The sequence below is a fragment of the Novosphingobium sp. genome (assembly GCF_965229225.1).
Lineage (GTDB): Bacteria > Pseudomonadota > Alphaproteobacteria > Sphingomonadales > Sphingomonadaceae > Novosphingobium.
Window position 1 is genome coordinate 1584135 of sequence record NZ_OZ245867.1, and the last position, 56872, is coordinate 1641006.

Here is a 56872-nt window from a genome sequence, read left to right on the forward strand (position 1 = left end):
CGGCCCATGTCGATGCGGGTGACGCGGTGGCCCTTGGCCTCCAGCGCATCGGCCACGCCATTGCCGGACATGAGCGAAACGGGCCGCTCGCTCGACCATCCGCCCATCAGGACCGCGATATGGAGTTTGGGGAGCGTCACGGTCTTCCTACTCGCTGAATTTCCCACTGCAGGTCTACGCCCGACTGTTCCTTCACGCGCCGCCGCACGTCCTCACCCAGCGCTTCGATCTCGGCGCTGGTGGCTTCGCCGGTGTTGATGAGGAAATTGGTGTGCTTTTCGGAAACCTGCGCGCCGCCGAGCATCAGCCCCCGGCAGCCGGCCTTGTCGACGAGTTCCCACGCCTTGCCGCCATCGGGGTTCTTGAAGGTGCTGCCGCCGGTCTTGCTGCGCAGCGGCTGGCTGGCTTCGCGCGCGGCGCTGATGCGGTCCATTTCCGCCTGGATCGCTTGCGTGTCGCCGGGGTGCCCACGGAAGCGCGCGGCGACGACGATGCAGCCATCGGTCAGGTTTGAATGGCGGTAAGTGTAGCCGAGTTCGCTGACTGGCAGCGTGACGATCTCGCCGGAGCGGATCACCACGTCGCAATCGATCAGGATATCCTTCACCTCGCGGCCATAAGCCCCGCCGTTCATGCGCACGAAGCCGCCGACAGTGCCGGGGATCGAGCGGAGGAACTCCAGACCCGCAATACCATTGTCGCGCGCGGTACTGGAGACGAGGATGCCCGAGGCGCCACCGCCGCAATTCAGCGTGGCTTCGTCCACCTTCTCGACCTGCGCGAAGGCCTTGCCGAGGCGGACGACGACGCCGGGGACGCCGCCATCGCGGACAATCAGGTTGGAGCCGAGACCGAGCGCCATGACGGACACATTGGGCGCGAGGCCAGCGAGGAAGTGCTGCAGATCAGCCACGTCCCTGGGCTCGAACAGCCACTCGGCGGTGCCGCCGGACTTGAACCAGACGAGCGGGGCGAGCGGGGCGTTGGGGGTCAGCTTGCCGCGAACCGGAGGCAAGGCGGTGAGCGTGGTCACGCCGCCCCCCGCTGCGTCGCAATCGCGCCGGCCAACCCTGCCGCCCACTTGGTGATATCGCCCGCGCCGAGGCACACGACCATGTCGCCCGGCTGGATCACGCCGGCGAGTTCCACGGCCAGCGCATCCGCGCCCGCGATCAGGTGGGCTGAGCGGTGCCCGCGTGCCTTGATGCCCTCAACCATCTCGGCGCTGTCCACGCCCTCGATGGGCTGCTCGCCGGCGGGATAGACAGGCGCGGCATAGACCACGTCGGCATCATTGAACGCGCCCTGAAACTCTTCCATGTGATCGCGCAGGCGGGTGAAACGGTGCGGCTGGACGACGGCGATCACCCGCCCCTGCACGCCCTCGCGCGCGGCGGCGAGCACGGCGCGGATCTCGACCGGGTGGTGGCCGTAATCATCGATGACTGTCACCCCGTCGACTTCGCCAACCTTGGTGAAGCGGCGCTTGACCCCGCCGAACTTCGCAAAGCCGGTGCGGATCAGCTCTTCCGAAACGCCCATTTCCACCGCGACGGCGACGGCGGCGAGCGCGTTCTGCACGTTGTGGCGTCCGGGCATGGGGAGCTCGATGCCCTCGATCCGGCGGAAGCTGCCGTCGCGCTGGCGCAGCACGGCGGTGAAGCGGTTGCCGCCGGGGATTGGCGTGACCGCCTCACCGCGCACATCGGCCTGCGCGGAAAAGCCATAGGTCACCACGCGGCGATCGCGCACCTTGGGGATGATCGCCTGCACTTCGGGATGATCGATGCACAGGATCGCCGCACCGTAGAACGGCACGTTCTCGATGAACTCGACGAAGCTGTCCTTGACCTTCTCGAACGAGCCGTAGTGATCGAGGTGCTCGGGATCGATGTTGGTGACGACCGCGAGGGTGCCATCGAGCCGCAGGAACGAACCGTCGCTTTCGTCGGCCTCGACCACCATCCACTCGCTGTCACCCAGCCGGGCGTTGGAGCCATAGGAATTGATGATGCCGCCGTTGATCACGGTGGGATCGACCCCGCCGGCATCGAGCAGGCAGGCCACCATCGAGGTCGTGGTTGTCTTGCCATGCGTACCCGCCACCGCGACGGTGTTTTTGAGCCGCATCAGCTCAGCGAGCATTTCTGCGCGGCGCACGACGGGGATGCGGCCTTCCAGCGCGGCGACGACTTCCGGGTTGTCGCGCTTCACGGCGGTGGACGTAACGACAACGGCTGCGCCTTCGACGTTTTCCGCGCGCTGCCCGATCATCACCGGGATGCCGCGCGAGCGCAGGCCATCGACGACATAGCTTTCCGCCATGTCGGAGCCTTGCACGCTATAGCCCATGTTGTGCATCACCTCGGCAATGCCGGACATGCCGATGCCGCCAATACCGACGAAATGGATCGTGCCGATCTCGGTGCCGACGCCCTTCATTCGGCGCTCTCCTTTGCAAGCGCCTGCTGGGTACTGGCGGACTGTGCCGCACCTTCCATGCGGATCACATCCATTAGCGGCACGCCGCCGAAGCCCTCGACGAGGTCGGCAAGGTCCTTGACGGCATTGGGTAGGCCGCAATTCCACGCAGCATGGGCGGCATTGGCGAGCGATGTGGGATTCAGCGCCATGGTTTGGATCTGCTTGGCAAGTTCCTTGGGGGTGAAGCCCGATTGGCGGATCGCCCGTGCGCCGCCCGCTTTCACCATCTCGCGCGCGTTGACGGCCTGATGGTCGTCGGTCGCGATGGGCAGCGGCACGAGGATCGCGGGGCGGCCGACCGCCGTCAGCTCAGCAATCGTCGATGCACCCGAGCGGCCGATGAACAAGTGCGTTTCGGCAAGGCGGCTCGCCATGTCCTCGAAATAGGTGCCGAGTTCGGCGGGGATCTGGTGCCCGGCATAGCGCGCGCGGACGGCTTCGAGGTCTTCCGGGCGGCACTGCTGGGTCACCTGGAGGCGGTGGCGCAGTGCGGGCGGGAGCATGGCGAGGCCATCGGGGACGACTTCGGAGAGGATCGATGCGCCCTGGCTGCCGCCGGTGACAAGCACGCGGAACAGGCTGTCCTCGCTGAACGCCGGGAATGCCTCGCCGCGCAGCGCCAGCACTTCCGCGCGCACCGGATTGCCGACGCGGTGGACCTTGCCCCAGAGCCCCGGATCGAGCCGCTCGACTTCCATGTAGGCCGTGGCGATGGCATCCACGCGCTTTGCCAGCAGGCGGTTGACCCGGCCGAGCACAGCGTTCTGTTCGTGGATCACCGTGGGGATGCGCGCCGAGCGCGCGGCGAGCAGCGCAGGCAGCGCCGGATAGCCGCCAAAACCGACCACGCAGGACGGCTGAAAGCTTTCAAACAGGCGCAGCGCCATCGCGCGCCCGCGCCAGATCGCGGCAAGGCCCTTGACCAGTGCAATCGGGTTCTTGCCGAGCCGTCCGGCGGGCAGGACATGCGCGGGCAGGAACGAGGGCTTGCCGGGTATCTTCGCGCCGCGCTCGTCCGTCACCAGCGCGACGTGATGTCCGCGCCGCTCAAGCTCGGTCGCCAGCGCGAACGCGGGTAGCAGATGCCCGCCGGTGCCGCCCGCCGCGAGGACGAAATGGCGCGAGACGCCGGGGATATGATTCGTCATGTGCGCGCGAGCTCCCTCAGGTCCGTCATCTCGCGCGAGAGATAGGGATTGCGCCGCGTGATGGCGAGGAGGAACCCGACGCCGAGCAGCAGCGCGATTGTGGAGGAGCCGCCGTAGCTGATGAGCGGAAGCGTCATGCCCTTGGACGGGAAAAGTTGGAGGTTGACGAGAATGTTGATGAAGGCCTGCCCCGCCAGCTGCGCGGTAAGGCCCGCTGCGGCGAGGACGGTGAACAGGTCTTCCTCGTCCGCGAGGCGCATCATCACGCGGATCACGATGGCACAATAGAGCACCACGATCAGCGCGCAGGCGATCAGGCCGAATTCCTCGCCGATCACCGAGAAGATATAGTCGGTATGCGCCTCGGGCAGCGCCATCTTGCGGCTGCCCAGCCACAGGCCACTGCCGCTCCAGCCGCCGCTGACCAGCGTGCGCATGGCGAGGTCCACCTGATCGAACTCGCTGCCGCCCGAAAGGAACGCATCAATGCGGTGCGTGGCGTTGGGGTAGAAGAAATAGGCCAGCACCACCGCGGCCAGGGCGCCGCCCACGCTCAAGCCAATCTTGGTGAGATCGAGACCGGAGAGCAGCACGAGGACGAACCACACGCCGCCGAACAGCACGGTCGAGCCGAAATCGGGCTGCGCCATGAGCAGCGCGGCGATGAGCAGCATGAGGCCGACGGTGATCGGGATCACCGGGATGTTGGGATCGCGCACCCGCCACGAAAGGATCCACGCGACTGCAACGGCAAAGCCGGGCTTCAGAAATTCGGAGGGCTGGAGGCTGAAACCGATCCACAGCCAGCGTTTGGCCCCTTTCACCTCGTTGCCGAGAAAGGGCACCAGCACGAGCGCGACAAGCATGGCTGCGGCCAGCAGGATGGCGAGCCGCCGCGTGGTTTCCTTGGGCAGGAGCGAGGCGACGAACATCGCGAACAGCCCGACGCTGAGGAAGCGCAGGTGCAGCCAGAAGAAGTAGAGATCGCCGAGGCTTTTGGTCTGCGTCGAGAGCCGGTGCGCGCTCGCCGGGGACGAGGCGGCGACCGCCACCGTGCCGACCGTGACCAGCATGAGCACGAGTGCGAGCAGGACGCGGTCGATCTCGCGCCACCAGATCACCAGTTCGCTGCGGCGGGTGCGGCGATAACAATTGGTGCGCGGCGCGATCCGCACGCCGCCGCCGGGCAGCTGGGTGGCGACTTGCCGGGTGGGCTGATGGCCGTTCATGCCGCTCCCCTCTCGGCAATCAGCGCGGTGACGATCTGGCGGAAGCTGTCACCCCGCGCCTCGAAATCGCGGAACTGGTCGAAGCTTGCGCAGGCAGGCGAAAGCATCACGACATCGCCGGGCTGGGCCCCATCCATCGCCTGACGCACCGCATCACACAGCATTTCGCTGCGCTGGACGGGCATGACCGGCTCGAGGATTTCGGCAAAGCGAGGCCCAGCCTCGCCGATCGTGTAGGCCTGCACGACGTGGCTGAAATAGGGGGCGCAAGCATCCAGATCGTCGCCCTTGGGCAGGCCGCCGAGGATCCAGTGAACGCGCGGCCAAGCGCCGAGTGCTGGCGCAGTCGAGGCGGGATTGGTCGCCTTGCTGTCGTTGATGAAGAGGACGCCGTTCGCTTCGGCGACGCGTTCCATGCGGTGCGGCAGGCCGACGAAGCTGGCGAGTGCCGCGCGCCAGACGGGTTCGGCAATGCCGAGGCGCTGGGCCATGGCCACCGCAATCGCGGCATTCTGGAGATTGTGCGGTCCCTGCAGCGAAGGCCATTCGGCCTGCCCGGTCAGCGCGGCGGGATCGACCACCGCTACATCGCCTTCAGGGCGGTGGGCCGCGATCTCCGCCGCAATCCGCCGGGTATCTTCATCGCCGCAGCCGAACACGGCAAACTGCCCCGCCTGCTGCATCTGGAACAGCCGCGCCTTGGAGGCGCCATAGCCTTCATAACCATCATAGCGATCAAGATGATCAGGGCTGAGGTTGATGAAAGCGGCGAGATCGGCGTGGAGGCTGTAGGTGAGGTCGATCTGGTAGCTCGAAAGCTCCAGCACATAGACGCCGCCTTCCGGCAGCGGCGGCTGGCCGAGAATGGGCAGCCCGATATTGCCGCCCATCACGGTGGGAAGGCCGGCTTCCTTCACGATGTGGTGCATCAGCGAGGTGGTGGTCGATTTGCCGTTGGTGCCGGTAATCGCGACGACCTTGTGCGGCGGCAGGCTGGCGCGGGCCTGCGCGAAAAGCTCGATATCGCCAATGATCGGCACGCCCGCCGCGCGCGCGTGGGCAGCGATGGGGTGGCGATTGAGCGGCACCCCCGGGGAAACCACCATGCCATCGAACCCCGTGAGATCAATCGCCAGCGGATCGGCAATCGTCGCGCGGCCCTCGACACTTGCGCGCGCATCCTCGCGCCCGTCCCACGCCGTCACGTCGGCCCCGCTTGCCAGCAGCGTATCCACACTCGCGAGCCCCGAACGGGCGAGCCCGAGGACTGCATAGCGTTTGCCGGCAAAGGCGGAGGAGACGATCATGGGCTTTGGCACGGCACGCTTACCGCACCTTCAGCGTGGCAAGGCCGATCAGCGCGAGCACGATCGACACGATCCAGAAACGGATGACGACGGTCGATTCCTTCCAGCCCAGTTGCTCGAAATGGTGGTGGATCGGTGCCATGCGGAACACGCGCTTGCCGGTGCGTTTGTAGACGAAGACTTGCACGATGACCGACACCGCCTCCATCACGAACAGCCCGCCGACAATGCCGAGCACGATTTCGTGGTGGATCGAGACCGCGATGACGCCCAGCGTGCCGCCCAGCGCAAGGCTGCCGGTATCGCCCATGAACACCGCGGCAGGCGGCGCATTGAACCACAGGAACGCAAGGCCCGCGCCCATCACCGCGCCGCAGAAGATCGAAAGCTCACCCGCGCGCGGCACATGCTGGATGCCAAGGTAATGCGCGTAGTCCACGCGGCCCGCGAGGTAGGCGATGATCGCGAAGGTGCCCGCCGCAATGATGACAGGCATGGTGGCGAGGCCGTCAAGCCCGTCGGTCAGGTTCACCGCATTGCCCGCGCCGACGATGACGAAGGCGGCAAACAGGTAGTAGAACGGCCCCATCGGCACATAGAGATTGCTGAACACCGGCAGATAAAGGTTGGTGTCCGTCACCACCAGCGCAAGCGCGGCGCCTGCCACGACAAATTCGGCCAGCAGCCGGATCCGCGCGGAAAGCCCGGCGTGGGCGTACTTGGTGACCTTGGCGTAATCATCGAGGAACCCGATGAGGCCGAAGCCCAGCGTCACGACAAGGCAGGCCCAGACAAACTTGCTGGTGAGGTCCATCCACAGCAGCAGCGAAATCGCGAGGCTGATGACGATCATCAGCCCGCCCATCGTCGGCGTGCCGCGCTTGGCAAGGTGCGATTGCGGCCCATCGGCGCGGATCGGCTGGCCCTTGCCCTGCCGCACGCGCAGCATGTTGATGAAGCGCGGGCCGATGATCAGGCCAATCACCAGCGCCGTCATCAGCGCTGCGCCAGACCGGAACGACTGGTAGCGGATCAGGTTGGCGATGCCCTCGAAATGCAGCCAATGCGCCAGAACATAGAGCATTCAGTTTTCCCCGGCCGTCTTGGCCATGCCCGTTTTGGCCTTTGCAGTCAGAGCGCGCACCAGTGTGGCGAGCCCGACCGAATTCGACCCTTTCACCAGAATGGCGTCACCACCCTGCGGAGCATCCGCAGCAAGGCATTCCGCCGCTTCTGCAGCGCTTTCGGCATGGTCGAGTTCGATTCGCGCGGCAAGCGCAGGCCCGGCGCTTTTCCCCAGCGCCTTGGCAAGAACGGCCATTTCGGGCCCAACCAGAATGATCCGCTCGACGCCTGCAGCGATCAGCGGCTCGGCGAGTTCAGCGTGGTAGCCGTCCGAAGCCGCGCCCAGTTCCTTCATCGCGCCAAGCACGGCGATGCGGCGGCGCGCGGGGACCTGGCCGAGCGAAGCAATCGTCGCGCGCATCGAGGCGGGGTTGGCGTTGTAGCTTTCGTCGATCAGCAGCGCCTTGCCCGAACCATCGCCGCCCGGTGCGGGGATGACATGGCGCGCGCCGCGCCCGGCGAGGCCTTCCATCTCGGACAGCGCAAGGCCCGCCGCGCCGAGATCGCCGCCCGCTGCGGCGACCGCTGCCATGACGGCGAGTGAATTGTCGACCCAATGCGCGCCCGGCTGGGCAATCGTGTAGCACAGCTTGCGCGGGCCGAGCGGGCCGGAGAACGCGGCAGTGACCAGCGTGCCGCCACCCGGCGCGGGCACCGCATCGAGCAGGCGCGCATCGGCCTGCGCGCCGCGTCCGAAGCTGACGACGTGCCCGGCATGGCGCGCGGCGGCTTCCCGCAGCAGCGCAAAGTGCGGGTTGTCTGCCGGGATGATCGCGATGCCGCCCGCTTCCAGCCCTTCGAAGATTTCCGCCTTGGCCTGCGCAATGGCTTCCTCGCCCGAGAAATGGCCGATATGCGCCGGTGCGATCGTGGTGACGATGGCGATATGCGGGCGCACCAGCCGGGTCAGCGCGGCAAGCTCGCCTGCATGGTTCATCCCCATCTCGAACACGCCGAAGCGGCTGCGCGCGGACATCCGCGCGAGGCTGAGCGGCACGCCGACGTGATTGTTGTAGCTCTTGACCGACCGATGCGCGCGGCCTCTGCTGCCCCGATCCAGCGCGGCGAACAGCGCCTCTTTCACGCCCGTCTTGCCCGCAGAGCCGGTGACGCCGATCACCACGGCGTCCATCGCGTCGACGCGCGCGCGGGCCGCGTGACCGAGATCGACCAGCGCCTGCGTCGTGCTTTCCACCAGCACATGCGGATAGGGCACCGCCCGCTCGACCAGCGCCGCCGCAGCCCCCCGCGCGAAAGCGCCTTCAAGGAAGCGGTGGCCATCGCTTTCCGCGCCCTTGAGCGCGATGAACAGGTCGCCCGGCTGCACTTCCCGGCTGTCGGTCGCGCAGCCCGAAACCTCGAACACGCCCGAGGCCGTGCCGCCGGTTGCCGCCGCGATCTCGTCCGCGCTCCACAGCGCGAGGCCGATGACATCGCTAGCCTCGACCGGCCATTCAAGGAGGGCACTCATGGCATTCATTGGCTGCACTCCCGCGCCACTTGCACGTCATCGAAGGGAAGGACGCGTGATGCCTCGCCGCGCCCGACGATCTGGCCTTGTTCGTGGCCCTTGCCGGCCACGAGGACGATGTCACCCGCCCCCGCATCGCCAATGGCGGCGGCGATGGCTTCGCGGCGGCCCGGCACTTCGCGGGCGCGTTCGTTGCAGCCACCCATCACGGCGGCGCGGATCAGTGCGGGATCCTCCCCGCGCGGATTGTCGTCGGTGACGATCACAGCTTCGGACCCCGCGCAGGCCGCACGGCCCATTTCGGGGCGCTTCCCCTCGTCACGGTCGCCGCCCGCGCCGAATACGGTGATGAGGCGGCCGTTCTTGCCGACATGCGGGCGCAGCGCGGCAATTGCGGCGGTGATCGCATCGGGGGTATGCGCGTAATCGACATAGACGGGCGCGCCGCTGCGCGTGATGGCCGCGCGCTCAAGCCGCCCGCGCACGGGCTGGATGCGGGACAACGCGGCCAGCGTGGCGGCGGGATCGCCGCCCGTCGCGATCACCAGCCCCGCCGAAACCAGCGCGTTGGCGGCCTGATAGGCCCCGATCAGCGGAAGATCGAGCTTGCGCGTGGTGCCCTCGAACGCGAGTTCCAGCGTCTGCCCCAGCAGCGTGGGCGTGCGCGAGATCAGCCGCAGTGTCTCGCCCTGCTCGCCCACCGTGATCAGCTTCAGCCCGCGCGCCCTGGCCGCCGCAATCGCCTGCGCAGACCACGCATCGTCCGCCCAGATCACCGCCGCGCCGTCTTCGGCTACGACATCCCCGAACAGGCGCATCTTGGCCGCAAAATAGACGTCCATCGTGCCGTGGTAGTCGAGGTGATCCCGGCTGAGATTGGTGAAGGCACCGGCTGCGACCCGAGGGCCTTCGTTGCGGAACTGATCAAGCCCGTGGCTCGAAGCCTCGTAGGCGACATGGCTCACCCCCTCGCGCGCAAGGCCTGCAAGATTGGCGAGGAAGGTGACGATATCGGGCGTGGTGAGCCCGGTGGAGACGCTCTCGTCCGCCGTGGTAACGCCCAGCGTGCCGATCGAGGCGGCGCGGAAACCGGCCATGCGCCAGAGCTGGCGTGTCATCTCGACCGTGGAGGTCTTGCCGTTGGTCCCCGTCACGGCGACGAGCGTTTCAGGGACCGGAGCGAAGAACGGCGCGGCAAGGCGCGCGAAAGCCCTGCGCGGCGCGGGGTCGGCAATATGAACCGCGCCTTCCACCTTCGCCTCGGGCCGCGCGACAACCGCAATCGCGCCGGCCTTGATGGCGTCCGCAATGAAATCCTCGCCGTTCACCCGCGTGCCGACGAAGGCGCCGAACACGGTGCCGGGGGCGACCTTGCGGTGATCGATGGCGAAGCCCGTGACGTTGGCACTGGCCAGCACGGCAGGTGTTTCAGGCAGCGCGATACCCGCCGCAGCGGCAAGGGCCGCAAGGTTCATTCGCCTTCTCCGGAACCGACCAGCGGGCTGAGATCGGAAATGTCGACGTCATGGTGCGCATCGGGCACCACGCCCAGCATCGGGCCGATGCGCGGCACCAGCCGGCCGACGATGGGCGCGGCGTTCCACGCGGCGGTGCGCTGGCCGCTGGTCTGCTGGGTGGCTTGGGGTTCGTCGAGCATCACGATCACCACATAGCGCGGCTTGTCCATCGGGAAAGCCGCCGCGAAGGTCGCGATCAGCGAAGTCTTGCGATAACCGCCGCTGCCCGGCTTTTCCGCCGAGCCGGTCTTGCCGCCGACGCGGAAGCCCGGCGCGTCCGCCTTGCGGCCGGTGCCATCGACCACGATCATGCGCAGCAGCTGGCGCAGGCGCGCGCTGGTCGAGGCCTGGAACACGCGGCGACCGGGGGCGAGGTGCGCCGGGTCCACCTTGTAGAGCGTGGCCGGACGCCAGATCCCGCCGTTGACGAGCGCGGCATAGGCCGAGGCGAGGTGCAGCGGGGTGACCGCGATGCCGTGACCATAGCTCACCGTCATCGTCGTCAGCCGCGCCCAATCGCCCTTGCCACCTTCGCTCCCGCCACGCGGCCAGAGCGGGAAGCCGCGCGCAGGCAGCTCGATCGTCGGGCGCTCGTTCATGCCGAGCTGCTCCATCGTGTGCTTCAGCGCGACCGGCCCCAGCAGGTCGGCGACATGCGCCAGCACGACGTTCGACGAGTGGATCAGCGCTTCGGGCACATTGAGCGAAGTGCCGAAGTTGTGGCTGTCGTGAATCGTGAACTTGCCGATCTGGAACGGCACCGAAGGATAGCGCGTCGCAAGATCGGTCACCACGCCGGCGTCGATGGCCGAGGCGATGGTGATCGGCTTGAACGTGGAACCAAGCTCGTAGACCTGGTTCGACACGCGGTTGAACACAAGATCGTTGTAGGCAAGGTCCGAACGATTGGGGTTGAACGAGGGCAGCGAGGCCAGCGCGACGACTTCGCCGCTATCCGCATCGAGGATGACCCCGGCGGCGCCCTTGGCATTGGTCTCCATCATGCCGCGGCCAAGCTCGTCTTCCAGCGCGCCCTGCGCCCGCGCGTCGATGGAAAGCGCGGTGGGCGTGCCGCGATACGCCGGATCGAGCAGGCGCGGCTCCAGCACCTGTTCCATCCCGACATGGCCCTTGCCGGCCTCGTCCACATAGCCGAGCACGTGGGCGGCTAGTGAGCCCTGCGGATAGAAACGCTGCTCCTCGCGCGGGAATTCGAGCGCGGGTTCGCCCAGCGCGAAGACCCTGTTGGCGTCTTCCGGCAGCACCCGGCGGCGCAGATAGCAGGGCTTGCCCGCCTTCAGACGCGCCACGAGATCGGTGTAGTCCGCATCGGGGAAGATGCCGACGAGCGCGCGGGCGACTTCCTCGGGCGTCTTGACCAGCGGCGCACCGCCCTCGCCCAGCGCCTTGGGATTGAACCACAAGGAATAAGACGCGAAGGCGCGCGCCAGCGCGATGCCGTTGCGATCGGTGATTTCCCCGCGCGAGGGCAGCAGCGCCTCGGCCAGCGAAGCGCGCTCTGGCGTCCGCTCGAACAGGCCGAGCTGCGCGATACGCACGCAGGCCGTCAGCGTGACGAAAACGAACAGCACCATGATCCACAGCGCGCGCAGCCGCGCAGTGACGAGCGCGCTCTGGCGCACATTGGCGAGCTGGACGCGGCCGGTGGCGATTGCGGCGGAGGCGGTCAGCGCATTCACGGGGCGGTCTTGCTTCCCGCGCGTGCGGGCTTGGCAGGCTTGGTGGCCTTGGCGGACTTCTCGGGCTTGGCTGCGGCAAGCTTCGCGCCCTTGCCGGGCCGCGCCGCCTCGTCCTTCGAGGTCTTCGTCGTTCTGGCGAGGGACGCCTTCGTCTCGCCGCCCTTTGCCTTGCTGTCCTTGCCGGTCTTTTCGGGCTTGTTCTTGCCGTCCTTTTTCAGCGGTGCGACCATCGCAAGGCGCGCGCCGAGGTTTGCGGTGGCCTTGGCGCGGTCGGCGGCATCTGCGGGCTTGGCCACAGGCTTGTCGTCATCCTCGTCCGCAGTGACGACCGGCGCGGCAATATCGGCCGCAGCGGCAAGGCCGGACATCACCGAAGGGAACGCTGCTTCGGCCGCAACGGCATCGTCCGCGCTCGCCACGCGGATCGGTGCAGGGCTGCCTGGACCATCCGGCTTGGCGAAAGCGGCGAGCTGGCGCTCGTTCGAAAGGTACTGACCGGCGGTCGGCGCGACATAGCCGAACTCGACATCGTTCCACAGCTTCAGCTGCTGCTGGTTGGCGCGGGTTTCCACCTCGGTTTCGAGGTAGAGCTTCTCCTTGCGCAGCGCGACGATCTGCAGCTCGGTGCGGTGGACCTGGCTGCGTAGCGCATTGACGCGGAAAGCGAGCACCATGACGATCGCTGCGCAGACGAGCAGCAGCGCGATCCAGCCGATCGAGCGGAAGCGGTTGGCGCTGACCATCATGCCGCCATCACTCCTCTGGCCGGGGCCGCCGTGCGCACGGCCCAGCGCAGCGTGGCAGAGCGCGCGCGCGGGTTGCGCGCCTGCTCTTCCGCTGCGGGGCGGATCGCGGCGGAGGGTTTTTCGAACACAGGCGCGGCAGTGGGTGTGCTGACGGGCAGGTGGCGTGAACCGGCCGGCACGGCTCCGGCGGCTTCGCGGAGGAACTGCTTGACGATGCGGTCTTCGAGGCTGTGGAAACTGACGACGGCGAGGCGGCCGCCCGGGGCCAGCACGCGCTCTGCCGCAGCAAGGCCAGCCTGCAGCTCGTCCAGTTCACCGTTCACGTGGATCCGCACCGCCTGGAAGCTGCGCGTGGCGGGGTCCTTCGGCGCGCCGGGGCGATAGCCGAGCGCCTTGCGCACCACTTCGGCAAACTGGCCGGTGGTCGTGAGCGGGCGGGCCGCGACCACGGCGCGGGCAATGCGGCGCGACTGGCGCTCCTCGCCATAGTGGTAAAGCACATCGGCAATCGCTTCCTCGGTGGCGCCATTGAGGAAATCCGCAGCGCTTTCGCCTTCCTGCGACATGCGCATGTCGAGTGGGCCATTGCTGGAGAAGGCGAACCCGCGCGCTGCCTGATCGAGCTGCATCGAGCTGACGCCGATATCGAAGACAATGCCCTGCACCGAGCCGACACCCGCTTCCGCCAGCCCCTCGGCAAGTTCGGAAAAGCGGCGCTGGTGCAGCACGAGGCGGGGCGGCACTTCTGAAACTTCCCCCCAGGCCCGCCCTGCCGCAATCGCATCGGGGTCGCGATCGAAAGCATGGACGGTGGCACCGGCACCGAGCAGGCGGCGGGTGTATCCGCCTGCGCCGAAGGTGGCGTCCACGACAAGGGAACCGGGCGTCAGGCCGCCCTGGGGGGTCAGCGCGGCGACGACCTCATCGAGGAGCACGGGGATATGGGGCAGCTGCACGCTCATTTGCGGGCCGCCTTGGCCGAGATCTCGGCCATGCGGGCGCGGCATGCGGATTTGACCGAGTCCCATTCAGGCCCCATCGCAAACAGCACATCGGGGGCCCAGATCGTGATCTGGTGCATGCCGCCATGGAAATAGAGCGCATCGCCCACATCGGCCTGTTCGCCGAGATATTCGGGCAGGACGAAGCGGCCGGAATCATCGAAGCTGACCCGGGCAAAGCCGCCGATCTGCGCGGCACGAACGTCAATATCGAACGGCTCGCCGCGCTCGATCGCGACGCGTTCTTCATGTGCGAGCATCTCGGCAAAGCTTTCCGCGCGGGATTCGCCGAAACCGACGAGGCAGGGGTGCTTGGCGTGCTTGTCGAGGCAGAGGAGGCGCTGCCCGCGCGAAGCTTCGCGCACGGTCTGGCGGAAGTCTGCAGGGAGGACAAAACGGTTCTTCTCGCCGCGCGGCGAAAAGCCCTGCCCCCAATACTGCGACTGCGCCCCAGCCACGTGCCGCTTCCCCGCCTCGGACGAAAGCCTCCCAACCCGGCCGCGCACACCCGCGTGGCCGACTCATCCCCCGTGGATGCGTCATGGAGTCCGTCCTGATGAAGTGTCGTCTTAACGCGGGAGGGTCCGGGCGAAAAGGGGAAAATGCGGGAAATTGCGTCCAAACGTTGATTCCAGTGGATGAATCTTTGCTTGGGGCAACCACGTAACGCTCAGGTAGCTTGGCGGGATTTTGGACGAAATCACGCAATTCCGCCAAATTTTATGGTTAAGACGCGCAGCCGGGGAGCAGCTCCGCTTCGTTCCCGCACTTTCCCGTGGTCGTTTCCCGCCGATTCCCGCGTCAGCGGGCAAAGGCCCGGCGCATCAGGGTGCGCAGCGCCTCGGCGCGGGATGCGGCTTCCGGGCCCTCGGCGGGTTCGAGTAGCGCGGCATCGGCCACGATCAGCACGAAACCCTTGCCGATCCTGCACGCCGCGATGAGGCCGGCCTGCTCGATCCGGCAGTCCTGCACCGGCCCCGGAAGCAGGGTGAGTTCACCCGGGGCATTCACGGGAAACGGCGTTCCCGCGCTTTCCCGCCCCTTGCCCGCATCGCGCAGCGCAAGGCCCCAATGCGCCAGGATCGGACCCAGCAGCACGGTATCGGCGGGGCGGCGCGGATCGCCGAGCGCGAAGCGGCTTTCCGCCGTGAGCAGCGGATCGGCAAACAGCAGGAGGTGCCCCCCGCCCCGCACCCAGGCATCAAGCGCGACGTTCTCCGCCGGCTCCAGCGGACGCGGCTGCGCAACGAAAAGGTCGGCCAGCGGCCCCGGCGCAAGGAGCGTGTCGAGCGGGACAAGGTGGCGGCCTGCCTCAAGCACGGGGCGGGCCCAGTGCGGCTTTTCAGAAGGAGCAAGCTGCGCCCCCATGCCGTCCGCCTCGCTCCACAGAATCGGCAGGCTGGTGAACAGGCCGAGCGCGGGCGGCGGCGAAGCGCGCGTGCAACTGGCCAGCGCCAGTGCGCCGGCGGCAAGGATCAGGATTGTGCGGCTGCCGCTCAGTTGCCGGGCGGGCGCGGTGCCTGGCGCGCGGGCTTGGCGCCGCCTGCCACCGGCAGTTCGGGTGCGACGCCCATATCGACCAGCGGATCGTTGGCCGTGCTGGGGCTCGCGCTGGGGCTGGCCGCAGCAGCGGGCGTTCCCGCCGTGGTGCGCTCGACCTGCTTGGCGCGGTCCATGATCACGTTGGCAAGGCTGACGATGAGCAGCATCCCGGCAAGGCCGAACAGCCCGATCTGCAGCCGATGTACCGCCTGCGCGCGCAGTTCGCGCGGGCCGGGATACGCGGGCTGCAACGCGGCCAGCCGCGCGGCTTCCGCCGGGGTTTCAGCCGCTGCGTCCGGCGACGGGCGGCGATCAGGGATGAGGCCGAAGAGTGCCATCCGCCCGATCTTACCCGCTTATGCCAACGAGGGGAAGGTCATCCAAGCCAGGGAAAGATGGGCAGGCCCTTCGCGCGCAGCCACTCCGGGTTGTAGAGCGAGGAGAGGTAGCGGAAGCCGGTGTCACACAGGATCGTCGCCACGCGTTTGCCGGGGCCGAGTTGCTTGCCCAGCGCCACTGCGCCCGCCACGTTGATGCCGCTCGAAAGGCCAAGGCACAGCCCTTCCTCAGCCAGCAGGCGGCGCACCCATTCGAGGCCTTCCTCGTCCGAAATGCGGAACTGCGTATCGATCGGCGCGCCTTCGAGATTTGCCGTGATGCGCCCCTGCCCGATGCCTTCCGCGACCGAGGAGCCTTCGGATTTCAGTTCGCCGTGGGCATAGTAGTTGTAGAGCGCAGCGCCGTGCGGGTCGGCGAGGCCGATCGTCACGGCCTCGTCGAAGGCCTTGAGCCCGAAGCCGACCCCGGCGATCGTGCCGCCGGTGCCCGCTGCGCAGATGAAGCCATCGACGCGGCCTTCCATCTGTGCCCAGATTTCGGGCGCGGTGCTTTCGATATGGGCGCGGCGGTTGGCGATATTGTCGAACTGGTTGGCCCAGATCGCGCCTTCGGTTTCCTCGGCAATGCGGCGCGAGGTGTGGACGAAGTGCCCCGGATTGGAGAACGGCGCGGCGGGGACCAGCACCAGCTCGGCCCGCAGCGCGCGCAGCGTGTCCATCTTCTCGCGCGATTGCGTTTCGGGCATCACGATCACGGTCTTGTAGCCCAGCGCGTTGGCGACAAGCGCAAGGCCAATGCCGGTGTTGCCCGCCGTGCCTTCAACGATGGTGCCGCCGGGCTTCAACAGGCCCTTCGCTTCTGCGTCGCGCACGATCCACAACGCGGCGCGGTCCTTCACCGAAGCGCCGGGGTTGGCAAACTCGCACTTCCCGTAGATCTCGCAGCCCGCAGCTTCACTTGGCCCCTTAAGGAGGACAAGCGGCGTGTTGCCGATCAGCGAGAGGGTATCGGCGAGGACGGCGGGTGGCGGCGCGGTGCTTGTCATGCTGCGGGAGGTAATGCGCCGCCGCGCTGGCCGCAATGCAATTGCGCTTTCAGGAGCGCAAGTGTGATTGTTTCGCGCAGAGACCGCAGAGATCGCAAAGAGTTCACACCGCGCCGCAGGCTTTTGTTCTGGTAGCCGCACGTCGGAGAGAAAGCGCGGCTGCGCCGCGAGAACAAAAACTCTGCGCTCTCTGCGATCTCTGCGCGAAAACCCGTCTACTCCCGCCCCGCACGAATGGCCCCCGCCGCGGCAAACGGCGCGATGGCCAAGGACGCAAGACTGGACGCGGCGAGCAGCAGCAGCCCGCCCTCCCCGCCTGGCTGGAGCGAGCCCGCACCGAAGATGAGCAACGGCACCGTCAGCGGTATCGCCAGCAGTCCGCCCAGCGCCGCGCCTGCGCGCAGGCCGGCCGTGAGCGCCGCGATGGTGACACCGATGGCCGCAAGGCCCGGCGTGCCGAGCAGCAGCCCCAACTCCACCGTCCACAACTGCGCACCGTCCAGATTGAGCAACCCCGCCGCCAGCGGCGCCGCGAGCATGAGCGGCACGCCAAAGCTGAGCCAATGCGCGAGGATGCGCAGCGCCAGCACGCCTTCCTCGGCAATCCCGCGCAGCGCCCATTGATCAAAAAAGCCGGCCTCCAGATCCGGCTCTACCAGCCGGTCCAGCGGCAGGATCGCGGCCAGCAGTGCGGCAACCCAGATCACGCCCGCGCCGGTACGCGCCAGCAGCTTGGCATCGGGGCCCACTGCAAAGGGATAGAGCATGGCAACCGCGAGGAAAAACAGCAGCGGCAGCAGCGCCCCGCCCCGTCCCGGCGCGCCCATCAGCAGCAGCGTCAGATCGCGGCGGAAGATCGTCCACAGCGCCCTCATGGCAGATGCTCCAGCAGCGAAAGCGTGCGCAGTTTCTGCAATTGCAGCGGTTGGTGCGAGGCGATCACCGCAATGCCGCCGAGCGCGCGGTGCGCCTCGATCGCGGCCTGCGCGCTGGCGCCCCAATGCGTGTCAAGCCCGTTCAGCGGCTCATCGAGCAGCCAGATCCGCGCACCGCTCGCCGCCAGCCGCGCCAGCGCCGCGCGCTTGCGCTGGCCGGTGGAAAGATAGCGCACCGGCACATCGAGCAGGTCTTCAAGCCCGAAATCGGCGCGCGCCTCGCCTGCGCAATCAACTTGCCGCCAGAACGCCAGCGCCTCACCCAGCGGCCGGTGCGGGTCAAGCGCGGGCCGTTCATCCGAAAGCGCCATAGCGCCCTCGTGCTCGACATGGCCGTTGTAGGCGCGCAGCAGGCCCGCCAGAATGCGCATCAGGCTCGATTTGCCGATGCCGTTGGGGCCGGAAAGGTGCAGCGCTTCCCCCCCGGTCAGTTCGAAGCCCACGCCCCTGAACAGCAGCCGGTCACCGCGCCGGCAGGCAAGATCATAGGCAGCGAGACGGCACGGTTGCATCGGTTCACGCGATAGGGGAAAGACGCCGCACTGCCAAGGAGACCGATTGTGGCCATTGCCGCCCTCACCGATGCCGAACGCACCGCCGCCCTCGCCGCCCTGCCCGCCTGGTCCCTGCGCGAAGACGGCCTCGCCATGACCCGCACCTTCCGCTTCGCCGATTTCGCTGAGGCTTTCGGCTTCATGACCCGCGTGGCGATCCTTGCCGAAAAGGCCGATCACCACCCGGAGTGGTTCAACGTCTACAACCGCGTGGAGATCACGCTAACGACGCACGATGCGGGCGGGCTGAGCAAGCGCGACGTGGCGCTTGCCAGTGCGATTGACGGGTTCGCGGGCTAGGCCAGCCCAGTTGCGTGGCCCGGTTGCCTGTCCCGATTGCTGCGGCAAGCCATTCCAGCTACGCAGAAATCCGCAGTCTGGGGCAAAGTGGAAGGATCGGGGGCATGCGCATCATTCTGGTGATCCTCAGCCTGCTTCTGGCCGCTTGCTCGCAGTCGCAGGTCAACGAAACGCTCGCCACGCCGCAGGAGCAGTCCCTCGCGGTCCGCTTCATCGCCGCGCTGCAGTCAGGGCAGCTCGATTCGGTCAAGGCCAGCATGGAGCCGCAACTTTATGCGCAGACGCTCGGCATCGAGCGGTCGTTTCAGGCCGGCATCCCCAAGGCCACGAACACCAGGCTGGTGACCGTCGCCGTCCAGACCAATACGGTGAACGGCGCCTCGCAGACCCTGAAGGCGCTCAACTACGAATTCGGCGCGGGAACCAGATGGGCGGTGATCCAGATCGTCATGAAGGTGGCGCCCGGCGGGCCGCAGATCGTGGGATGGCATGCCGCGCCCTCTGACCATCAGCCGACCACGGGCGGGGCCTTCACGCTCGCAGGAAAAGGCGCGCTGCACTACTTCTGGCTGGCCGCGATGGTGCTCTCGACGCTCACGATCGTCACCGCGCTGATCCTCATCGGGCGCAGCACAGGCGTGCGGCGGCGCTGGCTCTGGGCCATCGGGTCTGCTCTCGGCCTTGGCCAGTTCACGCTCAACTGGACGACCGGCGTGTGGATCTTCCGGCCGCTCGGCTTCTTCCTGCTGGGCAGTGCGGCGTTCAAGGCCTCCCCGTTTGACGCGTGGATGCTGTCGTTCTCGCTGCCGGTCGTCGCGGTAATCTTCCTGCTGCGCCGCAAGGCTCTAACGGCGCAGCCTGACGACACGAGCTTCGACTGATCAGCCCCCCATTGGCCGCCCAAGGCCGCTGACCTGCTTGCGCAAGGCACCCGGCATCCAGCGCGCGGCAAAGGCCAGTTTCTTCGCGGTCTTGCCGACCAGCGTGTGGATCTTCTGCCCATGCACCGCCGCCCACGCCGCCTCGGCCACTTCGCTCACCGGCGTGATTTCGAGCCCGGCGGAACTGACCTGCCCCCGGATATCCGCGTTCGAGGCGCGATTGGGCGCATGATCGAGCAACGGGGTTTCGATGAAGCTCGGCATCAGATCGCGCACGCTGATGCCATCGTCCTTCCACTCGCCATCCAGCGATTCGGTGATCGAGCGAACGCCGAACTTGGTCGCGGAATAGATCGAGCCGCCGGGCATGCCATAGATCCCCGCCGCGCTCGCGGTGTTGAGCAGGCATGAGCCGGGGGCCGCAGCCTTGAGCCACGGATAAGCCGCCTGCGCGCCGAAGATCACGCCCTTGAGGTTGATGTCGAGCGTGCGTTCGACTTCCTCGGCGCTGCAGTCGGTCAACCGCCCGCCAAGGGGGATGCCGGCGTTGTTGAACACCACGTCGATCTTTCCGCCCGAGGCCTCGGCGCAGTCCGCCAGCGCCGCGTCCCATGCGGCGCGGTCGCGCACATCCAGCTTGTGCTGCGAGGAAAAGCCCGCCGGGATCAGCGCGGCGGTGCCGGCCATCCCGTCCTCGTTGATATCGGCAATGCCGACAAACCAGCCCGCCCGGCCAAACCGCTCGGCCACCGCGCGCCCGATGCCCGATGCGCCGCCGGTGATGAAGATCGTCTTTTGCGCCACAACCTTACACCCTCGGTCGTTGTTGTCTGGACGGAAGCCTACAGCGCTGGATTGTCATAGCAATGCCAAGTGAAGATCGCCGCCGCGCCGCGGTGCGGGCGCCAGTCTTCGGCGAGAGCGCGGGCCTGCTTCTCGTCGGGGCGCTCTTCGAGCCCCAGCAGTTTCGCCATGCCCGCCTGCACGGCAAGATCGCCTGCCGGCCAGATATCGGGCCGTCCTTCCGCGAAGAGAAGGTAGATTTCCGCCGACCAGCGTCCGATGCCCTTGATCTTGGTGAGCTCCGCGATCGCTTCCTCGTCATCCTCCGGCAGCGAATGGAGAGCCAGTTCGCCCGTCACCACGAGTTCGCACAAGGACCGCGCATAACCCTGCTTCTGGCGCGAAAGGCCGCAGGCGCGCAGCGAATCGAAATCGGCGGCAAGGAGGTCGTGCGGGGGAATGTCGTCCCCTAGCAGCGCCGAGAGCTTGGTCCAGACCGACGAAGCGGCGGCGACACTGACTTGCTGGCCCACGATCGTGCGCAGCAAAGTCGCATAACCGCGCGGGCGGATGCGCGGGGCGGGATGGCCGACGCGCGCGAGAGCTTCGGCAATCTTCGGGTTCATCGCGGAGACGTGGGCAAGCCCTTCGGCAATCTGGCTGGCGTTGAGGCCCATCAGTAACAGCTTTCCTTTTGAGGCCATGATGCAGCGCAGCACCTTGCCAAATGACCCCCCGCGCGATAGCAGCCCCGGTCAAATGGGGCTAGAGAGCGTCATGCCGGGGACCGGTGCGCTCTCAACAGGAGACATGATCGATGCCGAAGCTTGTCGTGGTGAACCGCTCGGGTGAAGAATCCACTGTCGAGGCCGCTGCCGGCCTTTCGGTCATGGAAGCGATCCGCGACAACGGCTTTGACGAACTCCTCGCGCTGTGCGGCGGCTGCTGCTCTTGCGCGACCTGCCACATCTATGTGGACCCGGCCTTCGCCGACAAGCTGCCGAAGATGAGCGAAGACGAGAACGACCTGCTGGAAAGCTCCGACCACCGGGGCGAAACCTCGCGCCTTTCGTGCCAGGTGCAGCTGACCGCCGATCTCGACGGCCTCAAGGTCACGATCGCACCGGAAGACTGATCAGGCGCGCGGCCAGCCCGCGCTGCTTTTTCCGCAAGGCAAGAACGCTCCGGCGCAGCAATGCGCGCGGGGCGTTTTGCTGTGCGCCAGAGCACCGGCGGGCTGCGCGGCGAGTATGACGCAAGGCGTCATAAAACAAGCATAAAACTGTCACCTCAGGGCCTTAGCGGGCGCAGCAATCCAAGCGTTTATGAGGGAGTTTACAATGCGCCTTGCCACTCTGCTGCTCGCCACCACGGCGTTTGCCGCAACCCCCGCTTTTGCGGCCACCGAACCGCAGGCTGCACCTGCCGTCGAGGCAGCTGCGGCCCCCGCAACCGATGGCGGCGACGGCGAAGCCATCGTCGTCTACGGCACCGGCAAGACCCGCCAGGTCCAGGAACTTTCGGGTGCGGACCTTGCCATCCAGGCCGCCGGCACCAGCCCGCTGCGCGCCATCGCCAAGCTGCCGTCGGTCAACTTCCAGTCGGCCGATGCGTTCGGCACGTATGAATGGTCGACCCGCATCACCCTGCGCGGCTTCAACCAGAACCAGCTGGGCTTCAACCTCGATGGCATCCCACTCGGCGACATGTCGTACGGCAACTACAACGGCCTTCACATCAGCCGCGCGGTCACTGCGGAAAACATCGGCTCGACCGTCGTCAGCCAGGGCTCGGGCGCGATCGACACGCAGTCGACCAACAACCTCGGCGGCACGCTGAGCTTCAGCACCATCGATCCGAAGACCGCGCTCGGCCTCGACGCCAGCGGCACCTACGGCTCGAACAACACCTGGCGCGGCTTCCTGCGCGGCGGCATCGGCACGGAAAACGGTGCGCGCGCCTTCGGCTCGGTCGTCTATGCCACCACCGACAAGTGGAAGGGCGACGGCAAGCAGCGCCAGCTGAACGTCAACGCCAAGGGCATCCTGCCGCTGGGCGACGTGACGCTCGACGGCTACTTCAGCTATTCCGACCGCGCCGAGCAGGACTATCAGGACCTCAGCCTCGACCAGATCAACCGCCTCGGCTACGATTGGGACAACTTCGGCCCGGGCAAGTATGCGCTGGCCGTGCAGGTGGCCGATATTGCCGCCAACCGGGGCGAGACTGGCACAACCCCGCTCAACCCGGCTGCGGGCAAGGTCTATCCCTCGCCGATCAAGACCGCGGATGATGCCTATTACGACGCTTCGGGCCTGCGCCGCGACACGCTCGCCGCCGTCGGCCTCACCGCGCCGCTCGCCTCGGTGCTGACGCTGAAGCTCAAGACCTATCTCCACAAGAACTCGGGCCAGGGCACCTGGGGCACGCCCTATGTCAACAGCCCGACCGGCGTGCCGATGGCGCTGCGCACCACCGAATACGACATCAACCGCAAGGGTGTGTTCGGCAGCCTCAACGCCGATCTCGGCATGAACAACATCACCGTGGGCGCGTGGTACGAAAACAATGATTTCAACCAGGCGCGGCGCTTCTATGCCTATGCCAGCCGCACCAATCCGGGCCGCGACCACCTGAAGTTCCAGCACGATCCGTTCGCGACGCAGTGGGATATCGATTTCAACACCAAGACGTTCCAGTACTACGTCGAGGACGAGATCAAGCTGGGTGACGCCCGGATCAGCCTCGGCTGGAAGGGCTTCAAGGTGGACAACCACGCCAACCCGATCGTCGCAGGCGGACGCACGCGGGGCGATCTTTCGACCAAGGACTGGTTCCAGCCGCACGCGGGCATCAGCTACCGCTTCTCGCCCGCGATCGAAGCTTTCGCCGGCTTCACGCAGGTGACGCGCGCCTTCGCCTCGGCCACCACGGCAGGTCCGTTCTCCTCGAGCCAGGCCGGGTTCGACGCGATCAAGCCCTTCCTCAAGCCCGAGCAGTCGGACACGTACGAGGCGGGCCTGCGCTACAACAGCGGCATCTTCCACGGTGTGCTTGCGGGCTATCTGGTGAACTTCCGCAACCGCCTGCTGGCGATCCCGACCTCGGTGGGCATCGTCGGCGCGGCCAACGCGCTGCAGAACGTCGGCGGCGTGCGCTCGGCGGGCATCGAGGCGAGCGGCGAGCTGCGCATCGGCCACGGCTGGTCGGTGCTGGCTTCGTACAGCTACAACGACAACACCTACCGCGACGACGTGGTGATCCGGGCCAACGGCACCGTCACCACGATCCCCACCGCCGGGAAAACCGTGACCGACAGCCCCAAGCACCTTGTCCATGGCGAAGTTTCGTACGATCAGGGGCCGCTCTATGGCCGCGTCGGGGTTGATTACATGTCGAAGCGTTACTTCACCTACACCAACGACCAGTCGGTCCCCGGCCGCGCGCTCGTCGATGCGACGCTCGGCTACCGGTTCGATCTGGGCATGCGCAAGCCGGTGGAACTGCAGATCAACGCAACCAACCTGTTCGACAAGCGCTATGTCGCCACGATCGGTTCGAACGGCTTCGGCAACAGCGGCGACAACCAGACGCTGCTCGCCGGTGCCCCGCGTCAGGTCTTCGCGACCGTGAAGGTGGGCTTCTGATGCGCCGCGCGCTTCCTCTCGCCCTTGCGCTCATCGCCCCGGTGCTTTCTGGCGCAGCGGCAGAGGAAGCGCGCGCCGCTCCTGTCCTCCTCATCTCGATCGATGGACTGCGCCCCGGCGACGTGCTCGACGCCGAGGCGCGTGGCCTCAGGGTCGAGACCTTGCGCCGCTTCATGACCGAGGGCGCCTATGCCACGGGCGTCGTCGGCGTGCTGCCCTCGGTAACCTATCCCAGCCACACCACGCTGATCACCGGCGTATCGCCGGCCAAGCATGGCATCGTGAACAACACCACCTACGATCCCACCCAGATCAACCAGAGCGGCTGGTTCTGGTATGCCGAGGACAACAAGGCCCGCACCCTGTGGGATGCGGCCCGTGATGCCGGCCTCACCACCGGCAACGTCCACTGGCCGGTTTCCGTCGCGGCGAAGAACGTGACGTGGAACCTCCCGCAGATCTGGCGCACCGGCCATCCCGACGACCGCAAGCTGGTCAATGCGCTGGCGACACCGGGCCTTGTCGGCGATCTGGAGACGGCGACCGGCGCGGCCTACGCCGATGGCAAATCCGAAGACCTGCTGGGCGACCAGATCCGCACCGAATTCGGCGTGGGGATGATCGTGAAGTACCAGCCCGGCTTCATGACGATGTATCTCGCCGCGCTGGACCATACCGAGCACGAGACCGGCCCGGGCTCCGCCGAATCGCACGCAGCGCTGGAGCAGATTGACGGTTTCGTCGGCGAACTCGTGGCGGCCGAAATGCAGGTCCATCCCGATGCGGTGATCGCGCTCGTCAGCGATCACGGGTTTGCGCCGGTGGATACAGTGATCAACCTCTACCGCCCGTTCATCGATGCCGGGCTCGTCACGCTGGGTCCGGACGGCAAGATCGCGTCCGCCGATGCAACGCCGTGGGGTTCGGGCGGCTCGTTCGCGATCCGCCTGGCGCGGCCAAACGATGCTGCGCTGAAAGCCAGGGTCAAGGCCGTGCTCGACAAGCTGGCCGCCGATCCCGCTGCCAAGTTCGAACGCGTGATCGAAGGCCCCGCCATCGCGGCGGAGGGGGCCAATCCCGACGCCAGCTTCTATGTGAACCTCAAAATCGGCGCCGTGGCCGGTCCGCTCGTGAACGGCACCCTGCCGCTGTCGTTCCCCTCGCCGGTCAAGGGCATGCACGGCTATTTCCCGGCAGCACCCGAAATGCGCTCCACCTTCATGATCATGGGCAAGGGCATTCCCAAGGGCCGCAAGCTGGGCGAGATCGACATGCGCGCGATCGCGCCGACGCTGGCCAAGCTGATGGGCGGCACGCTGCCCGATGCCGAAAAGCCGGCGATCAGCTTTGGGAAGTAGGGCCTAGAAGAGGCCCTCGATCCGCCCTTCGGGATTGATGTGGATGCGTTCTGCCGCGGGCACCTGCGGCAGGCCGGGCATGGTCATGATCTCGCCGCAGATCGCCACGACAAAGCCCGCGCCTGCCGAAAGCCGCACTTCGCGCACCGGGATCACATGGCCGGTCGGCGCGCCCAGCGCGGCAGGATCGGTGGAGAAGCCATACTGTGTCTTGGCGATGCACACCGGCAGCGCGCCGTGCCCCTGCTCTTCCCAAGCGGCGAGCTGCGTCCGCACCGCCGGATCGGCAATCGCGCATTCGGCGCGGTAGATGCGGGTGGCGATGGTATTGATCTTCTCGAACAGCGGCAGCGCATCATCATAGAGCGGCGCGAACTGCGAGGGCGTTTCGGCCAGTTGCACCACCCGTTCGGCCAGATCGACCGCACCCGCGCCGCCTTCAGCCCAGTGCGTGCAGACCAGTGCCTGCGAACCATGCGCGGCGGCGATGGCCTGGACAGCGGCAATCTCCTCGTCGCTGTCGGTGGGGAAGCGATTGATCGCGACGACAGCAGGCACGCCGAACTGGCGCACGTTCTCGATATGCCGCACGAGGTTTACCCCGCCGCGCTTCACCGCCTCGACATCGGTCGGCGCCAGCGCATTCTTGGCAACGCCGCCGTTCATTTTCAGCGCGCGCACCGTGGCGACGATCACCGCCGCCGCCGGCTTGAGGCCAGCCTGCCGGCACTTGATATCGAAGAACTTTTCCGCACCGAGGTCTGCGCCAAAGCCCGCCTCGGTCACCACATAGTCCGCCAGCGCCAACCCCGCGCGCGTCGCCCGCACCGAATTGCAGCCATGCGCGATATTGGCAAACGGTCCGCCGTGGACGAGCGCAGGATTGCCTTCCAGCGTCTGCACGAGATTGGGCTTGATCGCCTGCGCCAGCAGCACGGCCATCGCGCCATCGGCCTTCAGTTCGCGCGCGGTAACAGGGCGACCACTGCGCGTATAGCCGACCACGATCCGCCCGAGCCGCGCTTCCAGATCCGCGAGATCCTCGGCGAGGCACAGGATCGCCATGACTTCCGAAGCGACGGTGATATCGAACCCGGATTCGCGCGGGAACCCGTTGGCCCGCCCGCCCAGCCCTTGCGCGATATCGCGCAGCGCGCGGTCGTTGATATCGAGCACGCGCCGCCACACGATCCGCCGCACATCAAGATCGAGCGTGTTGCCCCAGTAGACGTGGTTATCGATCATCGCGGCGAGAAGATTGTGCGCGCTGGTGATCGCATGGAAATCGCCGGTGAAGTGGAGGTTGATATCCTCCATCGGCACGACTTGCGCGTAGCCGCCGCCAGTCGCCCCGCCCTTGGTGCCGAAACAGGGGCCAAGCGAGGGTTCGCGAAGGGCCAGCATGGTGCGCTTGCCGATCCGGTTCAGCGCATCGGCAAGGCCGACCGAGGTCGTCGTCTTGCCCTCGCCCGCCGGGGTGGGGTTGATCGCGGTGACAAGGATCAGCTTGCCCGGCGCCTTGCCCGCCTCGGCTTCGAGCAGCGCCAGATCGAGCTTGGCCTTGTAGTGGCCATAAGGCTCGACCGCGGCAGCCGGGATTCCGGCGCGCTCGGCGATCTGGAGGATGGGCTTCAGCGTCGCGGCGCGCGAGATCTCGATGTCGGATGGCATCCAGTCTTTTTACTTATGATGGCGCGCAGAGCAAGCGTCCTTCCCGCGTAGAGCTTGGTCTTCGCTTGCAGGAAGATCATCTCAATTGGTAGGTTCAAAGTATAATCGCTGCGAGTATTCTATCAAATGATAGCATTTTTGGAATATCTCAATGTGTTCAACGGCTGGAATCTATGGCCAATCGTCTCAAGCCTCACCCTCTTGGCAGTCGTTGTGTTCCCGATCGCGGTAATCACTGCAATCTGGGACAAATGGTTTCGCAGAGACGGCTGAACGCGCGCCAGCGGTTCAAACCGCTCACGCGGACGTTCCTGCCATTCCGCCATGCCCGCCCGGCTATGGCGAATCCCCTACCAGCCCCGGCTGCCCGGCCCGCCCTTGAAGGGGCCAGTCACCTTGCTGGTGATCCAGCCGCCATAGAAGCCGCCGGCCTGCGGAATCACCGTCTCGCCATCCACACTGCACCGATCGAAGGGCGCCGCATAGAACGCGACATGATCCTTGAGCGCCAGGAACCCGCGCGTGGGGCCCGGATAGCTCCACCCGACCTGCGGCAGGACTTCGCCATCGACCACGACATCCCAGTACGCTGCCGCGCCCTTCCATTCGCACATCGATGAGCCGGAGGCCCGCCGCAGCACCCCCGGCGCCATGTCATCCGGATGGATGTAGTAGCTTGGCGGATGGCTGGTCTCGAGCGTCTGCACGCTGCGGCGCGTATCGGCGATGATCTGCCCGCGATGCGCGATCACCACATGCGCGGTGCATGACCGCGCGACGGCTGGGCGGGGATAGTCCCAGACACTTTCCTGCCCGGGCAAAACCGGATCAGGCTTGGGCCACATCAGAGCCTGAGCCCCGCGGTCTCCGGCAAGCCGCTCATCAGATTGAGGCTCTGCACCGCCGCACCGCTGGCGCCCTTGCCGAGATTATCAAGCAGCGCGACGAGCCGTGCCTGCGTGCCATCCTTGCTGCCGAAAACGTAAAGGTCGAGCCCGTCGCGCGGGGCATCGGAGCGACGCAGCAGCAGTTCGTCCGGCACGCCGTCGAGCACGCGCACCAGCGGGCTGCCCGCATAGAACGCCGCCAACGCCTCGCGCAGCGCATCCGGCGCAGCGGCACCGGGGATGGCAGCGAGCGGCACCGGAACCTCGACGACCATGCCGCGATGTGCGGGGACAACCGCAGGCGCGAAGATCGGGGCATGGGTCAGGCCCGCGTGCCCCTGCATCTCGGCCACATGCTTGTGCCCAAGGCCAAGGCCATATGCGCGGAAGGCGACGTCCGTATCGGCCTCGAAGCGCGCGATAAGCGCCTTGCCGCCGCCCGAATAGCCCGAGACGGCATTGACCGTGTAGGGCCAGTCCGCCGGCAGCAGACCCGCGCGCAGCAAGGGCACCAGCAGGCCGAGGAAGCCGGTGGGGTAACAACCGGGGTTGGAAACGCGCTTGGCATTGGCCACCGCGTCACGGCCGACGATCTCGGGAAAGCCGTAAGTCCAGCCCGGCGCGACCCGGTGCGCGGTCGAGGCGTCGATCACCCGGGTCGTGTCGTTGGTGATCAGCGAAACCGCCTCGCGCGCGGCATCATCGGGCAGGCACAGGATCGCGACATCCGCCGCATTGAGCGCTTCGGCGCGCGCGCCTGCATTCTTGCGCTCGGCATCGCTCAACGCGATCAGGCCGAACTCGGTGCGGCCCGCAATCCGGTCGGCGATCTCGAGGCCGGTGGTACCCGCCGCGCCGTCGATGAAGACCTGTACGGTCATGGCTCCAGCGCCGTCAGCGGCAGATAGCCGACGAGGCCATCCTCGCCCTGCTGTCCCCAGCCCCAGCCGCCTGCCTTGTCGAGCAGGTTGAACGTCTCGCCCGCCGCCAGCGTGCCGATCACCTCTGCATCATCGCGCCCAGCCGTGCGCAAGGTAGCGCCCTCTGCCCCCACCGTACGCGGCGTCGGCACCGCGTAGTGCGAGACGAAGACCTGTCCGGCATAACGCACATGCGCCAGATCGCCGCGCACCGCGCGGGTATGCGAAGGCCCCTCGGCCCTGGGCGCGGGGCCAGCAAGCGAATAGGATGCCTTGAGAGCGGGCAGGATCAGATCGGTCACGTCAGGCTTTCCGGCAAAGACGAAAGCCGGGCGCTTATAGGCATCAGGCTCAGGGTTCAAGGCATGCGCTCTTTTCCAAAACGAGACTGGATCAGCCCCCAACTCGCGCGCAGGCCCAGCGCTTCGCCGCCTTTGGGCCGGCCGGGCTTGGCGGCGGGGCGCCAGGCGAAGGTATCGAAGTGCGCCCAGTCCACCCCCTCGGCCACGAACCGGTCGAGGAACAGCGCCGCAACCGTCGCCCCCGCAAACCCGCCCGAGGGGCTGTTCTGGAGGTCCGCGACATCGGACTTGAGCATCTCGCGGTAGCCATCATGCAGCGGCAGCCGCCAGCACGGATCGTCGCGTTCGAGGCCGGCGGACAGGAGGCCATGCGCCGTCTCATCCGTCCGCGCGAACATCGCCGGAAGATCGGGGCCGAGCGCCACGCGCGCTGCACCCGTCAGCGTCGCGAAATCGATCAACAGTTCGGGCTTGGTCTCGCAGGCGCGCACCAGCGCATCGCCCAGCACCAGCCGCCCCTCGGCATCGGTGTTGGTGATTTCGACCGAAAGCCCCGCACGCGAGCGCAGCACGTCGCCGGGGCGGAAAGCGTTGCCCGAAACCGCGTTCTCCACCGCCGGGACCAGCACATGCAGCCGCACCGGCAGCCCCGCACCCATCACGAGGCCCGCGAGCGCCAGTGCATGCGCCGCGCCGCCCATGTCCTTCTTCATCAGCGCCATCGCCGAGCTTGGCTTCATGTCGAGCCCGCCGGAATCGAAGCACACGCCCTTGCCAACAATGGCGAGGCGCGGGTGCGCGGGATCGCCCCATTCGATCTCGATCAGCCGCGGCGCATGGCTGCGCGCTGCCGCACGGCCCACCGCGTGGACCATCGGATAGTCCCGCTCCAGCGCATCGCCCGAAACGACATGGATCACCGCGTGATGCGCCTTGGCGAGCGCGCGCGCCTCCGCCTCGAGCTGTGCGGGGCCCATGTCTTCCGCCGGGGTATTGACCAGATCGCGCACCAGGATGACCGCCTCGGCCTCCGCGAGCGCCGCATTCATTGCGCCGAGCGCGCCCGTCAGCAGCAGCCGCGCGCCCTTGTCGGAAGGCTCGCTGCGATAGCGATCAAAGCGGTACTGCGCGAGCCGCCAGCCGATCAGCGCGGGGCCTTCCGCGCCGGGGCTGGCAAGCCGATAGGTCCCTGCCGGTAGCCGGTCCGCCAATGGCGCAAGGCACCAGCTCGAAAGCTTCGCCGGATCGGCCACCCCCGCCACCGCGAACCACCCCTCGCCTGTACCGGCCGCATCAGGCACGATCGCAGTTTCGCCCGCCCCGCCTTCAAAGCCCTGTCCGGCAAGCACGGCGCGCTGCGCGGCGGTGAGGCCGGCAAGCCAGCCGGGCAGGCCCGCCTTGTCGATCAGGTGGAGCGGAATGGCCTTCTGGCCGCGATCGGGCTGGATCAGTGCATCAAGCTGGTTCATCGTAATCACGATCCTTGCCGCAGGAGCGCGGCAAGTGCGAGAGGAAACTGCACCGGGCCGCATGCCAGCACGGCGCAGCACACTCGCAATTTTCGTACAGACACGCTACATGGCCGCCATGACCGACTATGTGATCGCCGACGAAACCGATGTGATGCCGCGTGACGGCACGATCAAGCTGCATGGGCCTGCGGGCTTTGAAGGCATGCGCAAGGCCGGACGCCTTGCGGCTGAAATCCTCGATGCGCTGGTGCCGATGGTCCAGCCCGGCATCAGCACCGCCGCGATCGATGATGCCGTGCGGCAGATGACCCTCGATGGCGGCGCCGTCCCCGCCACATTGGGCTATCGCGGCTATACTCATTCGTGCTGCATCTCGATCAACCACGTGGTGTGCCACGGCATCCCGTCCGAAAGCCGCATCCTGCGCGAGGGCGATATCGTCAATATCGACGTGACGCCGCTGCTTGATGGCTGGCACGGCGATTCCAGCCGCATGTACCTCGTCGGCGATGTCGCGCTCAAGGCGAAGCGGCTGGTCGATGTCACCTACGAATGCCTGATGATCGGCATCGAGCAGGTCCGCCCCGGCGCGCGGCTCGGCGATATCGGCGCGGCGATCCAGGCCCATGCGGAGCGCCACCGCTACGGCGTGGTGCGCGAGTTTTGCGGCCACGGCCTGGGGCGCCTGTTTCACGATGCGCCCGAAGTGATCCACGCTGCGCACAAAGGCACCGGACCCGAACTCAAGCCCGGCATGTTCTTCACGATCGAGCCGATGATCAACCTCGGCAAGCCGGGGGTGAAGCTGCTCGACGATGGCTGGACGGCAGTGACGCGCGACCGCTCGCTTTCCGCCCAGTTCGAACATTCGATCGCGGTGACCGAAACGGGCTGCGAGATCTTCACCCTGAGCCCCGCCGGCCTGCACCGCCCGCCTTACGCGTCCTGAAGAACCCCTCCGACCCGCCTGCGGGCTGACGGAGGGATAAGTTCCTCCCTCTGCCTAAAAATCAGGCAGTCCCTGCGCAAATCTTGTGCACCAATACGCCTTTTCCGCGCAACTTGCGCAATGCACGGGCACGCGTGCGCCTTGCATTCTTGCCAGACAGGCCGCTTTTCCGGCTTTCGCGACGCCCTTTCCTGTCCTAGTGGAGGGTAGTACCCGCGTGGCACGATTCTTGGATAGCTGATCCGGTATCGGGCTCCGTACGAATACCAACACCGCCGGTCAGGGCCGCAAGGCCGGGAACCGGTCTGCCTGCAGGGATTGATCGAGTGAAAAAGGTCGAAGCGATCATCAAGCCCTTCAAGCTGGACGAGGTGAAGGAAGCGCTCCACGAAATCGGCGTTTCCGGCATCACCGTCACCGAAGCCAAGGGCTTCGGCCGGCAGAAGGGCCATACCGAACTCTATCGCGGCGCCGAATATGTCGTCGACTTCCTGCCCAAGGTGAAACTCGAAGTGGTAGTGACCGACGCCATGGTCGACCGCGTGGTCGAGGCGATTGCCACCGCAGCGCAGACGGGCCGCATCGGCGATGGCAAGATCTTCGTGTTCGCGGTGGAAAGCGCGCTGCGCATCCGCACTGGCGAGCGCGATAACGACGCCATTTAAGATCAGGCATTCTTCAACCGGAGATGGCTTCAACCGGAGATGGCTGCGGGCCGGCGCCCTCTCCAGACTTGTGACCCCAAGTTTTTGTTCACTGAGCGCCCCTGCACGGGCCGGGGCCAGTTAAAGGACCAGCGATGGCTACTGCAAAGGACATTCTCGCTCGCATCAAGGACGAGGAAATCGAATGGGTTGATCTGCGCTTCACCGATCCCAAGGGCAAGTGGCAGCACCTCACGATGGTCTCCACCGTGCTTGGCGAGGACGAACTGGAAGACGGCCTGATGTTCGACGGCTCCTCGATCGAGGGCTGGAAGGCCATCAACGAGTCCGACATGATCCTGAAGCCGGACCTCAGCGCAGTTTACGTCGATCCGTTCTCGGCCACCCCGATGATGATCATCTGCTGCGACATCGTCGAGCCTTCGACCGGCGAACTCTACGCCCGCGATCCGCGCTCGACCGCCAAGCGCGCCGAAGCCTTTGTCAAGGCGAGCGGCGTGGGCGATACCGTCTACGTCGGCCCCGAAGCCGAATTCTTCATCTTCGATGACGTCAAGTTCTACGACGGCTATGACGGCAACGGCTTCAAGATCGACGACATCGAGCTGCCGACCAACTCGAACCGCGATTACGAAGCCGGCAACCTTGCCCACCGTCCGCGCGCCAAGGGCGGCTACTTCCCGGTCGCTCCGGTCGATAGCTGCGTCGACATCCGCGCCGAGATGGTGCGCACCATGATCGACATGGGCCTGCCCTGCGACAAGCATCACCACGAAGTGGCCTCGGCCCAGCACGAGCTCGGCCTCACGTTCGGCACGCTCGTCCAGACCGCCGACCGCATGCAGGTCTACAAGTACGTCGTCCACCAGGTCGCGCAGGCTTATGGCAAGACCGCCACGTTCATGCCCAAGCCGATCAAGTCGGACAACGGCAGCGGCATGCACACCCACATCTCGATCTGGGATCAGGGCAAGCCGCTCTTCGCAGGCAACGGCTATGCCGGTCTGTCTGACATGTGCCTCTACTTCATCGGCGGCGTGATCAAGCACGCGAAGGCGCTCAATGCCTTCACCAACCCGACCACCAACAGCTACAAGCGTCTGGTGCCGGGCTTCGAGGCTCCGGTGCTGCTCGCCTACTCGGCGCGCAACCGTTCGGCCTCGTGCCGCATCCCCTACGGTTCGGGCGCCAAGGCAAAGCGCGTGGAATTCCGCTTCCCCGACGCGATGGCCAACCCCTACCTGTGCTACTCGGCACTGCTCATGGCTGGCCTCGACGGGATCAAGAACAAGATCCACCCGGGCGAAGCCATGGACAAAAACCTCTACGATCTGCCGCCGGCCGAACTTGCCGAAGTGCCGACCGTCTGCGGTTCGCTCCGTGAAGCGCTCGACGCGCTGGTCGCCGATCACGACTTCCTCCTCCAGGGCGGCGTGTTCACCAAGGACCAGATCGAAGCCTATATCGAACTCAAGTGGCCCGAAGTGATGCGCTGGGAAACCACGCCCTCGGCCGTCGAGTTCGACATGTACTACAGCGCCTGATTTTTTCAGGGCTGCGTTTCAGGAAGGGGCGTCCGGGAAACCGGGCGCCTTTTTCGTTTGAGCGAATGAGGAGGATAGCCGCGCGAAGATATCTGCGCGGCAGCTGTGATCTTTTTCCACAGCCCCACATGGACTCGGGATGAACGGTGATTGCGGCAGGATGAACGGAAGGCGCGCGGACTCCTCGAATCGACCCAGATCCTTAGAGATGCTGCATATGCACAAGAACGTGGTCGCAGCCCTTATCGCACTCCTTTCGATGTTCGCCCTGCCCTCGGCAGCGCAGGCCCGGCTCCAGTGCGTGACGTACGCGCGCCAGATTTCGGACGTGCAACTCAGCGGCAATGCGCGCGATTGGTGGAGCCATGCCGAAGGCCGCTACGAGCGCGGCCAGGCGCCAAAGCCCGGCGCGGTGCTCGCTTTCGCCGGTACGCATTCGATGCCCTATGGCCACGTCGCGGTGGTGAACAAGGTTATCGACCAGCGCCACATCCTGATCGATCACGCCAACTGGTCGCGTCCCGGCATGGTCGAGCGCGGCGTGATGGCGGTAGATGTTTCCGCCGCTGGTGACTGGAGCGAAGTGCGCGTGTGGTACGCCCCCACCCGCTCGCTGGGCCTGCGCCCGAGCGCGGCCAAGGGCTTCATATATCCGCGCACCGTGACCGCGAGCGCCGAGACCGCTGCCAGCGCCGGCTGATACCGTTTTGCGGGTAGGCAAGCCCGCCCCGATTTGCCAACAGCTTTACCCATGAACAGACCGCTTCTTGCCGCAGCCGCGCTGCTTTGGTGCTCCCATGCAGCTGCCGAGCCTGTGGCCTCCGATCCGATGCCGCCAGCCGCGCGCGCGATCATCGATCACTATCACATGCAGAACATCCCCCATGAAGGGCCGTGGTTCCTGCAGACCTTCAAGAGCGACGACGTGATCGAAGGTGCGCTGGCCGAGCGCTACAAGGGCAAGCGCTGGGCTTATACGGCCATCTACGCGGTGTTCACCCGCAGCGATTTCTCCGCGATGCACCGGCTCGCCACCGACGAGCTCTGGCATTTCTACGGCGGCAGCCCGGCGCAGATCCTGCTGCTCTATCCCGATGGGCACGGCGAGACGCGGATCTGGGGCAGCAACGTGCTGAAGGGCGAGGAACCGCAAATCATGGTGCCGCGCGGCACCTGGATGGGCGCGCGTCCCATCGGCGATCCGCAGACGGCGTACAGCTTCGGGGCCAACACGCTTTCGCCCGGCTTTGAATATGCCGACTACGAACCTGGCTACCGCGACGAACTGACGGCGCTCTACCCGAAGTTCGCCGCCGAGATCGCAGGGCTCACCCGCGACGAATCCGCCCGACGCCCGGCGGACAGCACCGCGCCCAAGCCCGCGCTGGTGCCGCCGGTAGCGGTGGAGGAACTCGTCGGCCGCACCGCGCCGCAGCGCTCGCAGGCGATCAGCGTCGCCCGCTTCGTGCTGCAGAAGGGCGCGGCGATCCCGCTGACGGTGACGCGTGAAGGCAGCGAAGTGATGGTGGTCGCCGCCGGCAAGGGCCGTGTCACCATCGGCGGCAAGGTGCAGGATGTGGCGCAAGGGTCGGTCGTGCTGCTGCCGCCCGGCGTGCCGCACCGCATCGATGCCGATAGCCGCCTCGAATTCACCGTCAGTGTCGCACCCGCGTGGCAGGCGTCGGACATGACAATCCTGCCGGAGAAGCCTTAGGACGCCCGCCGCAACACGGCCTCGGCGTCGCGCTCGGCCAGCAGTCCGAGCGCTTCTTCGGCGGGGAGCGCGGCCCAGAACAGGTAGCCCTGCACCAGCTCGCAGCCGGCGGCCTGCACCAGCAGACGCTGCACTTCGGTCTCGACACCCTCGGCCACGACCTTCATCCGCAGTGTCTTGCCCAGCGTGGTGATCGCGCAGAGGATCGAGTGGGCATCGCGGTCACGCTCGATGTTCGAGACAAACGAGCGGTCGATCTTGATCCGGTCGAACTGGAACGAGCGCAAGTACGAGAGCGAGGAATAGCCAATCCCGAAATCGTCGAGCGCAACGCGGATACCCATCCGGTTGAGCTCGCGCAGCACGCCGATCACATGCGCGCTACGATCGAGCATGACGCCTTCGGTCACTTCGAACACCAGCCGCTGCGGGTCCATGCCGGTCTCTTCAAGCAGACCCGCGAGCATCGGCAGGAAATCTCCGGCCATGATCTGGAGCGGCGAGAGGTTGACCGAAATGTCGCAGTCCGGCCAGTCGCGGCACTCGGTGAACACATGGCGCAGCACCCAGGTGCCAAGCGGGATCATCAGGCCGCCCTGCTCGGCGATCGGCACGAAGAGGTCCGGACGGATCTCCCCGCGCTCGGGGTGGTTCCAGCGCAGCAGCGCCTCGAATCCGCCTATAATGCCCGAGCCGGTTTCGACCACGGGCTGGTAGGCGACCGAGAGCTCGCCGCGCGTGATCGCGAGGCGCAGCTCCATTTCCATTTCGCGCCGCAGTTTGACGCTCGCGTCCATATCCGGCGTGAAGCGGCGATAGCGCCCGCGCCCGCGCTGCTTGGCGCGGTAGAGCGCGATATCGGCGCGGCGCAGCAATTCGCCGGGGTCCTCGCTCTGTTCCGGCCCCCAGCTGATTCCGCAGCTGACCGAAACTTCGAGCGTGTTGCCCGAAATCAGGAAGGGCCTGCGCATCAGCTGCATGATCTTGTTGCCCAGCCGGTCAGCAGCGCGCGCGCCATCCTCGCTGGCGTGAAGCAGCACGAATTCATCGCCGCCGAAGCGCGCGATGAAGGCCTCGCGCGGCAGCGCCTCACGCAGGCGGTGGGCGACCATGCGGACCAGTTCATCGCCAACGTGATGACCCATCGTATCGTTGACCAGCTTGAAGCCATCGATGTCGATATAGGCGACAAACAGGTTCCCCCGCGCCTCACCCTCGAAGAATTCCGTGAGCAGGGTGCGCAGGCGCTGCATGTAGTATACGCGGTTGGGCAGGCCGGTCATCGCATCGTGCAGCGCATTGTGCTGGGCCTGCGCTTCACTGGCCTTGAGCTCGTTCGCCGTCATGCGCATGCGCCGCACGATCACCGCGCCGCCCGCGACCACGCCGAGGAAGAACAGGATGAACGCGGCGAGCACAGGCGCGGTGCGCTGGACGATCTTGGGCCCGGGCACCTTGGCTGTCCAGGTGATCCAGCCGATGTGATCGCCGAAGGCAGTGCTCAGCGGCACGGCATTGGCGGCGCCGATCCGCGCCTCATCCGGCACAAAGCTGAGATCGCGCAACACGAGATCGCTGCCCATCTTGGTGAGGATCGAGCCATCGAGATAGCGCAGCGTCGCGACGTAATTGGGTTCGCGGCGGAGCAGGGTATAGTCGTTATCGGGCACGATCGCGACGACCGAGAGGAACGCTGGCCGGCCATGCCGCAGCACCGGCGTCGCCGCCCAGCGGTTGAGCGGCTGGCCCGATGCGGCCACCGGCCAATCGATGTCGGCCAGCTTCTTCATGCCCGCGATGCGCCCGCCCAGTGGCACGTTGTGCTTGGCCCGATCGATCATGTCCTCGACATGCCAGCGCACTTCCTGATAGCCGACCTCGCCGGTCGGCCGCCCCTGCGCCCAGCCGTGTACCAGCGACCCATCGGGCCGGACCAGGAACATTGCGTCGGTCTCAAGGTTGTTCCAGACGAAATCGCCGAGGAAATGGTTCGCCCAAGCCTCGTTGTCCGCCAGCACGGCATTGCGCATGGCATCGTCCCAGGTGAGTTGCACTTTTTGCGCCGCAACGATCTGGCTACCCAGCTGATCGAGATAGCGGGTGACGAGCACCCGCTCGTCCTCGCGCGCGAGTTCGTCGGCGATGCGGGTCGATCCGGAGAAAACCGCGACCAGCAGCGCAGACAGCGCGATCAGCGCCAGGAACGTCGCAAGCGCGATCCAGCCAGTTCGCAGATTGCGTACAGACGATCGCGCGGCAGAACCGCAGCTGAGGTGGTCAAGACCCATCGAGCCAGACTTACCGACAGGATGGAAAGAAACAGTTAGCGCCAGCTACGCGCGTGGGGCCGGAAATTGCGTAACCAGCGGCCGTCGCGACTATCTAAAGCGTGACCGGTCAAGGTTGACGTGTTGTGATAGCCATCAGCAGGCCCGTGGCACCCGATCCTGCTCGTGATTCGTTGGTATCTCGCATGGCCATTCCGGCCAATCCTTGCGGATGGTCCGGTCCGTCGCCAAATACGTTGCAATCACGTACCGGACTTGTCATCGTCGGGCACACCGCTCAACCGTTTGGCAATCCAACAATCTTGGGAGAACACTGATGCGCGAGCATCTGCAGCACTACATCAACGGCGCCTGGGTAGATAGCGAAGGCGGCAAGCGCCATGAGGTGATCAATCCCGCGACCGAAGAGGCCTGCGCGGTCATCACGCTGGGCAGCCAGGCCGATGTCGACAAGGCCGTCGCCGCCGCCAAGGCCGCTTTCCCAGCCTTTGCCGCCACCCCGGTGGAAGAACGCAAGGCGCTGCTCGTGCGCATTCTCGATGAATACAAGAAGCGCATTCCCGATTTCGCCAAGGTGATCAGCGAGGAAATGGGCGCGCCGATCGGGTTTGCCGGCACCGCGCAGGTGGGCGCTGGCATCGGCTACATTCTCGGCACGCTCGAGGCGCTTGAGGGCTTTGAATGGGAATCGCCCGTTCCCGGCGCCAACGCCCGCTTCGTACACGAACCGATCGGCGTGGTCGCGGCGATCACGCCGTGGAACTGGCCGCTCAACCAGATCTGCGCCAAGATCGCGCCCTGCATTGCTGCGGGCAACACGATCGTGCTCAAGCCTTCGGAAGAATGCCCCTCCAACGCGGTGATCATCGCTGAAGTCATGCATGCCGCAGGCGTGCCGGCGGGCGTGTTCAACCTCGTCCAGGGCGATGGCCCGGGCGTCGGCGTGGCGCTTACCGTCCACCCCGATGTCGATATGGTGAGCTTTACCGGCTCGACCCGCGCCGGCATCCAGATCGCCAAGAACGCGGCTGACACCGTGAAGCGCGTGCATCAGGAACTGGGCGGCAAGTCACCCAACCTCATTCTCGAGGATGCGGATTTTGCCGCGACGCTGCCTGGCACACTGCAGGGCGTGGTCGCCAACACCGGCCAGAGCTGCATCGCCCCCACCCGCTTGCTCGTTCCCAAGTCGCGCAAGGAAGAGGCCGAGACTTTCGTGAAGAACTACTTCGCGGCGGTGAAAGTCGGCAATCCGGCCGAGGACGGCGCGCACATCGGGCCGGTGGTGAACAAGGCGCAGTGGACCAAGATCCAGTCGCTGATCGACACCTCGATCGCCGAGGGCGCTTCGCTGCTCGAAGGCGGCCCGGGCCTGCCCGACAACGTCAACCGCGGCTACTTCATCCGCCCGACGGTGTTCTCTGACGTGACGCCGGACATGACGATCTTCCGCGAGGAAACCTTCGGCCCCGTCGCCACGATCACCACCTACGACGGCATCGAGGATGGCATCGAGCTCGCCAACCGCACCGCCTACGGGCTTTCGGCAGTCGTCACCGGCGATGTCGAGACCGCCAAGGGCATTGTCGGCCGCCTGCGCGCTGGCCTGGTCGCGGTCAACCAGTGGGGCGGCGTCAAGGGCGGTGCCTTCGGCGGCTACAAGCAATCGGGCAACGGCCGCGAAGGCGGCGTCTACGGCCTGAAGGACTTCATGGAACTGAAGACCATCGCCGGGGCCTGAACCCGCCACACTTGCTGAAACAGAACCCCGCGCTGCTCAGGTAGCGCGGGGTTTTTGTTTGGCGGGAGCAGCGGTCGCTGGTCTGGCCTATTTCTCGCAGAGATGCAGAGGGAGCAGAGACCGCAAAGCGATTGGGCCATCGGCGAAGCCGCCGGGTAAAGCAATTTTGATGGCCCCCGTGTCGCTGCTTTGTGAAGCAGAGCCTTCGGCGCGATCCCGCATCTCTGCGGTCTCTGCCTCCTCCGCGCCTCTGCGAGAAACATTGTGCCGCCTGACCCGGCGATCAACCTCCAGCCGCCTCAATAATCCTTCGATGCCTTGAGGTTGAGGCTTTCGTCGCCGATCGTGGAGATGGTGCCCAGCAGCACCAGCCAGCGCGTCATGCGAAACTCCACCGAAGTCGCACTGTAGCCGCGCCCGTCGGTGATCAGCTCCACGAAGATGCGGCGGCCGATGTACTTGCCCACCGCAATCGACGTGCTGCGTCCGACCGAAGCATCGGCGCTGATGATCCGCAGCCGATCGAGCCCGATGGCATTGCGCACCTTGTTGATCGGATCGAGCCCGCCGCCGCTGCGGAAGCTGGCGAGCGCCGAGGCCAGTTGCACCGCTTCCGGCGCGGAAATCTGGGTGATCGAACTGCCGAACAGCATGCGGCTGAGCAACTCTTCCTCGGGCAGCGCGGGGACCGAACTGAACGCGATCTGCGGCTTGAGCGCCGAACCGCTGATGGCGATCTTGGCGCTCACCCCGTTGGCATCGCCTTCGGCCACGATATCGAGCCGGGGATCGACCGGCACTTCGCCGACAAAGCGGATCCGTCCGCGCGTGAGATCAAAGCGCCGCCCGGCGAACTCATAGCCACCGCGCACCAGATCGGCACTGCCGAAGATCTGCGGATTGGCGGTATCCCCGCGCAGGCGCACATCGGCGCCCCATTCGCTTTCAAGGCCGAGCCCGCGCACATCGATGCGGTCCGCGCCGGCAGCGTCGATCAGGTACTTCCAAGGTGTGTAAGGCACGCGCGGCGGGGCGACATCGGCGCGCTGGTTGACTTCGTGCGTGGTAATCGCCGGCAACGCTTCGGTCACATTGGCGCGGCCCAGCGTCCAGCGCGCGCGATCGATATGCACGCGCCCGGCGATCGTCCCACCAATACCGTCGGAGATCAGGCGCAGCGGCCCGGTGATGGTCGCGGCCATGTCGTCGCGGTTGATCAGCAGCGCGTTCGTGGCCGCCAGCCTGAGATCGAGGCCGACTCCGCGCGTCGCCAGGTTGGAGAGATCGACCGTGCCGCTGCCGCTCACCGTGCCTCCGCCGCCCGAGCCACCGGGCGTCGTGCCGCTGAAGTGGGCCAGACTGAGCCGGGCATCGGCGAAGCTGCCGAGCGCCTCGATATCGCGCACATCAGAGCCGGTGAGGTTCGACTGGACGCGCAGCGCACGCGTGGCGACCGCGCCGGTGATCACCGGGTGGTCGATCGAACCCGTGACGCTCGCCGCAGCGCCGAGCGGGCCGGTGAGATCGATCACCTCGATCGCGGCGAGCCGCCACAGCGCCTCAGCGGGGCCGCTATAGCGCAGCTCTGCCTTGAGGGTGCCGCCCCGCAGCCGCTCGAGCATGGTGCCGCCGCGCGGCAGGTCGGTCACCAGTGCCTGCACCCGCCCGCGCATCGCCGCGCCTTCACGCGCCACCGCGCGGACCTGCAGCGCGGCGGGATTGAGTTCCGCGACCAGCGCAAGGTCAAGCGGCCTTGAGGTCAGGACAAGGCCCGAGCGGGTAAGGCCCTTGAGCTCCACCGCTGCATGGCCCGAAGGCGCGCCGAGGTGGTCGTTCTCATAATCGATCACGCCTGAGGCGAGCCCGCCGAGGCCGAGATCCGGCAGCACGATATCAAGCACCGAGAGCGGCATGCGAGAGAGCATGAGCTTGAGCTGGGTCGCCCCGCCCAGCACATGGCCGCTGGCGATCACGCTGCCCCGCCCGAAATCGACCTGAGTGGGTTGAAGTCGCCAGCCTGCCGCTGCGCCACCACCCGCTTCGTCAGGCTCGCGCTCCAGCACCGCGCGGCGCGGCATCGAGATAGCGCGCCCGGCATAGTCCCCCGCGACGAAGGCAACGATCTTTTCGGGCGAAAAGGCGGCGGTGCCCTGCAGCGCAAAGCTCGTGCCGCGCCGCCCGGCGAGCGAAGCGGTGACGCTGCCCGATCCGTTGACGAGCGCGGCGTCCGCCGCAAGCCGGCCAATGAAGAACTTGCCCGCACTGATCCCCTCGGCCTTTAGCGTGGCCTGCAAGGTGGTGTCGCCGCCTTCGATGCGCCCGTCGGCGGTGATCTCGGCATTGCCGATTGCGATCGGGTTCTCGCCACCAAAGCGGGCACCGCGCGCCGTGATCGCGGCCTTGAGCGCCTGCCCCGTCCCGTCCGGTGCGAGGTCGATGGTGCCAGTCACCCCGCCCCCCGCGAGCGCCAGACTGCCTGTCGCACCCTGCTTGCCGATCTCGACGCTGCCGGTGATCCGGGTCTGGTAGACGATGAACTGCTCGATCCCGAGGTGCACCGGCGCGTCCTTCGGCGCCGTGAGCAGGACGAGACTGCTGAACGCCCCGAGCCGCGAATCCCCCTTGGTCTCAATGCGAAAGCCATCGCCTTCGGGGCTCAGCGCAAGGCGCACGTCCTTGAGACTGGCGGCCGGGAGCGGATCGGCAAGCACGAGCGTGGCACGCGGGCCATCCTTTGCCAGCGCCGCATCGAAGGTGAACGGCCCGTATTCGAGATGGCGGCCCTGCCCGGCCAGCGTCGTCACGCCGTTCGCCTGAGTCCAGCTGCGCAGCGCCATGGTGAGCTTGGCCGAAGTCAGCTCGCCCCGCCGCACGATCAGCGGCTGGTTGCCGCCAAGAGTGAGTGAAGCCCGCGCGCGGACATTGCCGCCCGTCAGGTTGGCCAGCGTGGCATTGTCGATCCGCGCCATGCGCCCGGCACCATCGGCGCTGAGCAGCCACGGTTGACCGGCCCCCACGGTCAGCGCAATGCGCGCCTCGCCATCGGCCACACCCAGATCGGGCAGCGCGATGCCCCGCGCGGTGACCGGGCCCGAGATGGCAAAGCGGCTGCGCGCCAGATCACCAGCGAGGACCAGCCTGGCAGACGCGCCCTTCAGCGTGAGATCGAGCCGGTCCGACGTGAGCTTGCTGCCGGCCAGCACAAGGTCGCCAGAAAGACGCGCACCCGGCAGGCGCGGATCGACCATGGCCTGCCCGGTCTTCAGCCGCTGCGCCGTAAGTGCGAGCGGCAGGCGCAGGCGCTTGCCATCCCAATAGGCCGTGCCCGCCGTGCGCAATCCTTCGGCAAGTACCGGTCCGCTGCGCAGGCGCGCGGCGCGCAGGTCGTGGATGATCGCAAGCGCAGCGAAGCGGCCATCGACCGTCGCATCGAGCCGCGCGCCCTGCAGTTCGGTGCCCGTGCCAGCCAGCAGCAGCTCCGGTCGCGCGAGAACGGCGCGGACCTTTACCGCTTCGGCGCGGTTGTTCACGAGATCGAGCCCGCCCTCCGCCGTGGCCCTGAGCGCAGCGCCCCCGGCGAAAAGCCGCCCGCGCAGCACACCGCCGCCGGCGGTTCCGTCTGCCACGATGGAAAGCTTCCCGCCGCTCGCGCGCCGCGCGGCATCACCCAGCAGATCGCCAGGGAAGACCTGCCCGGCCAGCGTGTAATGCCCGCTGCGGTTCTCGAGCTGGAATGCCGCCAGCTTGCGCCCGCCCTCGGTCGCCACGCTCCAGCCGTGCCACTCCTGAAACGTGCCCTTGCCGCCCGCGCGCGCGGAAATGTCGCGCTTCAGCCCAGTCAGTGCGGCAAGCAGGCCGTCCTTCGGCGCGTTGTAGATGAAATCGAGCGCGAACCTGTTGCGATCCGGCGCGCTATCGAGCCGCAGGCGCAGCCGGTCGCGTCCGCCCAGCCGTCCGCCAAGGCTGACCAGCGCCCGTCCGCGCCGGATATCGGTAACCGCGGCAAAGTCGATCCGCCGCCGCTCACCCGTAACGCCGCGCTCGATGGCAAGGTTTTCCGCGGCCAGCTTGCCGATGCGGATATCGAAATCGGGCAGGATCGGCTCGTTCGGATCGCCGGGCCTAAGGCGGGGCGCGCGCAGCAGCGTGCCGCGCTTGAGGATCAGTGCGCGAATATCGAGGCCCTTGAACAGTCCTGAGCGCGGATCGAGCCCGAACCAGGCGAGCGGACGCCAATCGAGCGTGGCTTCGGGCACGACCATGAAGCGCCCGTCAGGATCGCTCAGTACCACTTCGTGCAGGCTCATCGCACCCAGCAGCGTGCCATCGATCCGCCCGATTCGGATGCGCAGGCCCGAACCCGGCACGATGGCGGCAATGCGGTCCGCCACGAAGCGGTGACCGATCGAGGAATCGAGCACGACCATCGAGCCGGCGATAGCCAGCACGAACAGCAGCGCGGCAAGGAGCAGCCCGCGGCCCCAGCCGAGCAGGCGCCGAACCGGCCCCCTGCGCGGCGGCAGAGCGGCAGGCGGCTCGGGCGGCGCGGCACTCGCCATCAGAACGCCTGCCCCAGGCTGACGTAGACGCCGATGCGGCTATCGCCCTTCGAGGGATTGACCGGCGTGCCCAGATCGATGCGGATCGGGCCAAAGCTGGTCTGGTAGCGCAGGCCAAGGCCCACGCCGACCTTGAGGCCGTTGACCGTGGGCGAGGCCGTTGTGCCCACTGTGCCCGCATCGACGAACGGCACCACGCTGACCGCGCCGCCCATCAGCCCGGTCTTCACGCGCGCTTCCAAGGAGAATTCGGAAAGACTGCGCCCGCCGCTCGGATTGCCGAGAGCATCGCGCGGGCCGACTGCCTGATAGGCAAAGCCGCGCACCGATGCGCCGCCGCCGGCATAGAACCGCCGCGAAGGCGCGATGGAATTGACATCGGTGCCCGGAATCGTGCCCAGCCGCACGCGCTCTGCCAGCACCACGCGGCTGCTGACAGGCTGGTAGGCGCTCGCATCGAGTTGCGCGCGCAAGTAGCTGGACTTCATGCCGTTTTGCACCGAAACTTCTGGGCTCAGCCGCACCGAAACGCGCACGCCGCGCCGCGGATCGAGCAGGTCGTTGCTGCCGTCATAAGCGCCGCGCAAGGGCAGCGCGCCGATGAAATAGGTGGTGCGGGTGGAACCGGCGGCGGCGGGCAGTTCGCTCGTGGCGAGCAGTTCAAACCCGGCGGACCACACCCAGGCCTTCTGGAAGATCAGCGTCGTCTGCTTCTCGAACGTCGTCGAGAACGAGAGTGTGCGCGCCTGATACGCGTCCGTCCGACGGGTCTGGGCATAGAGATCGGCGGTAAGCACCTGATCGCGCCCGAAGAAATTGTTGCGACGATAGGTCGCGCCCGCCAGCTGCTCACGCGTACCGACCACGCCGCGGAAGCGCACGAGGCCTTCGGGCGGGAACATGTTGCGGTTCTCCCAGCTCGCTTCGACCCGCAGGCCCTCGCCGCTCGAATAACCGATGAGCCCGGCAATCGTGCGCTGCGGCGCCTTGGACAGGGTGACGTCGACATCGGCGACGCCCGGCTGCGGATTGGCCGCCGGGGTGACTTCCCGCGGCGTGACCGTGACTGCCGACACGAGGCCGGTTGCCAGGATCGCCTGCCTGAGATCATCGACACGCGACTTGCGGAAGGGATCACCCGGCCGGAAGCGGGCAATCCGCGCGAGGTGGCGGGCGGAAAGGTAATCGGGCAGCGAACTGTGGATCTCACCCATCACATATTGCCCGCCGCTGGTGACGGGCAGGGTGAGATCGCCGGTGCGCACCGCATGGTCGATCGTGAGATCGGGTTCGCCCACCTTGGCAAAGGCATGGCCGCCTTCGCCGAGCGCGGTAATCAGGTGATCGCGCTCGACAACGATGCGGTCGGTATTGACCGGATCGCCCGGCGCGAGCGCGAAGGCGCGCGTCAGCGCAGCGGCATCGTGCGCGGCGGCAATATCGCCCAGGTCGATGCGCGAGAGAGTATAACGCGGCCCCGGGCGCACATCGAAGCGCACGCCGACTTTCTTGAGATCGATCGCCGGCCCCGGCCCGCTGCCTTCGGCAGGCGCGGCATAGCCGGTCGTGCTCTGGAACACCTCGGCGTCGTAATAGCCATAGACCCTCAGCACCTGCTGCAGCAGGTCGGTGTCCTGCCGTGCGCGCCGGGTGAGCTGCGCGAGGTTATCTTCCTCGTTGCCGAACTTGCGCAACGTGGCGAGCGTGCCGAAGCGTGTGGTCACGGCCTCGCGCTCTGGCAGGGTCTCGACGTCCGGCGGAAAGGCGAGCGCCAATTGGGGCGTAATCGGGAACAGGCTTGCCCCCGGAATCTGGCCGATCCCGCGCCCACTGCCCGGATCGGCATCGGTCGCCAGCGCTTCGCCGGCGGCCTTGGCCTGTTCGGCCGCCTCGCCGATATCCGCATCGGGCGTGAGCAGCTCGATCGGCGGCAGCTCCGCAGCGTCGGGCCAGGCCAGCGTGATCGCGGGAATGCCGGTCAGCGGCGCGATTGCATCGGGTGAGAGCAGCGTGCTCGGATCGGGCACGGCAACCTTGGCGGCGTCGGTCTGGTTCGCCCAGGTCTTGGGATCGTCGAGCGCGGAATCGGGGATCAGATCCTCGAGCGCCTGATCCGCATCACGCGACTGGGCGTGCGCCAATTGCGGCAGAATGGCGAGCAGAAGGGCCGGCAGGAAGGCCCGCCAGGCTTCAGATCTGGCGGTACTGTGCCTGTGCGGCGGCAAGACCGTCCTTGCCGGTATCGTCCGCGATTCGCCGATCCGCACCCCCTGCGGTCGCAGCGCGGTCGATCGCGCGGGCCTGCTCATCGGGGTCAAAGCGTTCCCATCCTTCGCGGCCCAGCCGTTCGAGCGGCCGATAGCGGACCTTGTACTGCATCCGCGCCGATCCTTCGACCCAATATCCGAGATAGACATAGGGAAGACCAATTCGGGCGGCATGAAGGATGTGGTCCAGAATGATGAAATTGCCAAGCCCCCGCCGCTCGGCATGATCAGGTTCGTAGAAGCTGTAGATCATCGACAGCCCATCGCCCTGACGGTCGGTCAGGCATGCGCCGACAAGCTTGCCGGGCCTCCCGTCAATTCCAGGCTCGCGATACTCGATCACGAAGCTCTGGACCGGGGTATGCTCGACCATGTCGGCAAAATCCATCTCGTCCATCGAGGCCATGCCGCCACCGGGATGGCGCGCGGCCAGATAACGCTGGAGCAGCTCGAATTGTTCCGGCGTGGACCACGGCTTGCAGGCGGAGACGACAAGATCGCTGTTGCGCTTGAGGTTCTTGCGCTGGGTAGCCGAGGGCACGAACTCACCCGCCGCCACGCGCACCGAAATGCAGGCCGAGCAATCGATGCAGCTGGGGCGATAGGCCACTGTCTGGCTGCGGCGAAAGCCGATGCGGCCCAGCGCATCGTTGAGCTCGTCGGCATTGGGGCCCTTGAGCTCCGTGAACACCTTTCGCTCCGTCTTCCCCGGCAGATAGGGGCACGGCATCGGGCTCGTCACGAAGAAGCGGGGAAAGCGGACGGGCGCAGTCACGGCCTGGGCGGTATCCTCTCGCGCCGCCGGACCATCCTGCAGCGCTGACAGAGGCAACATGCCTTACCCGGGCGATTGGTGAAAGAGCGATTAACCATCAAAGGTAGTTAATCAGCAGGGATTTCGTAGCCGAGCCCAGGACAGGCCGGTGACCGTACCGAAACGGGATGCGAACGGCTGGGAGTGTGACGAAAGAGGCTTAACCGAGTTCCACTTGCGTCACATCGTAGCCCTTGGCGCGCAGGCTCGCGACCAGCAGATCGATCTGCTCGCGGTCGCGCGCCTCGCATTCAATCTCCGCAGTAAGGCCCTTGGCCGGCAGCGAGGTGAAGATGCGGTTGTGCCAGACCTCGAGAATGTTGACCTGGTGGCGGTTGAAATCCTCCACCACCTTGAACAGCGCGCCCGGACGGTCCTGCAAGGTGAGCCTGAGGCGGGCAAGCCGCCCCGAGCGGGCAAGATCGCGCAGCAGCACATTGGCAAGAAGGCGCGTATCGATATTGCCGCCGCACAGCACGAGGCCGATCTTGCGCCCGGCAAAGCGCTTGCGGTGCGTCATCACCGCGGCAAGCCCCGCCGCGCCCGCGCCTTCAACCACGGTCTTCTCGATCTGCAGCAGCACCGCGACGGCGGTTTCCAGCGCCGGTTCGCTCACCAACACGATATCGTCGACGATCTTCTTGAGCACGGCGGACGTGAATGTGCCCGGCTCCTTCACCGCGATGCCTTCCGCGATCGTATCGCCGCCGCAGGGCAGATCGAGGCCCTTGAGCTTGGCATACATCGAGGGGAACAGCGTGGCCTGCACGCCGACCAGCCCGATCGAAGGCTTGATCCCGCGCGCGGCGGTGCCCATGCCCGAAAGCAGGCCGCCCCCGCCGATCGGTACGACCAGCGTATCGAGCCCGGGGACATCCTCCAGCATTTCGAGCGCCACGGTGCCTTGCCCTGCGGCCACGTGGGGATCGTCGAAGGGATGGACGAAGGTCATCCCGCGCTCGGCCTCGAGCTTGCGGGCGTGGGCATAGGCCTCGTCGAACGTCTCGCCCTCGAGCACGACGTTGCCGCCGACGCTTTCGGTCTGCATGATCTTCACCGTGGGCGTGGTGCGCGGCATCACGATGGTGACGGGCATGCCAAGCCGCGTGCCGTGATACGAAAGCCCCTGCGCGTGGTTGCCTGCAGAAGCCGCGATCACGCCCTTCGCGCGCTGCTCGTCCGAAAGCTGGAGCAGCGCATTGAGCGCGCCGCGCTCCTTGTAGGCGGCGGTGAACTGCAGGTTCTCGAACTTCAGCCAGATCTCCGCACCGGTAATCTCGCTGAGCGTCTTGCTGTGCAGCGTGGGCGTGCGCACGACCTGTCCGGCGATCCGCGCGGCAGCGGCGCGCACGTCGTCAAGGGTCAGCAGCGGGGCGGCGGTTGTCGTCGTGTTCATGGGCTACGGCCCCTAATCGAAACCTGCCCTGAAGGGAACCTTCGTCGCGATCAGCGCTTGCGCCGGGGCAGATTGAACAGATGGAGCAAGGCCAGCACGGCCACGATCGCGATCGTATCGGCGATCCAGTCGCGAATATCGCAATCGCGGTGGAGCGAGGGGATCGCCTGGAGCACCTCGACCAGCGCGCCGAGGAACGACAGCCGCTCGGCCAGATGGAGCTTCGGGAAGCGCGGAAACGCGAACGTGCCTAGCAGCGCTAGCGTGCCAAAGGCCAGCATGTGCTGCGCCTTGTCGTTCAGTTCGGGAAGATTGGTCGCGTGGGGAAGCAAGGCCAGCGTCACCGCGCCGGTCAGGCAGAGCCAGAAGGCAGGCGCGGCAAACGCGGCGAATCCAGAAGTGCGAGGCCCAGAAGTACGAGACATGGGCGGCGCGCTAGCCCGCTGCGCCATCGCGCGGCAAGCACCGTTTGCGCAGAGGTGGCGCGATTCTGGCTGGCAGCGCGCGGCAAAGCGGCTAGAACGCCGGGCATGACAGACGCAGCTTCTCTACCGCTCAATGTTTCCTTCCTTGGTCTTGGCGTAATGGGCGGGGCCATGGCCCGCCACCTCGGCACTGCCGGCCATCACCTCACCATCTACAACCGCACACCGGCGCGGGCACAGGCCTGGCAGGCGGCGCATCCGGGGCTTGCCGGGCGCGTGGCCACGAGCCCGGCGGAAGCGGCGGAAGGTGCGGACGTGGTGATCACCTGTGTCGGCAACGATGACGATCTCTCGGACGTCGTGCTCAGCCCGACCGGCGTGTTCTCCACGCTGAAGCGGGGTGCGCTGTTTATCGATCACACCACCGTTTCGGCACGAATTGCCCGCCAGATTGCGGTCGAGGGGCGCGACAAGGAGCTGCTCTGCGTCGATGCACCCGTCACCGGCGGGCAATCGGGCGCAGAGGCTGGCACGCTTTCGATCATGTGCGGCGGCAGCGAAAAGGCGGTCGATGCGGCACGCGAAGTGCTTTCCGCCTATGCCAAGCGTGTGGTCCATGTCGGCAAGCCGGGCGCGGGGCAGACGGCCAAGATGGCCAACCAGATGTGCATCGCCGGTGCCATCGCGGGCCTTGCGGAGGCTATCCGCTTCGCGCAGGCCGCCCGGCTCGATCTCGACAAGGTGTTCGAGGCGATCTCCGGCGGCGCCGCGCAATCGTGGCAGATGGACAACCGCTGGCACACCATGGCGAAGGACGAATTCGATTTCGGGTTCGCGGTCGACTGGATGCGCAAGGACCTCGGCCTCGCCATCGAGGAAGCGCGCGGCGTGGGGGCCAGCGTGCCCACCACCGCGCTGATCGACCAGTTCTACGCCGATGTGCAGGCACTGGGCGGCGGACGGCAGGACACGAGCGCCCTGATCCGCCGCCTGCCGCGCCGGGGGAACAACTGATGGTCCGTTTTGGCCTCGCCGCTTTCGCAACTTTGGCATTCGCCGCCCCCGTCCACGCCGACACGCTGATCGACAACGTGGCCGGCCAGACCATCGGCGCGGACGGCCATGTCGAGCGGTTCAAGGCCATGCTGATGGACGATGCCGGCGTGGTGAAGGCGCTGATCCACGAAGGCGAGAAGACGCCGAAGAAGGGCTTCCAGTACCGCATCGACGGCAAGGGGCGGATCATGCTGCCCGGCCTGATCGATGCGCACGTTCACGTGATGAGCACCGGCTTTGCCGCGCTGACGCTCGACCTTTCGGAAACGAACAGCCTGGCCGAGGCGCTCGAAAAGATCGCCGCCTATGCCAGGGCGCACCCCGACAGGCCGTGGCTGATCGGGCGCGGCTGGAATCAGGAGCGCTGGAAGCTTGGCCGCTTCCCGACCGCCGCCGAACTTGATGCCGTGGTCGCGGACCGCCCCGTATGGCTTGAACGCGCCGATGGGCATGCCGGCTGGGCCAATACCGCCGCACTCAAGGCTGGCGGGGTGACCGCCGCAAGCAAGGCGCCCGGCGGGGGCGAGATCATCCGTCTTGCTGATGGCAGCCCGGCGGGCGTGCTGGTCGACAACGCTTCCGATCTCGTCGGCGCGCATGTCCCGCCGCCGACGGCGCGCGATTACGACTCCGCTTTTGCACTCGCCCAGCGCGAGTTCTACCGGCGCGGCCTCACCGCCGTGGCGGATATGGGCTCGACCATGGAAGACTGGCAGACCTTCCGCCGCGCAGGTGACCTCAACACGCTCTACGTGCGGATCATGGCCTATGGCTCGGGGATCGAGAACACGGTCGAGATCGGCGGCCCCGGCCCCTCGCCCTGGCTCTATGCAGACCGGCTGCGGCTCAACGGTGTGAAGCTCTACATGGACGGCGCGCTGGGATCGCGCGGGGCCTGGCTCAAGGCGCCCTATGCGGACAAGCCCGATACGCGCGGTCTCCCCCGCCTTACGCAGACGCAGCTCGGCAACCTGATGAGCCGCGCGGCGATGGACCAGTACCAGATCGCCGTCCACGCCATCGGCGATGAGGCGAACGCGGTGCTGCTCGGCGCGATGGAAGACCTTGCGCAGACCTACAAGGGTGATCGCCGCTGGCGCATCGAACATGCGCAAGTGATCGATCCTGCCGACTGGCCGATTGCCGCGCGGGTGGCGAAGTCGGTCGGGCTCATCGCCTCGATGCAGCCCGTCCACCAGACTTCGGATCGCCTGATGGCGGAGGCCCGGCTCGGGCCGAACCGGCTGGCGGGTGCCTATGCCTGGGCCTCGGCCAAGGCAAACGGGGCTGTGCTGGCGTTTGGCTCCGACTCCCCGGTCGAGCTCCCCGATCCCTGGGCCGGCTTTGCCGCCGCGATCAGCCGCGTGGACGAGAACGGCCAGCCGCCGCAAGGCTGGCAGCCGCAGGAACGCGTCGGCCGCGAGACGGCACTGGCCGGATACACCGCGCAGGCCGCCTACGCCGGTTTCGCCGAAAAGCGCTTCGGCCGGCTGGCGCCCGGGCTGCGCGCCGATTTCATCTTCGTCGATACCGACCCGATGATCGCCACGCCCGAAGCCATCCGCAAGACCAGAGTGTTTGAAACCTGGGTCGGCGGCGGCAAGGTCTGGGATGCCGACAAGCCCGAAGGCGGCGCGGCGGGTGCGGAGCCGGTGAAGAAGTAGGGGCCACAGCAATGACCGACCTGATCCTGCACCACTACCCGGAATCGCCCTTCTCGGAAAAGGTGCGGGCCATCTTCGGCGCCAAGGGGCTGGCTTGGCGCTCACTGCAGGTATCGATGGTCATGCCGCGCCCGGCGACCATTGCGCTCACGGGTGGATACCGGCGCATTCCGGTGCTGCAGGTCGGTGCGGACGTCTACTGCGATACCGCGCTGATTGCCGAATACCTCGACGGCAAGGGCAGCGGCCCCAGCCTCTTTCCCGCCAGCCAGTTGCTTGCCGTGCAAACCCTCGCGCGCTGGGTCGATACCGAGCTGTTCTGGGCGGCGGTGACCTTGCGCTTCATGCCCGAGAACATGGGCAATTTCTTCGCCGATCCCGCCACCGCGCAAGCCTTCGCCGAAGACCGCGCCAACTTCGCGCAAGGCGCGCAGGTCCGCCGTCCCGCCGTCGATGAGGCCAAGGCGCGCTATGCCCGGTTCCTAGCCGAAATGGAGGCCCAGCTCGGCGATGGCCGTGCCTGCCTGTTTGGTGCAGACGTCAGCGTTGCCGATTTCGCGGTCTACCACATGCTGTGGTTCATCCACGCTGGCGGCGGCATGGCCGACTGGCTCGCGGCCCACACCCGCGTCAGCGGCTGGATGGACCGCATGCGCAGGTTCAGTGAGCATCCGGGTGAAGCGATCTCGGCAGACGATGCGCTTGCCACCGCCCACGCCGCCGATCCCCTGCCAGTCGAGCAGGTCAGCGATATCCCCGCCTTTCCGCCCGGCACCGAAGTCAACGTGGCCCCGGTCGATTACGGTGTGATGCCAAGCCACGGCACCCTGCTGCGGTGCGACACCCAGACCATTGTGATCCGCCGCGAACACGCAATGACCGGCGCCGTCAACGTCCACTTCCCGCGCCACGGCTTCGGAGTGACCCGATACTGACCGATCAGGCCTCCGCGATCTCCGCCTTGGCCTTTTCCGCAGCGTCCTTGTTCTCGGCAAAGCGCATGACGACGAGCGTGCCTTCGAAGAGGATCATCAGCGGAATAGCGAGCATGAGCTGGCTGAGCACATCGGGCGGGGTGATCACGGCAGCGAGCGCGGTGATCCCGACGATCACATAGCGCCGCGCCGCTACGAGCTGCGCGCGGGTGACGATCCCGGCGCGGTTGAGCAGCATCAGCAGCACGGGCAGCAGGAAGCTGATCCCGAAGGCGAAGATGAACTGCATCACGAGGTTGAGGTATTCCTCGATCCCCGGCAGCGCTTCAAGCTGCAGGCCGCCGCGATCCCCCTGGAAACCGATGAACCAGCGGAAGGCGGTGGGCATCACGATGAAATAGGCAAGGCTCGCGCCCATCGTGAACAGGATCGGCGTGGCGATCAGGAACGGCAGGAAGGCCTTCTTTTCGCGCGCATAGAGCCCCGGCGCGATGAAGGCCCAGAGCTGGTTGGCGATCACCGGAAAACTGATGAGGAAGGCCGCGAAGAGCGAGACCTTGAGATCGACGAAGAACGCCGAATAGAGCTTGGTGTAGATGAGCTTGCCCTGCCCCGCCGGAAAGGCATGAACCAGCGGCTGGACCAGAATCGCAAGGATCTGGTTGGCAAAATAGAAGCACACCACGAAGGCAATCGCGATGGCATAGACGCAGCGCAGCAGGCGGGTGCGCAGCTCCAGCAGGTGATCGAGCAGTGGAGCCTGCGTCTCGTCGATATCGCGGACCATCATGCGTTGCCGCTACCGGGGCTTCTGGCGCGCGCGGGGCGTTCGGCGATGGGGAGCATTTCACCAACCGATTCGGCCAGTGGCTCGGCCACCGGCTCTGCCAGAGGCTCGGTCGGCGCGACGGCGGCCACTTCGGGATCGATCGGCGCGGGCGCGGGCAGCGGCTGCATGAGGGGCGGCGGATCGTTCTGATCGGCGGTTGCCTCCGCGCTCTGGCCTGCGGCCGGATCAGAGGCGGGATGAGCCGCCATGATCGCTGCGTTCTGTTCCTTCCACTTGCGCTCCATCTCCTCCATCTCCGCCTCGCGGATCATGGTTTCGAGCCCGGTGCGGAAGTGGCCGGAAACACGGCGGATCTTGCCGATCCAGCGCCCCGCCGTGCGCAATGCAAGCGGCAGGTCCTTGGGACCGATGACGATGATCGCCACGATCACGACGAGGAGCATCTCGTCTGGCGCAATGCCGAACATCGTATCAGGCCCTGATCGGGTGCGGGGGTGTGTGCGGGATCAGGCGGCGGGGCCGGAGCCGGTCTGCTCTGGCTGGGCGGTGGGCGTGGCCGGAGCCACCGGCTGCTGCTGGATCTGCGCAGGCGGCTGGACAAGCGGCGTGTCCGCACCCTCGTTCATGCCCTGCTTGAAGCTTTTGATACCCTTGCCGAAATCGCCCATCATCTCGGAAATGCGGCCACGGCCGAACAGGATGAGGACAACCAGCGCCAGAATGATCAGATGCGGAAGGGACAGAGCGCCCATGGGTATTCTCCTTTATGTCCCTTCAGATAGGACATCCTGCGCGAAACTGCCAGCAAGCTCGCGAAGATTCGTCAAGCCTCGTTTGTTTCGTCCGGTTCCCCGCCCGATTCAACGTCCGCTTCAACATCCTGCTCGCCGGCAAACACTGCCTCGAGCGGATCGAGCAGGCCCGCCGCGCGCAGTTCCTCGATCCCCGGCAGATCGCGCCGCGATTCGAGGCCGAAATGCGCGAGAAACGCCGGCGTCGTCGCGTAAATGGTCGGACGGCCCGGACCTTCGCGGCGGCCCGCAACTTTGATCCAGCCCGCTTCCATCAGCACATCGAGCGTGCCCTTGGCAGTCTGCACGCCGCGGATCGCCTCGATCTCGGCGCGGCTGACGGGTTCGTGATAGGCGATGATGGCCAGTGCCTCGGTCGCCGCGCGCGAAAGGCGGCGCACGTCCTCGCGCTCGCGGCGCAGCAAGTGAGCGAGATCGGGCGCGGTCTGAAAGTGCCAGCTCATCCCCCGCATGACGAGTTCGATCCCGCGTCCGGCGTAGTGCGCGGCCAGCGCTTCGAGCGCGGGGGCCACGTCCGCCCCGCCAAGATGGCGCGAGAGTTCTTCGGCGGTCATCGGCGCTTCGGCGGCGAACAGCGCGGCCTCGACCGCGCGTTCGATCTCGTCCGGCGGGTTCATCCGCGCCCTCTGCGCAGCAGCAACGGCGCGAAAGTCGCTTCCTGCGCCAGTTCGACTTTGCCCTGCTTGGCAAGCTCGAGCGCGGCGACAAAGCTGGAAGCAAGCGCCGAGCGGGCAAGGCGTGGATCGCCGCCGACTTCCTGCACCGGGAGGAAGAGGCTGAGTTCGGTCCAGTCGATCGCCGCGCCGATCAGCGCCTCAACCCGCGCAATGGCGGCTTCCAGCGTCATCACCGGCCGCGCGCGGACCATGTGGACAACGGGCCGATTGCGGTGCTGGATATGGCCATAGGCTTGCATCAGCGCGAAGAGATCGCACTGCCAGCTGACCTGCCGATCGACGCGCAGCCCCTCCGGCGCCCCGCGCGCGAAGACATCGCGGCCCAGCCGGTCGCGCGCCATGAGCCGCGCCCCCGCCTCGCGCATCGCGCCAAGCCGCTGGAGGCGCAATTGCAGGCGCAGCGCAAGTTCCTCCGGGCTCGGCTGGACTTCTGGATCGCGCGGCAGGAGCAGAAGCGATTTCAGCCAGGCGAGCCAGGCCGCCATCACGAGGTAATCCGCCGCAAGCTCGAGCCGCTGCGCCCCGGCGCGCTCCACGTAAGCGAGATATTGATCGACGAGCGCGAGGATCGAGATCTTGCGCAGATCGACCTTCTGCCGCCGCGCCAGATCGAGCAGGAGATGGAGCGGCCCTTCCCAGCCGTCGATGGCCAGGGTCAGCGTGTCAGGCTCCCCGCTGCGCGCTTCGGGCGGTACATCGAGCGGGGTCTCGTCCCAATCATCGCCCGCAAGCGGGGCAGCAAGGGCGGCTTCCTCGATCACGTCGCGAGTGCCAGCAGCCGGTCGCGCGTCTCGGTCCGCTCGGCCTGCCGGGCGAGGTCCACCGGAGCGCTGAAATCGCCGGTCGCGGCCAGCGCGCGCTCCAGCCGCGCAGCGGTCTCGGCAGACATCGGCGCGAGCGCGCTGGCGATGCCGACCATGTCGTCCATCTTCGCCCAGCAATTGAGCGCGATATCGCAGCCCGCCGCCTGCGCCCGCGCGGCGCGATCGGGCACCGCGCCGCCGAGCGCCTGCATGTCGAGATCGTCGGTGAGCAGCAGGCCGTCGAAGCCGATGCGGCCACGGATCACCTCGCGGATCACCGCGGACGAAAGCGTGGCGGGGTTCTCGTCGTCCCACGCGGTGTAGCGCACATGGGCGGTCATGCCGATCAGGCTGTCGTTGAGGCTGCGGAAGGGTGCGAGGTCGGTTTCGAGGTCCTCCGCACTGGCAGTGACGGTGGGGAGCTCCTTGTGGCTATCCACCCCGGCGCGGCCGTGGCCGGGGATGTGCTTGATCACGCCCGCGACGCCTGCGCGTGCAAGGCCCTCCAGCATGGCCCGGCCCAGTGCCGCCACGCGCAGCGGCTCGTGCCCCAGGGCGCGGTCGCCGATCACGTCGTGCGCGCCTTCCTGCCGCACATCGAGCAGCGGCAGGCAATCGACGCTGATGCCCGCTTCGGCAAGGTCGATCCCCAGCGCCTCGGCATGGGCGCGCGCGGCCTCGATCGCGCTGATCGGGGCGATCTCGTAGAGCCGGTCGAACGCCGCGCCGGGCGGATAGGCCGCCCAGACCGGCGGCTTCATCCGCGCGACGCGCCCGCCTTCCTGATCGATGCAGATAAACGTACGCTCCCGCCCGTGCAGCTCTCGTAGCGCATCGGTCAGTGCGCGCAGCTGGGCGCGGCTTTCGACGTTGCGGCCAAACAGGATGTAACCCGCCGGATCGGCATCGCGGAAGAATGCGCGCTCGTCATCGCTGAGAGTGAGACCCGATAGGCCAAAGATCGCCGGGAGCATGGGGCTGGATTCGCCCAAATGCGCACGGCTGGCAAGGCTGGAGGCTGTGGATCACGGGGGAAAAGGGAAAGGAAGAACCCCTCCGACCTGCCTGCGGCAGGCCACCTCCCCGTTTGTGCCTTCGGCAAAAACAGGGAGGATCTTCTTCGTCCTCCCCATTTTCACGAAGTGCAAATGGGGAGGTGGCAGCGCGTAGCGCTGACGGAGGGGTAAAATCAGATCAGCGCTTCACCTGGCACTTGAGGCCGCCGGCCTGCAGCTTGGCGCAAAGCGCGTTGGCAGCCGCGAAGTCTCCCGCCACGGCCTGCAGACGGAACACGGTCGCCATATCGGCCTTGCCCTCGACCACGCGGTGCGACAGGCCCGAGAGTGCATCATGCGCGGAGACGAGCTTGGACCACGCCGTTTCAGCCGACGCAGCTGTCGAGAACGCGC

The 56872-nt window shown here is 66.7% G+C and carries 52 protein-coding genes (2 of these 52 only partly in view); 14 read left to right on the forward strand and 38 right to left on the reverse strand.

The genetic code is table 11. The features are described from left to right. The 18 genes from ACO06X_RS07145 to ccmA all read right to left on the reverse strand — a co-directional run. Positions 1-140: the 5' portion of a D-alanine--D-alanine ligase gene (locus ACO06X_RS07145; protein ID WP_421839247.1), read on the reverse strand. 805 nt of this gene lie to the left of the window's left edge; 140 of the gene's 945 nt are visible here — the first part of the coding sequence; it begins with the start codon at positions 138-140; its stop codon lies beyond the left edge, outside the window. Further along, entirely contained in the window at positions 137-1033 is an 897-nt protein-coding gene (gene murB, locus ACO06X_RS07150; RefSeq protein WP_421839248.1) for a UDP-N-acetylmuramate dehydrogenase, read from the reverse strand. Before murB ends, ACO06X_RS07145 begins: the two co-directional genes overlap by 4 nt. After that, positions 1030-2442 (reverse strand): UDP-N-acetylmuramate--L-alanine ligase, encoded by a 1413-nt coding sequence (gene murC, locus ACO06X_RS07155; protein WP_421839249.1) that lies wholly within the window; start codon positions 2440-2442, stop codon positions 1030-1032. The genes murB and murC overlap by 4 nt, the downstream gene beginning before the upstream one ends. Next, positions 2439-3620, reverse strand: coding sequence for an undecaprenyldiphospho-muramoylpentapeptide beta-N-acetylglucosaminyltransferase (gene murG / locus ACO06X_RS07160; protein ID WP_421839866.1), 1182 nt, complete (start codon positions 3618-3620; stop codon positions 2439-2441). Before murG ends, murC begins: the two co-directional genes overlap by 4 nt. 8 nt (positions 3621-3628) lie before the next feature. After that, positions 3629-4861: an FtsW/RodA/SpoVE family cell cycle protein gene (locus ACO06X_RS07165; RefSeq protein WP_421839250.1), complete on the reverse strand. Its 1233-nt coding sequence runs from the start codon at positions 4859-4861 to the stop codon at positions 3629-3631. Further along, positions 4858-6168, reverse strand: a complete 1311-nt coding sequence (murD, locus tag ACO06X_RS07170) for a UDP-N-acetylmuramoyl-L-alanine--D-glutamate ligase (protein ID WP_421839867.1) — start codon at positions 6166-6168, stop codon at positions 4858-4860. Before murD ends, ACO06X_RS07165 begins: the two co-directional genes overlap by 4 nt. Positions 6169-6187: 19 nt before the next feature. Beyond that, on the reverse strand, positions 6188-7252 hold the full coding sequence (gene mraY / locus ACO06X_RS07175) for a phospho-N-acetylmuramoyl-pentapeptide-transferase (RefSeq protein WP_298173788.1): 1065 nt from the start codon (positions 7250-7252) through the stop codon (positions 6188-6190). Then, a complete protein-coding gene (locus tag ACO06X_RS07180; RefSeq protein ID WP_421839251.1) occupies positions 7253-8773 on the reverse strand; it encodes a UDP-N-acetylmuramoyl-tripeptide--D-alanyl-D-alanine ligase in 1521 nt (506 codons plus the stop codon). Continuing rightward, on the reverse strand, positions 8770-10239 hold the full coding sequence (locus ACO06X_RS07185; RefSeq protein WP_421839252.1) for a UDP-N-acetylmuramoyl-L-alanyl-D-glutamate--2,6-diaminopimelate ligase: 1470 nt from the start codon (positions 10237-10239) through the stop codon (positions 8770-8772). Before ACO06X_RS07185 ends, ACO06X_RS07180 begins: the two co-directional genes overlap by 4 nt. Beyond that, the gene (locus ACO06X_RS07190) at positions 10236-11981 is read right to left on the reverse strand and encodes a peptidoglycan D,D-transpeptidase FtsI family protein (RefSeq protein WP_421839253.1); all 1746 of its coding nucleotides are present in this window, start codon (positions 11979-11981) and stop codon (positions 10236-10238) included. The genes ACO06X_RS07185 and ACO06X_RS07190 overlap by 4 nt, the downstream gene beginning before the upstream one ends. After that, the gene (locus ACO06X_RS07195; protein ID WP_421839254.1) at positions 11978-12727 is read right to left on the reverse strand and encodes a hypothetical protein; all 750 of its coding nucleotides are present in this window, start codon (positions 12725-12727) and stop codon (positions 11978-11980) included. The genes ACO06X_RS07190 and ACO06X_RS07195 overlap by 4 nt, the downstream gene beginning before the upstream one ends. After that, positions 12724-13689 carry a 16S rRNA (cytosine(1402)-N(4))-methyltransferase RsmH gene (gene rsmH, locus ACO06X_RS07200; protein WP_421839255.1) on the reverse strand — a complete coding sequence of 322 codons (966 nt, stop codon included), beginning with the start codon at positions 13687-13689 and terminating at the stop codon, positions 12724-12726. The genes ACO06X_RS07195 and rsmH overlap by 4 nt, the downstream gene beginning before the upstream one ends. Then, positions 13686-14186 (reverse strand): division/cell wall cluster transcriptional repressor MraZ, encoded by a 501-nt coding sequence (locus ACO06X_RS07205; protein ID WP_421839256.1) that lies wholly within the window; start codon positions 14184-14186, stop codon positions 13686-13688. The genes rsmH and ACO06X_RS07205 overlap by 4 nt, the downstream gene beginning before the upstream one ends. Before the next feature lie 343 nt (positions 14187-14529). After that, positions 14530-15048: a hypothetical protein gene (locus ACO06X_RS07210; protein WP_421839257.1), complete on the reverse strand. Its 519-nt coding sequence runs from the start codon at positions 15046-15048 to the stop codon at positions 14530-14532. Positions 15049-15224: 176 nt separating this feature from the next. Next, complete coding sequence (locus ACO06X_RS07215) at positions 15225-15608, reverse strand: hypothetical protein (RefSeq protein WP_298173811.1); 384 nt, start codon at positions 15606-15608, stop codon at positions 15225-15227. Between the two features lie 38 nt (positions 15609-15646). Continuing rightward, positions 15647-16654 (reverse strand): cysteine synthase A, encoded by a 1008-nt coding sequence (locus ACO06X_RS07220; protein ID WP_421839258.1) that lies wholly within the window; start codon positions 16652-16654, stop codon positions 15647-15649. A 215-nt stretch (positions 16655-16869) separates the two neighbouring features. Further along, positions 16870-17529: a heme exporter protein CcmB gene (gene ccmB / locus ACO06X_RS07225; protein ID WP_421839259.1), complete on the reverse strand. Its 660-nt coding sequence runs from the start codon at positions 17527-17529 to the stop codon at positions 16870-16872. Continuing rightward, positions 17526-18101, reverse strand: a complete 576-nt coding sequence (gene ccmA, locus ACO06X_RS07230; RefSeq protein ID WP_421839260.1) for a heme ABC exporter ATP-binding protein CcmA — start codon at positions 18099-18101, stop codon at positions 17526-17528. The genes ccmB and ccmA overlap by 4 nt, the downstream gene beginning before the upstream one ends. Before the next feature lie 48 nt (positions 18102-18149). On the opposite strand from ccmA, the gene ACO06X_RS07235 reads away from it, so the two are divergent. Both ACO06X_RS07235 and ACO06X_RS07240 read left to right on the forward strand, forming a co-directional pair. After that, positions 18150-18443, forward strand: a complete 294-nt coding sequence (locus tag ACO06X_RS07235) for a 4a-hydroxytetrahydrobiopterin dehydratase (protein ID WP_421839261.1) — start codon at positions 18150-18152, stop codon at positions 18441-18443. A gap of 104 nt (positions 18444-18547) precedes the next feature. After that, positions 18548-19324, forward strand: a complete 777-nt coding sequence (locus ACO06X_RS07240) for a hypothetical protein (RefSeq protein ID WP_421839262.1) — start codon at positions 18548-18550, stop codon at positions 19322-19324. On the opposite strand, the gene ACO06X_RS07245 is transcribed toward ACO06X_RS07240, so the two are convergent. Both ACO06X_RS07245 and ACO06X_RS07250 read right to left on the reverse strand, forming a co-directional pair. Continuing rightward, positions 19325-20128 (reverse strand): SDR family oxidoreductase, encoded by an 804-nt coding sequence (locus ACO06X_RS07245; RefSeq protein WP_421839263.1) that lies wholly within the window; start codon positions 20126-20128, stop codon positions 19325-19327. Between the two features lie 38 nt (positions 20129-20166). After that, the gene (locus ACO06X_RS07250) at positions 20167-20784 is read right to left on the reverse strand and encodes a DNA-3-methyladenine glycosylase family protein (protein WP_421839264.1); all 618 of its coding nucleotides are present in this window, start codon (positions 20782-20784) and stop codon (positions 20167-20169) included. Positions 20785-20924: 140 nt separating this feature from the next. Here ACO06X_RS07250 and ACO06X_RS07255 point away from each other — a divergent pair, with 140 nt between their 5' ends. From ACO06X_RS07255 to ACO06X_RS07265, 3 genes are all read left to right on the forward strand, one after another. Further along, a complete protein-coding gene (locus tag ACO06X_RS07255; RefSeq protein ID WP_298173835.1) occupies positions 20925-21242 on the forward strand; it encodes a 2Fe-2S iron-sulfur cluster-binding protein in 318 nt (105 codons plus the stop codon). A 205-nt stretch (positions 21243-21447) separates the two neighbouring features. Beyond that, positions 21448-23754: a TonB-dependent receptor gene (locus tag ACO06X_RS07260; protein WP_421839265.1), complete on the forward strand. Its 2307-nt coding sequence runs from the start codon at positions 21448-21450 to the stop codon at positions 23752-23754. Beyond that, the gene (locus ACO06X_RS07265; protein ID WP_421839266.1) at positions 23754-25112 is read left to right on the forward strand and encodes an alkaline phosphatase family protein; all 1359 of its coding nucleotides are present in this window, start codon (positions 23754-23756) and stop codon (positions 25110-25112) included. The genes ACO06X_RS07260 and ACO06X_RS07265 overlap by 1 nt, the downstream gene beginning before the upstream one ends. A 3-nt stretch (positions 25113-25115) precedes the next feature. Here ACO06X_RS07265 and ACO06X_RS07270 read toward each other — a convergent pair whose 3' ends face one another. The 5 genes from ACO06X_RS07270 to ACO06X_RS07290 all read right to left on the reverse strand — a co-directional run bounded on the left by ACO06X_RS07270 (position 25116) and on the right by ACO06X_RS07290 (position 30361). Beyond that, positions 25116-26783 (reverse strand): formate--tetrahydrofolate ligase, encoded by a 1668-nt coding sequence (locus ACO06X_RS07270; protein WP_421839267.1) that lies wholly within the window; start codon positions 26781-26783, stop codon positions 25116-25118. A gap of 350 nt (positions 26784-27133) precedes the next feature. Then, entirely contained in the window at positions 27134-27628 is a 495-nt protein-coding gene (locus ACO06X_RS07275) for a DUF427 domain-containing protein (RefSeq protein ID WP_421839268.1), read from the reverse strand. Next, positions 27628-28551: an N-acetyl-gamma-glutamyl-phosphate reductase gene (gene argC, locus ACO06X_RS07280; RefSeq protein ID WP_421839269.1), complete on the reverse strand. Its 924-nt coding sequence runs from the start codon at positions 28549-28551 to the stop codon at positions 27628-27630. Before argC ends, ACO06X_RS07275 begins: the two co-directional genes overlap by 1 nt. Then, positions 28548-28952 carry an SH3 domain-containing protein gene (locus ACO06X_RS07285; protein WP_421839270.1) on the reverse strand — a complete coding sequence of 135 codons (405 nt, stop codon included), beginning with the start codon at positions 28950-28952 and terminating at the stop codon, positions 28548-28550. The genes argC and ACO06X_RS07285 overlap by 4 nt, the downstream gene beginning before the upstream one ends. Next, a complete protein-coding gene (locus ACO06X_RS07290) occupies positions 28949-30361 on the reverse strand; it encodes a leucyl aminopeptidase family protein (protein WP_421839271.1) in 1413 nt (470 codons plus the stop codon). The genes ACO06X_RS07285 and ACO06X_RS07290 overlap by 4 nt, the downstream gene beginning before the upstream one ends. 118 nt (positions 30362-30479) lie before the next feature. On the opposite strand from ACO06X_RS07290, the gene map reads away from it, so the two are divergent. The 5 genes from map to ACO06X_RS07315 all read left to right on the forward strand — a co-directional run bounded on the left by map (position 30480) and on the right by ACO06X_RS07315 (position 35236). Next, complete coding sequence (map, locus tag ACO06X_RS07295) at positions 30480-31313, forward strand: type I methionyl aminopeptidase (RefSeq protein ID WP_421839868.1); 834 nt, start codon at positions 30480-30482, stop codon at positions 31311-31313. Between the two features lie 326 nt (positions 31314-31639). Next, on the forward strand, positions 31640-31978 hold the full coding sequence (locus ACO06X_RS07300) for a P-II family nitrogen regulator (protein ID WP_072379525.1): 339 nt from the start codon (positions 31640-31642) through the stop codon (positions 31976-31978). A gap of 134 nt (positions 31979-32112) precedes the next feature. Then, positions 32113-33522: a type I glutamate--ammonia ligase gene (glnA, locus tag ACO06X_RS07305; RefSeq protein WP_421839272.1), complete on the forward strand. Its 1410-nt coding sequence runs from the start codon at positions 32113-32115 to the stop codon at positions 33520-33522. Positions 33523-33739: 217 nt separating this feature from the next. Beyond that, positions 33740-34222 (forward strand): CHAP domain-containing protein, encoded by a 483-nt coding sequence (locus tag ACO06X_RS07310; RefSeq protein ID WP_421839273.1) that lies wholly within the window; start codon positions 33740-33742, stop codon positions 34220-34222. A 51-nt stretch (positions 34223-34273) separates the two neighbouring features. Next, positions 34274-35236, forward strand: a complete 963-nt coding sequence (locus ACO06X_RS07315) for a cupin domain-containing protein (RefSeq protein ID WP_421839274.1) — start codon at positions 34274-34276, stop codon at positions 35234-35236. Here the strand turns inward: ACO06X_RS07315 and ACO06X_RS07320 are convergent. After that, positions 35233-37524: a putative bifunctional diguanylate cyclase/phosphodiesterase gene (locus ACO06X_RS07320; RefSeq protein WP_421839275.1), complete on the reverse strand. Its 2292-nt coding sequence runs from the start codon at positions 37522-37524 to the stop codon at positions 35233-35235. The genes ACO06X_RS07315 and ACO06X_RS07320 overlap by 4 nt on opposite strands. Positions 37525-37840: 316 nt before the next feature. On the opposite strand from ACO06X_RS07320, the gene ACO06X_RS07325 reads away from it, so the two are divergent. After that, entirely contained in the window at positions 37841-39265 is a 1425-nt protein-coding gene (locus ACO06X_RS07325; RefSeq protein ID WP_421839276.1) for an aldehyde dehydrogenase family protein, read from the forward strand. A gap of 299 nt (positions 39266-39564) precedes the next feature. On the opposite strand, the gene ACO06X_RS07330 is transcribed toward ACO06X_RS07325, so the two are convergent. The 5 genes from ACO06X_RS07330 to ACO06X_RS07350 all read right to left on the reverse strand — a co-directional run bounded on the left by ACO06X_RS07330 (position 39565) and on the right by ACO06X_RS07350 (position 48726). Further along, positions 39565-43824 (reverse strand): translocation/assembly module TamB domain-containing protein, encoded by a 4260-nt coding sequence (locus ACO06X_RS07330; RefSeq protein ID WP_421839277.1) that lies wholly within the window; start codon positions 43822-43824, stop codon positions 39565-39567. Continuing rightward, positions 43824-45965: an autotransporter assembly complex protein TamA gene (locus ACO06X_RS07335; protein WP_421839278.1), complete on the reverse strand. Its 2142-nt coding sequence runs from the start codon at positions 45963-45965 to the stop codon at positions 43824-43826. Before ACO06X_RS07335 ends, ACO06X_RS07330 begins: the two co-directional genes overlap by 1 nt. 49 nt (positions 45966-46014) lie before the next feature. Further along, positions 46015-46866 carry an arginyltransferase gene (locus tag ACO06X_RS07340; RefSeq protein WP_421839869.1) on the reverse strand — a complete coding sequence of 284 codons (852 nt, stop codon included), beginning with the start codon at positions 46864-46866 and terminating at the stop codon, positions 46015-46017. Between the two features lie 199 nt (positions 46867-47065). Continuing rightward, a complete protein-coding gene (locus ACO06X_RS07345; RefSeq protein ID WP_421839279.1) occupies positions 47066-48301 on the reverse strand; it encodes a threonine ammonia-lyase in 1236 nt (411 codons plus the stop codon). Positions 48302-48351: 50 nt separating this feature from the next. Next, a complete protein-coding gene (locus ACO06X_RS07350; RefSeq protein WP_421839280.1) occupies positions 48352-48726 on the reverse strand; it encodes a hypothetical protein in 375 nt (124 codons plus the stop codon). Positions 48727-48831: 105 nt separating this feature from the next. Between ACO06X_RS07350 and ACO06X_RS07355 the strand changes: the two genes are divergently transcribed. The 3 genes from ACO06X_RS07355 to ACO06X_RS07365 are packed head-to-tail and all read left to right on the forward strand — an operon-like array spanning position 48832 to position 52381. After that, a complete protein-coding gene (locus ACO06X_RS07355) occupies positions 48832-49740 on the forward strand; it encodes an NAD(P)-dependent oxidoreductase (protein ID WP_421839281.1) in 909 nt (302 codons plus the stop codon). Further along, positions 49740-51446: an amidohydrolase gene (locus ACO06X_RS07360; protein WP_421839282.1), complete on the forward strand. Its 1707-nt coding sequence runs from the start codon at positions 49740-49742 to the stop codon at positions 51444-51446. Before ACO06X_RS07355 ends, ACO06X_RS07360 begins: the two co-directional genes overlap by 1 nt. Positions 51447-51457: 11 nt before the next feature. After that, positions 51458-52381 carry a glutathione S-transferase family protein gene (locus ACO06X_RS07365; RefSeq protein WP_421839283.1) on the forward strand — a complete coding sequence of 308 codons (924 nt, stop codon included), beginning with the start codon at positions 51458-51460 and terminating at the stop codon, positions 52379-52381. Between the two features lie 4 nt (positions 52382-52385). Here ACO06X_RS07365 and tatC read toward each other — a convergent pair whose 3' ends face one another. The 7 genes from tatC to ACO06X_RS07400 all read right to left on the reverse strand — a co-directional run. Continuing rightward, positions 52386-53168, reverse strand: coding sequence for a twin-arginine translocase subunit TatC (gene tatC, locus ACO06X_RS07370; protein ID WP_421839870.1), 783 nt, complete (start codon positions 53166-53168; stop codon positions 52386-52388). Further along, positions 53168-53638 (reverse strand): Sec-independent protein translocase protein TatB, encoded by a 471-nt coding sequence (gene tatB / locus ACO06X_RS07375; RefSeq protein WP_421839284.1) that lies wholly within the window; start codon positions 53636-53638, stop codon positions 53168-53170. Before tatB ends, tatC begins: the two co-directional genes overlap by 1 nt. 39 nt (positions 53639-53677) lie before the next feature. Then, complete coding sequence (tatA, locus tag ACO06X_RS07380; protein WP_298165611.1) at positions 53678-53923, reverse strand: twin-arginine translocase TatA/TatE family subunit; 246 nt, start codon at positions 53921-53923, stop codon at positions 53678-53680. 71 nt (positions 53924-53994) lie between these two features. Next, entirely contained in the window at positions 53995-54600 is a 606-nt protein-coding gene (gene scpB / locus ACO06X_RS07385; RefSeq protein WP_421839285.1) for an SMC-Scp complex subunit ScpB, read from the reverse strand. After that, a complete protein-coding gene (locus ACO06X_RS07390; RefSeq protein WP_421839871.1) occupies positions 54597-55418 on the reverse strand; it encodes a segregation and condensation protein A in 822 nt (273 codons plus the stop codon). Before ACO06X_RS07390 ends, scpB begins: the two co-directional genes overlap by 4 nt. Then, positions 55418-56437 carry a beta-N-acetylhexosaminidase gene (gene nagZ / locus ACO06X_RS07395; RefSeq protein WP_421839286.1) on the reverse strand — a complete coding sequence of 340 codons (1020 nt, stop codon included), beginning with the start codon at positions 56435-56437 and terminating at the stop codon, positions 55418-55420. The genes ACO06X_RS07390 and nagZ overlap by 1 nt, the downstream gene beginning before the upstream one ends. A 220-nt stretch (positions 56438-56657) precedes the next feature. Then, on the reverse strand, positions 56658-56872 hold the end of the coding sequence (locus ACO06X_RS07400) for an SPOR domain-containing protein (RefSeq protein ID WP_421839287.1). It continues 604 nt past the right edge of the window; only the last 215 of its 819 coding nucleotides appear in the window; its start codon lies off the right edge, out of view; its stop codon occupies positions 56658-56660.

Excerpts from the sequence above, each read along its gene's own strand:
- murC (WP_421839249.1), bottom strand. The coding sequence starts at position 2,442 with ATGAAGGGCGTCGGCACCGAGATCGGCACGATCCATTTCGTCGGTATT.
- ACO06X_RS07165 (WP_421839250.1), bottom strand. The coding sequence starts at position 4,861 with ATGAACGGCCATCAGCCCACCCGGCAAGTCGCCACCCAGCTGCCCGGC.
- murD (WP_421839867.1), bottom strand. The coding sequence starts at position 6,168 with ATGATCGTCTCCTCCGCCTTTGCCGGCAAACGCTATGCAGTCCTCGGG.
- mraY (WP_298173788.1), bottom strand. The coding sequence starts at position 7,252 with ATGCTCTATGTTCTGGCGCATTGGCTGCATTTCGAGGGCATCGCCAAC.
- ACO06X_RS07180 (WP_421839251.1), bottom strand. The coding sequence starts at position 8,773 with ATGAATGCCATGAGTGCCCTCCTTGAATGGCCGGTCGAGGCTAGCGAT.
- ACO06X_RS07185 (WP_421839252.1), bottom strand. The coding sequence starts at position 10,239 with ATGAACCTTGCGGCCCTTGCCGCTGCGGCGGGTATCGCGCTGCCTGAA.
- ACO06X_RS07195 (WP_421839254.1), bottom strand. The coding sequence starts at position 12,727 with ATGATGGTCAGCGCCAACCGCTTCCGCTCGATCGGCTGGATCGCGCTG.
- rsmH (WP_421839255.1), bottom strand. The coding sequence starts at position 13,689 with ATGAGCGTGCAGCTGCCCCATATCCCCGTGCTCCTCGATGAGGTCGTC.
- ACO06X_RS07215 (WP_298173811.1), bottom strand. The coding sequence starts at position 15,608 with ATGGCACTCTTCGGCCTCATCCCTGATCGCCGCCCGTCGCCGGACGCA.
- ACO06X_RS07220 (WP_421839258.1), bottom strand. The coding sequence starts at position 16,654 with ATGACAAGCACCGCGCCGCCACCCGCCGTCCTCGCCGATACCCTCTCG.
- ccmB (WP_421839259.1), bottom strand. The coding sequence starts at position 17,529 with ATGAGGGCGCTGTGGACGATCTTCCGCCGCGATCTGACGCTGCTGCTG.
- ccmA (WP_421839260.1), bottom strand. The coding sequence starts at position 18,101 with ATGCAACCGTGCCGTCTCGCTGCCTATGATCTTGCCTGCCGGCGCGGT.
- ACO06X_RS07240 (WP_421839262.1), top strand. The coding sequence starts at position 18,548 with ATGCGCATCATTCTGGTGATCCTCAGCCTGCTTCTGGCCGCTTGCTCG.
- ACO06X_RS07250 (WP_421839264.1), bottom strand. The coding sequence starts at position 20,784 with ATGGGCCTCAACGCCAGCCAGATTGCCGAAGGGCTTGCCCACGTCTCC.
- ACO06X_RS07255 (WP_298173835.1), top strand. The coding sequence starts at position 20,925 with ATGCCGAAGCTTGTCGTGGTGAACCGCTCGGGTGAAGAATCCACTGTC.
- ACO06X_RS07260 (WP_421839265.1), top strand. The coding sequence starts at position 21,448 with ATGCGCCTTGCCACTCTGCTGCTCGCCACCACGGCGTTTGCCGCAACC.
- ACO06X_RS07265 (WP_421839266.1), top strand. The coding sequence starts at position 23,754 with ATGCGCCGCGCGCTTCCTCTCGCCCTTGCGCTCATCGCCCCGGTGCTT.
- ACO06X_RS07270 (WP_421839267.1), bottom strand. The coding sequence starts at position 26,783 with ATGCCATCCGACATCGAGATCTCGCGCGCCGCGACGCTGAAGCCCATC.
- ACO06X_RS07275 (WP_421839268.1), bottom strand. The coding sequence starts at position 27,628 with ATGTGGCCCAAGCCTGATCCGGTTTTGCCCGGGCAGGAAAGTGTCTGG.
- argC (WP_421839269.1), bottom strand. The coding sequence starts at position 28,551 with ATGACCGTACAGGTCTTCATCGACGGCGCGGCGGGTACCACCGGCCTC.
- ACO06X_RS07290 (WP_421839271.1), bottom strand. The coding sequence starts at position 30,361 with ATGAACCAGCTTGATGCACTGATCCAGCCCGATCGCGGCCAGAAGGCC.
- map (WP_421839868.1), top strand. The coding sequence starts at position 30,480 with ATGACCGACTATGTGATCGCCGACGAAACCGATGTGATGCCGCGTGAC.
- glnA (WP_421839272.1), top strand. The coding sequence starts at position 32,113 with ATGGCTACTGCAAAGGACATTCTCGCTCGCATCAAGGACGAGGAAATC.
- ACO06X_RS07310 (WP_421839273.1), top strand. The coding sequence starts at position 33,740 with ATGCACAAGAACGTGGTCGCAGCCCTTATCGCACTCCTTTCGATGTTC.
- ACO06X_RS07315 (WP_421839274.1), top strand. The coding sequence starts at position 34,274 with ATGAACAGACCGCTTCTTGCCGCAGCCGCGCTGCTTTGGTGCTCCCAT.
- ACO06X_RS07320 (WP_421839275.1), bottom strand. The coding sequence starts at position 37,524 with ATGGGTCTTGACCACCTCAGCTGCGGTTCTGCCGCGCGATCGTCTGTA.
- ACO06X_RS07325 (WP_421839276.1), top strand. The coding sequence starts at position 37,841 with ATGCGCGAGCATCTGCAGCACTACATCAACGGCGCCTGGGTAGATAGC.
- ACO06X_RS07330 (WP_421839277.1), bottom strand. The coding sequence starts at position 43,824 with ATGGCGAGTGCCGCGCCGCCCGAGCCGCCTGCCGCTCTGCCGCCGCGC.
- ACO06X_RS07345 (WP_421839279.1), bottom strand. The coding sequence starts at position 48,301 with ATGAACACGACGACAACCGCCGCCCCGCTGCTGACCCTTGACGACGTG.
- ACO06X_RS07350 (WP_421839280.1), bottom strand. The coding sequence starts at position 48,726 with ATGTCTCGTACTTCTGGGCCTCGCACTTCTGGATTCGCCGCGTTTGCC.
- ACO06X_RS07355 (WP_421839281.1), top strand. The coding sequence starts at position 48,832 with ATGACAGACGCAGCTTCTCTACCGCTCAATGTTTCCTTCCTTGGTCTT.
- ACO06X_RS07360 (WP_421839282.1), top strand. The coding sequence starts at position 49,740 with ATGGTCCGTTTTGGCCTCGCCGCTTTCGCAACTTTGGCATTCGCCGCC.
- ACO06X_RS07365 (WP_421839283.1), top strand. The coding sequence starts at position 51,458 with ATGACCGACCTGATCCTGCACCACTACCCGGAATCGCCCTTCTCGGAA.
- tatC (WP_421839870.1), bottom strand. The coding sequence starts at position 53,168 with ATGGTCCGCGATATCGACGAGACGCAGGCTCCACTGCTCGATCACCTG.
- tatB (WP_421839284.1), bottom strand. The coding sequence starts at position 53,638 with ATGTTCGGCATTGCGCCAGACGAGATGCTCCTCGTCGTGATCGTGGCG.
- tatA (WP_298165611.1), bottom strand. The coding sequence starts at position 53,923 with ATGGGCGCTCTGTCCCTTCCGCATCTGATCATTCTGGCGCTGGTTGTC.
- scpB (WP_421839285.1), bottom strand. The coding sequence starts at position 54,600 with ATGAACCCGCCGGACGAGATCGAACGCGCGGTCGAGGCCGCGCTGTTC.
- nagZ (WP_421839286.1), bottom strand. The coding sequence starts at position 56,437 with ATGCTCCCGGCGATCTTTGGCCTATCGGGTCTCACTCTCAGCGATGAC.